The sequence below is a fragment of the Neisseria mucosa genome (assembly GCF_003044445.1).
Lineage (GTDB): Bacteria > Pseudomonadota > Gammaproteobacteria > Burkholderiales > Neisseriaceae > Neisseria > Neisseria mucosa_A.
In genome coordinates this window covers 57,672-114,804 of the sequence record NZ_POWX01000006.1, presented here as the reverse complement: position 1 = coordinate 114,804, position 57,133 = coordinate 57,672, and the positions used below count along the sequence as shown (strand labels likewise).

Here is a 57,133-nt window from a genome sequence, read left to right as displayed (position 1 = left end):
TTTTACGGCTCATCATTTTCAGACGACCTATCTCTCTGCTCTAGGATGGCGATAAGGTTCGTCCAAATGATAAGGTTTCTTTTTAAATCTTTCCCATTTGACTTTCGGATGGTCTTCTGACGAATCGAACACATTGCCGCCAGTCGTTCTCTTTCGCTTCCCAGTCAGATAATTGTCGCTGTACTCCTCAATTTCGCCTGAAGCTCTGTTATGTTGGGAATTGGTATACCCAATCAGAAGAAAGCGGTCGTTTTGGTAACGGAATAGGTAGGCACTGTCACCCATCCACCAGCTTCCGCAACTGTAAAACCACTGCAAACTCACTTTCAGACGACCTTTATCGATGGATACATCAGAAAACGGATCGTCAAGACAGCCATTATCTTTATCGCTTTCAGGCGGAATCAGCGTTGTGTTTTCGACAGCCGTTTTGTAACCGTCTGCCTGCTTAAACAATACTTTCAACATCCTCGGATTGGTATCCAATTCAGGTAGTCCCATAGAGTCTTTTGGGATGATGTTTGCCTTGTCTTGCTTTTGCAGCACCAAAACGGCATCGGCTTGATTGTCGCCGTTTAAATCTCCCTTCACGCTTTTGATGATTTTCCAACCTTTTGGAACGTGCGCGGAAAAACCGGCGGCGCAAACAGGCAGGGCGATGCAGGATAAAAATATCAATATGCTGCGTTTCATAGCAATTCCTGATGGTAGAAAATTCAAGCAGTCCGTAGCGCGGGCTTGGCTCGCGAAATCTAATGCCGAAACCGACTGATTTCGGATTTTAGCGAAACTCGCTTCGCTCGTTTTCAGACGACCTCGAACGCAGCCCTGACCCTGTCCAAATCCTCTTGCGTATCCACACCGGCTGCGGGGGCTTCTTTGGCAGTTTCGACGGCAATCGGGTAGCCGTGCCACAGGACGCGCAGTTGTTCCAGCGATTCGATGGTTTCCAGCGGCGAGACGCTCATTTCAGTGTAACGTTGCAGAAAACCGGCGCGGTAGGCGTAAATGCCGATATGGCGCAGGACGGCGGTTTCGGCGGGCAATTCGCGTTTTTCGGCGCGCATGGCATCGCGCGGATAGGGAATCGGGGCGCGGCTGAAGTAGATGGCGTTGCGGTTTTTATCAAGGACGACTTTGACGACGTTGGGATTCATAAATTCGTCGAAATCGTGCAATTCGTGCGCCGCAGTTGCCATCTGCACGTTGTTTTCCACCAAGACTTCGGCGGTGCGGTCGATGAGTTCGGGGGCAATCAGCGGCTCGTCGCCCTGTACGTTGACGACCACCAGATGTTGCGGCAGCTTCAGCGCGGCAGCGGCTTCGGCAAGGCGGGTCGTGCCGCTTTCGTGCCGGTTTGAAGTCATGACGACTTCAACGCCGTGCGCCTGACAGGCCGTCTGAATATCGGGATGGTCGGTGGCAACGACGACGCGCGCGGCTTTGCTTTTTGCCGCCTGTTCGGCAACGCGCACGACCATCGGTTTGCCGTGGATGTCCGCCAAGGCTTTTCCGGGCAGGCGCGATGAATCCAGCCGCGCCGGAATCAATACGACGAATTCGGTCATGCTTTGAGTTCCTCTTCGCTCAACGCTCGTGCTTCGTTTTCCAGCATATAGGGAATGCCGTCTTTAATCGGATAAGCCAGCTTCGCCTGACGGCTCCACAATTCCTGTTTGTCCTGATGATATTCCAGCCTGCCTTTGGTAACGGGGCAGACGAGGATGTCTAAGAATTTTTTTTCCATGGGGTTTCTTTCGTTTGATAAATTGGAGGTCGTCTGAAATATTTTCAGACGACTATAATTTATTTCTTATGCTTTTTCCCAACCTGTTTGGCTTGTTTACAGCTTGTATCAGGGTTTTTGCCGTCACACATGATACCTTGTATCTCTTTCGCAAATTCAGGCATATGACGCTGTACAGCTTTTTCTGTTAATGCAAATCCAAACGTCGATATTTCACTCATCGCTTGATTGAGCATAAGAGGCGTCTTGGCAACAACAGCCTGCCCGATAGGCGAACTATAAAAGGCAATCATGCTGTCAACTTCTTCTTGCGTGTATGTCGATTTAGCATGCTTTAATAAAGTATTGCGGACAGTTTGTTTCACTTCGGGCGTTATCAAATCTCTCAAAACATTTTCGCGATAACGGTCAATAGCTTTTGCCATTTGCTCTTTTTTCGCTTCCGGTATTTTGGCAAGGGCTTTATCTGCATATGGTTTAAATCCAATATTGAAACTGTTAATCATATTTTTTTCCATATCCCGGTCAAAATTCTGCGTATCCAACCAACGCTCCAACGACGCGTCGCTGGGTGTAGCGGCAAATGCGTTGGCACACAATGCCAGCGCGGCGAAGGGAAATAACAAGGTTTTCAGTTTCATCTTTTTCTCCTGTTTAAGGTTTAGGGGGTACATTCTTCAGACAATATTTTTTTAATTTCGTTTTCAAATTCAATTAGGTAGTGTTCGCTAATTGTTTCTATTTCTTTCATATCCGCTTCGCTTGCCCCTATATTGGCGAGTTTTTTTATGAATGCCGAATTTTTCTCAACGATAGATTGTCCTACGGGAGTCTCGTAAAACGCAATCATGGCATCAATCTCTTGTTGAGTGAACTCGTCCTTGGCAACTTTTTTTATTTCTTTCATTAATTTGTTTCTAAGTTGCGGTGTGAAATAAGCTTTAAACACTTTGTTCATATAACGGTCTGACGCGGCTTGTAATTGCGGCTGCAGTTCCGGTGGATATGAGGAGATGATCGGTTGCATGAGCTGTCGGTTTTGTGCTTCCGCCATGTTGGTCAAATTTTTGAGAAAGTCGCGTTCGATATGCTGGACTTCCATCCATCTATTTAAAGACTTATCGCTTGGGGGCGCGGCTGTTGCGGCGGAACAGGCGGCAATGGCAACGAAAGTGAGCAGCAGTTTTTTCAGGTTCATAAATTTCCTTATTATTCAAGACAAACAGCAACAAAGAATCAATTGATTTCAGACGACCTGTCGGGAATCTTTCAGCCGTTCCAACACAAACGCCGCCAAATCAGGTTCGATTATCGCACAAACAGGCAACACCCATACATGATTCAGATTGAGGCCGTCTGAAAACTTGACCGCATCCTTTTCCGTAATAATCACCGCGTCCGCATCCGGCAAATCTGCCGCTGCGATGTCGGCATGGTCGGGCAGTGCGACGGTTTGGTTCAACGTGATGCCCATGCTCCGCAATGAATCGAAAAAGCGCTCCGGCTTGGCGATACCTGCCACGGCGGCGACGGTTTGATTTTTCAGACGGCCTGTGTCCAGTATTTCAGACGGCTTGTTCAAACGGTAAATCCGTCCCGTTTCAATGCGGCTGTGAAACATATTTTCAGACGGCGCAAACGACGCATCCGCCTTGCCACCGCTGACAACGACTGCATCCACCGAATCCAGCCGCGACAAAGGTTCGCGCAAACTGCCGTTGGGCAATAAATCCAAATCTGTCCGCCCCGTATCCGCCGCCGGAAACACCGCGATTTCCACATCCCGCCGCAGGGCGTAATGCTGCAAGCCGTCGTCCGCCACAATCAGCCCGATGTCGGGGTGCGCCGCCAGCAACGCCCTGCCTGCCTCTGCGCGGCTGTTGCCCACCGCCGTCGGCGCGCCGGTTTTACGGAACAGCAGCAAAGGTTCGTCGCCCGCATCTTCCGCACGGCTCGCGGCATTCAATACATGAACCGCCTTGCTCTTGCGCCCGTAACCCCGGCTGATGATGCCGACCTTGACGCCTTTTTCCTGCAAGCCCGATACCAGCGCGGCGACAATCGGCGTTTTCCCCGTCCCGCCCGCGTGGATATTGCCGACCACGACCACGGGCACGGGCAGCTTTTCGCTTTTCAGACGACCTGAAACGAAATCATCGCGCCGTTTCGCCGCAATTTTGGCAAACAGCTTGGATAAGGGTTTGAGCAGTAAAGATAAAAACCGATTGGGGCGTTGCCAATGGCGTTCGATGATTTGATGGAGTTTGGGCATTCGGGCATCTTTTTGTGTATGGGATAAGGGAAATATCCAAAACAGGCAAACCTTATTTTTTTGGATAGTTCACTTTCCCTAAATTATCAATAGAAAGTTTTTTCTGACTCACAAGCACATTAATTAATTTTTCAATATGGTCATCCGATAATTTCAGAATGGATTTGAAAGAATTGATTATTGCTTTTTTGGTTTTGGGTTTATTTTTAGCTGACTTATTAAAAAAATTCTGTACTGCATTCATTATTTTAATGTCTTCTTCTTTGCTCATAATATCAATCCGTTTCGGAATTTGAATCTCCAAAGGAAAAGGGGCATATTCTATCTTGTCGCCTTTGATACGTATCAATTGCTGGGATTCGCAGTATTTTAAAATATCATCTAATGTATTTTCTTCCACTTCCAAACAAAATATTTTAGATTGCGAACGCAGAACATTTCTAGCGCCCTGTACCGTTTTACTTTTTGATTCAATCAGCTTGCACGTCAACTTCTCTAAAATATCATTACTGCTGATGTGATAATTCACAAAATTAGTATCAGGATTGAACGAAATCAGTTTTTTATTAAGCAGACTTTGGATAATTTTCCCAACTATTTCATTTTGTTGTTCTTGATTAAAGGGGATCAATTCTTGATACAAAACAGAATGCAAACGCGATTCCAAATTGTGAAAAACAGTCGGTCTGAAAGCACTGGGCGGAATTAATGCTGCAATTACCTTTCGTACGCATAAATTAATAAATGTAGGAGATTGATGTAAAGCAACAGTTTCAGAATACACAATTTCCGTATCTTTGACGGGGTGCTTATTCTCTGAAAGATTAGGTTCTTGTCCTATCTGTTGTTTTTTCATTTCCAACAACAATTCCTCATTCTTCCCTGCATCCTCCAAACTTCCCAATCTGACAATACCCTTACACAAATGCGTATCTTCCAAATGTTCGACTAAAACATCAAATCCCCCGTCCCTCGAAAGAATGCATATCAATGCCTCCTTGTCCTGTTCCGTAATCTTCCCTAAATAATAGGCAAGATAAAAATCCAGAGCATTTTTGCCTGTCTTTGCAACCCGTACGAAATGAACATTTTTCCCAAACCTGCATAAGGCTTCGCAAAGCTCCACCGATAAAGTTTTTTGTTGCAGCTTTCCCAGAAAAAGCCAGATATGGCAGTTTTCTTCACCCACTCCGCTCAATTGCGATGCTTCCGGTTGGACGTTTTCAAAATCAATCAAAATATGTTTCATAACAGTATCCCGTAATGTTTTCGTTTATAAGTTGGACAATATACTATTAAAATAATATCCGGCAAAGACTTCTTTCAGACGGCCCTTTCCGCACAAATGCCGCCCGAAACCCCTTATAATCCGACCTTTCCCTATTCTTCCCGCTCCCAATGTCCGAACTCTTCGCACCCTCCTCCATTTCCGTATCCGAACTCAACGCCCTCGCCAAAGCCCTGCTGGAAGACCATCTTGCCGGTTTGTGGATTGCGGGCGAAGTGTCCAATCTGACCCGTGCCGCCAGCGGGCATTATTATTTCTCGCTCAAAGACAGCCGCGCGCAGGTGCGTTGCGCGATGTTCAAGGGTGCGGCGGCGCGTTTGGCGAAACCTTTGAAAGAAGGTGACCATATCGAAGTGGCGGGCAAAATCAGTATTTACGAGGCGCGGGGCGAATTTCAGATTACGGTGAACGAGGTGCGGCTCAAAGGCTTGGGGCAGCTTTACGAAGCCTACGAGCGGCTGAAGGCGCAGTTGCAGGCGGAGGGCGCGTTTGCGGCGGAACGCAAGAAACCTTTGCCCGCCCGAGCGCAATGTATCGGCATCGTAACTAGTCTGGCGGCGGCGGCATTGCGCGATGTCGTTACCACCTTGAAACGCCGCGCGCCCGAAATTCCCGTAATCGTTTATCCGACCGCCGTTCAAGGCGCGGGCAGCGAGTTTCAGATTGCCCAAGCGATTAAAACCGCCTCGCAACGCGCCGAATGCGATGTGTTGATTGTCTGTCGCGGCGGCGGCAGCATTGAAGACTTGTGGGCGTTTAACGAAGAACCGGTCGTGCGCGCCATCGAAGCCTGCGCGATTCCCGTCGTCAGCGGCGTGGGACACGAAACCGATTTCACGCTTGCCGATTTCGTCGCCGATGTGCGCGCGCCCACACCGACCGGCGCAGCGGAACTGGTCAGCCCCAACCGCCAAGAATCATTACACCGCCTCGCCCAGGCCAAAGGTCGTCTGAAAACCGTTTTGGAACAACGCTATTTCGATGCCAGTCAAAAGCTCGACTGGCTCGCGCGGCAAATCCGCCATCCGCGCCAAAAACTCGACGAACAGCGCACCTACATTCACAAACTGGCGCAAACCCTGTCCTACTCGATGACGCAAAACGTCCGCGCCCACACCGCCCGTTTCGAACGCCAAACCCAAGCCCTGCAACATTTCCGCCCCGATATTTCCGTTTACCGGCAAGACATCGACCGCTTTCAGACGACCTTGTCGCACGCCTTCCGCCAACTGCTCGCCCAGCGCCGCCAAAGCCTGACCGCCCAAACCGCCCTGCTCGAAGCCGTCTCGCCGCAGCAGATTCTGGAACGAGGCTTCTCCGTCGTTAAAAACACACGCGGACAAGTCATCCGCAACACCAACGCATTGAAACAAGGGCAGAAACTGCACATCACTTTTGCCGACGGCGAAACCGACGTGCGCGTGACCAAAGAGCAGGCACAGCGGGAATTGTTTGATTAATCGTTGATTTGACTGACGAAGGTCGTCTGAAAACAGGGTCGATTAAAATAGAAACTGCTCTTGCCGTCATTCTCACGCAGGCGTGAATCCGGAGATTTGGAATAATGGCGTTCCAAATCCTTCCGAAAACCAAAAATCTGAATTCCTGCCTGCGCGGGAATGACAATCCTTGTGCTTTTTCTTTGACTCCACTCTTCAAATATTCGCTTTGATAAAATTTGATCTGCTTTTTTTCAGACGACCCGTCCCTCACGAATCCCTTTTGCCGATATGGTAAGAATGCCAAGTCCGTAGGCCAATCATGATCTTCGCGGGCAAAGCTCATGCTACACGCTATTGTTTGGTTGTTCGGATTTGATAAAAATACGGCAATTTACGGCTGATTGTTCCTGTTTTTAGAAAGACAGCAAAACTCATATTTCGGTAAAAAGGTCGTCTGAAAATGAACAAACCAAGCGGTATTCACACATTTTCAGACGACTTCCTGCACATTCCGGAATCATTTTCATCTCAATACGGTATAATCCCTCCATCTGCTTTGTACTGCATCATCAAACGATTATGGACAACATGCAAAACCAACCGCCAATTCCGCCGCGAAATTCGTTGCGCCGCAACAGTATTTACCTGCTACCCAACTCCTTTACCATCGCCGCGTTGTTCTGCGCCTTTTTCGCCATCACCCAATCCATGCACGGGCGTTATGAGACGGCAGCGATTGCAGTATTCCTCTCCATGCTGCTCGACGGCATGGACGGTCGCGTGGCGCGGCTGACCAACAGCCAAAGCGCGTTCGGCGAACAGCTAGACAGCCTTGCCGACATGGTCAGTTTCGGCGTCGCCCCCGCCTTGATTGCCTATAAATGGCAGCTTTGGCAGTTTGGCAAAATCGGTTATTCCGTCGCCTTCATCTACTGCGCCTGCGCCGCCCTGCGCCTCGCCCTCTTCAACACACTCATCGGCAAAGTCGATAAACGCTGGTTCATCGGCGTTCCCAGTCCGACCGCTGCCGCGTTGATTGTCGGTCTGATTTGGGTCAACCACAGCATCGAACGCTTCCCCGGCGTACATTGGTGGGCTTTGGGCATCACGCTTTTCGCCGGTATTTCCATGATTGTCCAAATCCCGTTTTGGAGCTTTAAAGAAATCAACATCCGCCGCCAAGTCCCGTTTATGGGCATGGTGCTTGCCGTGTTGGTATTGTTGCTCATCAACTGGAAACCTTCGCTTGTACTTTTCCTGTTTTTCCTGGGTTACAGCCTCTCCGGCTACATCATGGCAGTATGGCGTTGGTTGAAAAAACGCCGTAAAACAAAAAAGGTCGCCTGAAAAATGTGGACTTGGGACATCATCTTCTCCCTGCTCGCCGTCGGAAGCGCGGCGGGCTTTATTGCAGGATTATTCGGCGTAGGCGGCGGCACATTGATTGTCCCCGTCGTCTTGTGGACGTTGCAACTGCAAGGCATCAGCGGTCATCCCTACGCCCAACATCTCGCCATCGGCACATCCTTCGCCGTGATGGTGTTCACCACCTTCTCCAGCATGTACGCGCAGCATAAAAAAAGCGCCATCGACTGGCAAACCGTCCGCCGCATGACCCCCTCCATGATATTTGGCGTACTGATCGGCGCGGTCACCGCCAAATACATGCCTACCCGCGCCCTGCAAATCTTCTTTATCGCATTCCTGACCCTTATCGCCCTCAAAACCCTAGCCGACTCCAAACCCAAAGCCTCGCGCCACCTGCCCTCCCTACCCGGCCTGAGCGTGGTTGGCACATTGTTCGGCGCAGCTTCGAGCTGGGTCGGCATCGGCGGCGGCTCGCTGTCCGTCCCCTTCCTGATGTATTGCAACTTCCCTGCCCACCGCGCCATCGGCACATCCTCCGGCCTCGCCTGGCCGATTGCGCTTGCAGGCACAATCGGTTATCTCATTACCGGCTGGAACATCCCCAACCTCCCCCATGGCTCCGGCGGCTTCCTCTATCTACCCGCCGTCGCCATCCTGAGCATCGCGACCATGATTTTTGCCCCTCTCGGCGTCAAAACCGCGCACAAACTCCCCGCCCGCCAGCTCAAAATCTCCTTCGGCATCATGCTTCTGCTGATTGCCATAAAAATGGCTTGGAACCTTGTCCGTTGAATTTTCCCAAACGCTGCCATCATTAAAAGGTCGTCTGAAAACGAGCATGGCAGGTTACGCCGAAACCACCCACATTTTTTCAGACGACCTTTCACCTTAGCCCTGTTTCAACACCCCAAATTCTTTTAAAATACCGCCTATTTAAATTTAATCGAGAGACCGAACTTCATGAACCTACATCAAACCGTCGAACGCGAAGCCGCTGCCGCCTTTGCCGCCTCAGGCATCACCGACAGCCCCGTTGTCTTGCAGCCGACCAAAAACGCCGAACACGGCGATTTCCAAATCAACGGCGTGATGGGTGCGGCGAAAAAAACCAAACAAAATCCGCGCGAGTTGGCGCAAAAGGTCGCCAAAGCATTGGCGGACAATGCCGTAATTGAAAGCGCGGAAGTAGCCGGTCCCGGTTTCATCAACCTGCGCCTGCGTGCCGACTTTTTGGCGCAAAACCTTTCCCACGCGCTGCACAGCGGCCATTTGGGCATCCGCAAAACCGATAAACCGCAAACCGTCGTCATCGACTATTCCTCGCCCAATCTGGCGAAGGAAATGCACGTCGGCCATCTGCGTTCCAGCATCATCGGCGACAGTATTTCGCGCGTATTGGAATTTATGGGCAACACCGTCGTCCGCCAAAACCACGTCGGCGACTGGGGTACGCAGTTCGGCATGTTGGTCGCTTATTTGGTCGAGCAGCAAAAAGACAACGCCGCGTTTGAGCTGGCGGATTTGGAGCAGTTTTACCGCGCAGCCAAAGTGCGCTTTGACGAAGATGCCGCCTTTGCCGACACCGCGCGCGAATACGTTGTGAAGCTGCAAGGTGGCGATGAAACTGTGTTGGCGTTGTGGAAACAGTTTGTCGATATTTCGCTCTCGCACGCCCAAGCCGTTTACGACACGCTGGGCTTGAAGCTGCGTCCTGAAGACGTGGCGGGCGAATCGAAATACAACGACGATTTGCAGCCCGTGGTCGATGATTTGGTTCAAAAAGGTCTGGCGGTCGAAGACGACGGCGCGAAAGTCGTGTTCTTGGACGAGTTTAAAAATAAAGAAGGCGAACCCGCCGCGTTTATCGTGCAAAAACAAGGCGGCGGCTTCCTCTACGCCTCCACCGATTTGGCGTGCCTGCGCTACCGCATAGGTCGTCTGAAAGCCGACCGCCTGCTGTACGTCGTCGATCACCGCCAAGCCCTGCACTTCGAACAACTTTTCACCACTTCCCGCAAAGCAGGCTATCTGCCGGAAGATGCAAAAGCCGAGTTTATCGGCTTCGGCACCATGATGGGCAAAGACGGCAAACCGTTCAAAACGCGCAGCGGCGACACCGTAAAACTGGTTGACCTGCTGACTGAAGCCGCCGAACGCGCCACTGCTTTGGTGAAAGAAAAAAATCCCGAATTGGGCGCGGACGAAGCCGCTAAAATCGGCAAAACCGTCGGCATCGGCGCGGTCAAGTACGCCGATTTGAGCAAAAACCGCACCAGCGATTATGTGTTCGACTGGGACGCCATGCTCTCGTTTGAAGGCAACACTGCCCCCTACCTGCAATACGCCTACACCCGCGTGCAAAGCGTGTTCCGCAAAGCCGGCGAATGGGACGCGACCGCGCCAACCGTTTTAACCGAACCGCTGGAAAAACAGCTTGCCGCCGAGCTTCTGAAATTCGAAGACGTGCTGCAAAGCGTGGCAGACACGGCATATCCACACTACCTTGCCGCCTACCTCTACCAAACCGCCACCTTGTTCAGCCGCTTCTACGAAGCCTGCCCGATTCTGAAATCAGAAGGCGCAACCCGCAACAGCCGCCTGCAACTGGCGAAGCTCGCCGGCGACACGCTGAAACAAGGCTTGGATTTGCTGGGCATTGATGTGTTGGATGTGATGTAAGTCATTCTCCATAAGCAAAGGTCGTCTGAAAACCGCTTTTCAGACGACCTTTGTCTATGTAATGAATAATGGTGATTCTATAGTGGATTAACTTTAAATCAGGACAAGGCGACGAAGCCGCAGACAGTACAGATAGTACGGAACCGATTCACTTGGTGCTTCAGCACCTTAGAGAATCGTTCTCTTTGAGCTAAGGCGAGGCAACGCCGTACTGGTTTAAAGTTAATCCACTATAAAAAATAGGATAACCCTCTGCCGCCATTTCCATCTATGTGTGGACAGCCGCGGTTAACCGTTTTCTATTTCGGCATTACGTTAAGATTAATCCCCCAGCGCCGCCACCATCACCGCTTTAATCGTGTGCATCCGGTTTTCTGCTTGGTCGAACACGATGCTGGCGGGGCTTTCGAATACTTCTTCCGTTACTTCCACGCCGTTTAAGCCGAAGGTTTCGTAAATCCATTCGCCGACTTTGGTTTCGCGATTGTGGAAGGCGGGCAGGCAGTGCATGAATTTGACCTGCGGGTTGCCCGATGCCGCCATCAGCTCGGGGGTAACGCGGTAATCTTTCAATAAATCAATGCGTTCCTGCCATGCCTCTTTCGGCTCGCCCATGCTGACCCACACGTCGGTATGGATGAAATCGACGCCTTTGACGGCTTCTTCCGCGTTTTCGGTCAGCAAAATTTTACCGCCGGTTTCTTCGGCGACGGCGCGGGCGCAGGCGACGATGTTTTCAGACGGCCATAAGGTTTTCGGTGCGCCGATACGCACGTCCATGCCGAGCTTCGCGCCCAACACCAGCAGCGAATTTGCCATGTTGTAACGCGCGTCGCCGACGTAGGCAAACGCGGTTTGATTCAAAGGTTTGCCGCTGTGTTCGCGCATGGTCAGCGCGTCGGCGAGCATTTGGGTCGGGTGGAACTCGTTGGTCAGACCGTTGAACACGGGCACGCCGGCGTATTTCGCCAATTCTTCCACCACGTCCTGCCCGAAGCCGCGATATTCGATGCCGTCGTACATCCTGCCCAACACGCGGGCAGTGTCTTTGATGCTTTCCTTATGCCCGATTTGGCTGGCGGACGGCTCCAGATAAGTCACCCCCGCCCCTTGGTCGCGCGCGGCAACTTCAAACGCGCAGCGGGTGCGGGTCGATGTTTTTTCAAAAATCAGAGCGATGTTCTTCCCTTTCATCCGCTGCACTTCGCGCCCTGCCTTCTTAGCTGCTTTCAACTCGGCGGCAAGGTCGAGGTAGGCGGTGATTTCTTCGGGCGTGAAGTCTAAAAGTTTCAGGAAATGGCGGTTTTTCAGGTTCATATTCGTATTTCTCCTTTCCGGCAGTTCGGGCATTGATGGACAATCTGCCGCTGCTCTATTTTATAGTGGATTAACTTTAAACCAGTACGGCGTTGCCTCGCCTTGCCGTACTATCTGTACTGTCTGCGGCTTCGTCGCCTTGTCCTGATTTAAATTTAATCCACTGTAGTCAGGTCGTATTTTCGAATCCGATCATTTCAATCGGCATTGTCTACCTCAAAATCAAAACAAGGTCGTCTGAACTTCGCCGCGCTCCAAAGCAAGCAGCGATTGTTTGCGATTCAGGCCGCCTGCGTAGCCGGTCAGCTTGCCGTCGCTGCCGATGACGCGGTGGCAGGGAATCAGGATGGACACTTTGTTCTGCCCGTTGGCGGCGGCAACGGCACGGACTGCTTTGGGATTGCCCAAACGCTGCGCCTGCTCCTTGTAACTGCGCGTTTCGCCGTAAGGAATCGCCAAGAGTGCATCCCATGCCTGCTTTTGAAATTCGGTTCCCACCTGCTCCAAAGGCGTGGCAAAGGTTTTCAGACGACCCTTGAAGTATAAGTCCAATTCCTGCCGCAGAAGTTGCGTTCGCTCATCCTCCCGAAACACAAACCGTCCACGCAAGGCTTTTTGGACGGCGGTAATTTCCTGCTCCATATGTTTCTGCCCGACAAACTCCAGCAAACACAAGCCCTTACCGCCGAACACTGCCAGCATCTCGCCCAAAGGCGTAGCAATGGCGGCGGCGGTCAGTTCGTTCGAGCTATCAGGGTAACGCGCTTCCAACAAACGGATGGCGCGGCGGATACGGACATATTCTTCAGGCGCGCAGCCGATGCGGTCGATAAAATCCTGCTCGAACTGCTTGGCTTCGTGTTCCGTCAAACGTCCATGCAGCAGGGCTTCGAGGTCGTCTGAAAAGTCGGTTTCCAGTCGCTCGCGGGTTTCATTCCATTTTGAAGGAAGGTCGTTCAAAGAAGGTAGGGTAATCATAGGTATAGATCTATTTACAATAAAGGGAGGCATGACCCTCCCTGTTATAACAATTTATCGGCTTCTTTGCCAATACTACAGCTCGCCCCGTTTTTATTTCATAGATTTTTATTCCCGATAATCTACAAACCCCAACCGATTACCCGACGGATCAATAAATTCCACAGCCCATCCGGTACGAATGCGGAAAGGTTCGCTTAGAAAACGGATATTCCTACCCTGTAACGCTGCATATTTTGCCTGCACATCTTCCACTTCAATCCACACGGTAGGCGTCATATCGGGAAACTTTTTCCGCTCTTTGAGAATGATGGCGGCTTCTTCGTCGCCTACCCGAAAAGCAACCATGCCGTTTTCGGAAAAGTCGAATTTAACGGGCAAATCCAGCACTTCTTGGTAAAAGCGGCAACTGGCAGCAAGATCGTCTGCGGGAAAGAAAAAATTATCGTACTTCATCATTTTTCTCCTTATCAACGAGTTGGTATCACAATATCACTTAAAAAAATTGAATGGAATGCCCTATCAATAAAAAGACTTAATAAAAATCTACCTTCCTGAAAATGTGTACCGGTATCCATCACCATTCTTATTATGATAAAGAATTGATTGAACCGTCGTAGGATGTTCCTTAAGGCATTGCCTTAATATATGCCGATTTTGGCAGAGTAATACCCTTCTGCCCTTTTCAGACGACCTTATTCAGCTAACAACCGCGCCAATATCCCCTCATACACCGCCGACAGCTTCGGAATATCGTCCAGCCGCACGTTTTCGTTGATTTGGTGGATGGTGGCATTGGACGGGCCTAATTCGATGAGTTCTTTCGCAATGGCTTTAATGAAGCGTCCGTCCGAAGTGCCGCCGGTGGTGGACAATTCGGTCTCTACGCCGCAGGTTTCGGAGATGGCTGCGCGTGCCACGTCGGTCAGTTTGCCCGCTTGGGTCAGAAAGGGCTGCCCCGAACACGACCATTGCAAATCGTATTGCACGCCGTGTTTGTCCAAAATGGCATGGACGCGTTGTTTCAGCCCTGCTTCGGTGGACTCGGTGGAAAAGCGGAAATTGAATTTGACGTTCAGCTCGCCCGGAATGACATTGGTCGCGCCTGTACCGCCGTTGATATTGGAAATTTGAAAGCTGGTCGGCGGGAAGTATTCGTTGCCTTCGTCCCAGACTTCCTGCGTCAGCTCTAACAAGGCCGGGGCAAAAGTATGCACGGGATTGATTGCCAAATGCGGATAGGCAATATGGCCTTGCTTGCCTTTTACGGTCAGGTTGCCCGACAGCGAGCCGCGCCGGCCGTTTTTAATCATATCGCCCAATTTGTCCACGGCGGTCGGTTCGCCGACGATGCAGTAGTCGATAAGCTCGTCGCGCGCTTTCAATACATCGACGACTTTGGTCGTGCCGTCCAGCGCGTCGCCCTCTTCGTCGGAAGTAATCAGGAGCGCAATGCTGCCTTGGTGATCGGGATGTTCGGCAACAAAGCGTTCGCAGGCGGTAACGAAACAGGCGATACTGGTTTTCATGTCCGCCGCGCCGCGCCCGTATAATCTTCCGTCGCGCTCTGTCGGCTCGAACGGGGGCGAATCCCATTTTTCAACAGGACCTGTCGGCACAACATCGGTATGCCCTGCAAAACAGACGACGGGAGCTTTCGTGCCGCGTCGCAACCAGATGTTTTTGGTGTCGCCGAAATGGAGTTCTTCAGCCGCAAAACCGATTTTATGCAGGCGTTCGGCAAGCAGTTTTTGGCAATCTCGGTCGTCGGGGGTAACGGACGGGCGGGAAATCAATTCTTTGGCGAGTTCTAGGGATTGGGTTTCAGTCATTTTTTGGTTTTCTTGTTGATTGTGAATATTTGGAACAGGTCGTCTGAAAATCAGTTTCGGGTTTCAGACGACCTTTTTATAGCAAATTATAGAGCGTCCGATGCTTGAATTCATTCCTATGCGGAAATGGAGACACGGATATTTTCTATTTTAGCCCACCATACCGCCCTACTCGTCCACAGGCTTCTGCCCTTTACGTTCTGCCTTTCTGGCTTCGCGCACGGCTTTGAGTTCGGCTTCTTTTTGACGGGCTTTTTTGAGCCATGTTTCCCATTGGTTCGGTGTTTCGAGGGTGATTCTGCCGATTTTGCCTTCGCGGAAGTCGGTGAGGATGTTCTCCGCGGCTTTTTGGTAGTTGACCCGTCCGCCGCTGAGGACTGCGCCGCGTTTTTTGGCTATCCACTCGAGCCATGAGTTGTCGTCCCAGTGGCTGCTGGGGTCTTTGTCGGCTTGGTAGCGTTCTTGCAGCATGGGGAGGTAGTGGCGGCGGAGGTAGTCTAAAAGCTCAAGGGCGACTTCTTCTTCGTCCAGCGCGTTGCGTCCGACTGCGCCGCCGGCGGCGAGGTTGTAGCCTCCTTCTTCGACGATGATTTTCGGCCACAGCATTCCGGGGGTGTCGTAGAGCCAGAAGTCGTCGGCGAGGAAGAGGCGTTGTTCAGCTTTGGTGATGCCGGGTTCGTTGCCGGTTTTGGCGGATTTTTTGCCTATCATGCCGTTGATGAGGGTGGATTTGCCGACGTTGGGGATGCCGCAGATGAGGACGCGCAGGGGTTTGTCTATGCCTTGGCGGTGGGGAATCATGGCGCGGCAGGCTTGGGTGATTTTGCCATGTGCGCCGGTTTCGGAGGAGTCGAGGGCGATGGCGCGGGTGTCGGGGCGGCTGTTGTAGTGTTCGAGCCAGATTTTGGTGCGCTCGGGGTCGGCAAGGTCTTGTTTGTTGAGGATTTTGAGTTTGGGTTTGCCTTTAGAAAGCTGGGCTAGCAGGGGGTTTTCGCTGGAGGCGGGCATTCGTGCGTCCAGCATTTCAATCACCATGTCGACGCTTTTGGCGCGCTCGGCGATGGCTTTTTTTGCTTTGTTCATGTGGCCGGGAAACCATTGGATTGCCATGTTTTGTTCTTTCTGTCTGATTTGCGGTGGGGTCGTCTGAAAAGTGGTTCGGCGGTGTTTTCAGACGACCTGAGGTTTGTCCGTTTTCTGTGCAAAGGTCGTCTGAAAGCCTTCGCGGTTTTTCAGACGACCTTTTGGTTTGGGGCGCTCAAGGTTTAGAGGTTGCCGTGTTCGTAGCGGTAGTAGCCGGCTTCGTCCATACATTGTTCAAGGGATTTGGATTCGCGTCCGTGTTTGGCGTCGTGTTGCGCTTGTGATTTGCAAACGTTGATTTGACGGGAAACTTCGGATTCGCTTGCGCCGGTGCGGTGCCAGCGGTAGGCGGGGACTTCGGTGGCGCAGGCGGCGAGTGTGCAGGCGAGTGCGAGGGTGAGGATGTGTTTCATGGGTTTCTCCTTTTATAGTGGATTAAATTTAAACCAGTACGGCGTTGCCTCGCCTTGCCGTACTATTTGTACTGTCTGCGGCTTCGTCGCCTTGTCCTGATTTTTGTTAATCCACTAAATATCGAAAAGGTCGTCTGAAAAGGGGAATCAGCGTCCGGACAGGTTGTGCGCCTGTCTGTGGCGGACCAGCAGTTCGTAATGCCCTTGCAGGCGTTGGGCGAGTTTTTCGACAACATAGACGGAACGGTGCTGCCCGCCGGTACAGCCGATGGCGATGGTTACGTAGCTGCGGCTTTCTTTTTGCAGGCGCGGGAGCCAGTGGTTCATAAAGTGGTCGATGTCGTCCACCATTTCCTGCACCAGGGGCTGCTGGTCGAGATACGCTTGAATGGGAGCGTCCATGCCTGTGTAGGGGCGCAGCTCGGGATCGTAATAGGGATTGGGCAGGCTGCGCATATCGAACATAAAATCGGCGTTGTTCGGCACTCCATATTTGAAGCCGAAAGACTCGAGGATAACCAAAAGCCCTCTGCGTTCGATGTTGAGCCATTGTTGAACGGCATAACGCAGTTGCTGCGCGTTCATTTTGGATGTGTCGATGCAATAGGCAATGTCTTTGAGCGGAAACAGCCATTCGCGTTCTTTTTGCAGGCTTTCCAACAGGGTAAGGCTCAATCCGGACAGCGGATGGCCGCGCCGCGTTTCGGAAAAACGGCGCACCAGCACGCTTTCTTCTGCTTCAACAAACAATACTTCGACCTGATGCCCTTCATCGCGCAGGTATTGGATTTGCTCTTGCGCTTCCTGAATATTGATGCCGGAACGGACATCGACGCTCACGCCGAGTTTGGTTTCATCGGCACGTTCGATGTGGTGCAGCACCAGCGAGGGCAGCATTTCCAGCGGCAGGTTGTCCACGCAAAAATAGCCGAGGTCTTCGAGCTGCTTGAGGGCAACGGACTTACCCGAGCCGGACAATCCGCTAATCAGGACGATTTTCATGGTTTTGTTCGTTTTCTTTGAGTTGTGTTTGATGGCGTTCGAGGAATTCTTTGGTGCTGTCTTTGCCGCGCAACTGGAGGATGTAGTTGCGCACCGCCGCTTCCACCAATACCGCAAGGTTTCGACCGACGGCGACTGGCAGGGTGACGGAACGGACGTTCACATTGAGGATGGACTCGGTTTCCGTGCGTATGCTCAAGCGGTCAAGCTGCTTCATGTAATCGTCGTCGGCAGCGGCAAGGTTGATGATCAGCTGGAGGATTTTTTTCGGACGGATAGAAGTTTCGCCGAAAATGTGGCGAATGTTGAGTATGCCCAAACCGCGCACTTCAAGGAAATCGCGCAGCATCGGCGGGCAGCGGCCTTCGAGCGTTTCGGGGCCGGTACGGAACAGCTCGACCGCATCATCGGCAATCAGACTGTGTCCGCGCGAAATCAATTCTAACGCCAACTCGCTTTTACCCAAGCCGGAATGACCGGTAATCAGCACGCCGACTTCAAATACATCAAGGAATACGCCGTGTTTGACGATGGAGGTCGCCAACGTGCGTTGCAGATAAATCCGCAACACGTCCATCAAATACGGGCTTTCGAGCTTGGAAGTCAGCAGCGGGATGTCGTTTTTATGGCAGTAGTCGCGCAATTTGGGCGAAACCGCCAGACCGTTGGCAACAATGACCAGCGACATGGGGATATCGAAGAGTTCGCCGAAATCGTAATTCAACTCGCCCGATTCGAGGCGCTTGAGATATTCGGCTTCGGCAACACCGACGACTTGGATTTGATTGGGATGGATAAAATTCAAATGGCCGACCAACGCCAAAACGGGTTTGTCGGCCTCTACTCCGATGCGGTTGTCCGCACCCGAATTGCCTGCCACCCAAGCAAGTTGGAGCTTGTGCTGATTGTCGGAAAACAGGCGGCGGACGGATATACTGGGCATTCTTTACTCTTCTGCCAGAAGTTTGCGCACCTCCTCGGCAGAGGTTGCGGACATCAAGGCTTCACGGACGGCTTTTTGCGAGAACCTGCCCGCCAGTTTGGACAAGACTTCCAAATGCTCGCCGGTCGCATTTTCCGGCACCAACAAAGTGAAAATCAGGGATACGGGTTTGCCGTCGGGCGCATCGAAAGCGACCGGTTCTTTCGTGCGGATAAACGCGCCGGTGGCTTTTTTCACGCAGGCATGACGGCCGTGCGGGATGGCGACGCCCTGCCCCAAGCCGGTCGAACCCAGCTTTTCGCGGGCAAACAGGCAGTCGAAGACATCGCCGTGAGGTAATTCTGCTTCATGTTCAAGCAGCAGGCCCGCTTCTTCAAACAAGCGTTTTTTGCTGCCGACTTCCAAGTCTAAAACGATATGGGACAAAGGCAAAATTTCGCCGATAAGGCTCATAGAAATCTCTTTTGATGTGGCAAAATGAAATGGAATTGTACCGACTGTCTGTACAAACCTCAATCCTGAACACGCAATTTACACTCAGATTGCTAACAAGAAACGCTGCTTCTTTGATATTTCTTAACTCATACACAAGGTCGTCTGAAAACGGCGACAAATGGCTTGCAGTAGGTTCGGATACCGGGTAAAACCCAGCGCCATCATCAATCCGCCCTTCCCCAAAAACACAAAACGTCGTCTGAAAACCTTTTCAGACGACGTTTCATCCATCCTATTGCCTTACAACCGCGTAGCAGCCACAGTCCACAAATAATGCCCTGACAGACCCAAAAACCAGAGCAGACCGATATGATTGTTATCCAAAAACACTTTAAAACAAGTCTGGTGGTCGCGGGTTTTGATGGCATGGTATTGACCGATTTGCAGCCACGCCACCGCAGGCAGCATGATCCAATACGGCCATGTCGCGCCGATTTTCACACCCAATACCGCCATCAGCGCGGTAAACCAAAAATGGCAGAGCATGGAAGCGGAAATATCGTGATCGCCGAACGTGATTGCCGAAGTTTTGATCCCGATTTTCAAATCGTCTTCCTTGTCCGCCATCGCATAAATCGTGTCGTAGGCAAGCGTCCATAAAGCATTGGCGGTAAACATCAGCCACGCCGTAGAAGGCACGCCGCTGCGGACGGCGGCAAACGCCATCGGAATCCCGAAAGAAAACGCCAGCCCCAAATAAAACTGCGGCAGCGGGAAAAAACGTTTGGTAAAGGGGTAAGTCATCGCCAGAAACAGCGCGGGAACGCTCATCACCCAAGTCAACAGGTTCAGCGGCGTCATGCAGAGGGCGGCGAGCAGGCAGAGGATGACGGTCAGCAGAATCGCTTCCGTTTTAGAAACCAACCCGCGGGCAAAGGGGCGGTTTTTCGTGCGCTCGACCGAGCCGTCAAAATTGCGGTCGGCAAAGTCGTTGATCACGCAGCCTGCGCTACGCATAAAGAATGTACCGGCAGTAAACGCCCAAAAAATATCCGCTTGCGGAAGACCTTCCGAAGCGACCCATAACGCCCAATAGGTCGGCCAAAGCAGCAACAACGTGCCGATAGGCTTGTCGATGCGCATCAGTTTGCCGTATACCAAAATGCGGGCAACGGCGTGGCGGTTGAGAAAATGTAGGAGAAAACGTCTTATCTTCATGTAGGTAATTTAAATTCTATGGCAAACCCGGACAAACCTCGCATCCCTTTTCAGACTTTGCCGTTACCTTATTAAAATTTTTGTAACTGTTTCAACGGAAACTTGCCTATTATAAGCTAATTTTCAACAATGATGATTAAATTTAAACATTTATGACAAAAATTAAACAGGGTGCTATTTGGAAGTCTGGGAATGATTCTAGAAAATACAATACAAACATCTAAAATAAAATACTCAAAAACCAATAAGAAATCACTTTAAAAGCACCACTCTTCTACCACATACCCAACTTACCTAAATCATCCATTTAATACGAAAAAATCCTTCTTTATTACAAAACAAATAATCGGTTTTCCCAAAAACAAGGTCGTCTGAAAATGTGCCACAATTTTCAGACGACCTATTCCTATTGTACTGCAAGCAGCAGCGGTTAACACGTTTAAAACGACTCATCCGCCCGCAGATAACGCCATTTTCCGGGCGGCAGTTTGCCCAGTTTGACTTTACCCATCCGAATCCGCTTCAGCCCGACGACACGCAAACCGACAAGTTCGCACATACGGCGGATTTGCCGCTTTTTGCCTTGTTTCAACACGAAACGCAACTGGTCTTCGTTTTGCCATTCTACTTTGGCGGGGCGCAGTTTCTCGCCGTCCAAACTCAATCCGTGGTTAAGCAGGGCAAGCCCTTTTTCGTCCAATTTGCCGCGCACGCGCACCAAATATTCTTTTTCACTGCCGCTGTTTTCGCCGATAAGCTGCTTGGCGATGCGCCCGTCCTGCGTCAACACCAGCAATCCGACGGAATCGATGTCCAGCCGTCCGGCGGGCGCCAAGCCGAATTTGTGTTTTTCGCTGAACGGAATGCGGCTGTCGTCGCCTTCCCAACGGTTGTCCGCAGTAATCAGCTCGGCAGCGGATTTGTAGCCTTTTTCCGCCTGCGCGCTGACGTAGCCGACGGGCTTGTTGAGCAGGATGGTAACGCGCTCTGCCTGTCTTTCATGCGCCTGCCGGTTGAGGTCGATGCGGTCGCGTTCGGTTACTTTCTGACCGAGTACGGCGGTTTGCCCGTTGACCTTGACCCAGCCTTGCTCGATGTAGCTGTCTGCCTCGCGGCGCGAGCATAAGCCTAATTGCGCCATACGCTTGGAAAGACGCATGGTTTCTTCGGATGTATTGTCCATAATATGTCTGAATTTAAAAGAGAAAACGGATTATATCACTGCAATAGGAAAGGTCGTCTGAAAAGAAATCAAGAGACTCTTTCAGACGACCTTATCTTTTCAAGACTAGATCAGGCTTAAGAATATTGTTTTAAGAGTTCGCGGAACTGCACGCCGGTTTCCGGATGTTTCAAGCCGTAGGCAACGGTAGCTTCGAGATAACCCAGTTTGCTGCCGCAGTCGTAGCGTTTGCCGTCGAAGGCATGTGCGAGAACGAACTCGTGATCCAACAGGCGGGCAATGCCGTCGGTCAGTTGGATTTCGTTGCCTGCACCGCGCGGCAGGTTTTCCAGAAGGCTGAAAATGCGAGGAGTCAGGATATAACGGCCGACAACGGCAAGATTGGACGGTGCTTCTTCAGGTTTCGGTTTCTCTACAATATTGGTAATCCGTTGAAAGCTGTTTAATTTTTCCACTTCTACAATGCCGTAAGAGCCGGTTTGTGACGGATCAACGGTTTCCACGCCCAAAACGCTGTTGCCGCTTTGATTGTAGATATCGACCATTTGCTTGAGCGCGCCTTTGGGCGCGTCAATCAGGTCGTCGGCGAGAATAACGGCAAAGGGTTCGTCGCCCACTGCGGCACGAGCACACAATACGGCGTGTCCTAAACCCAAAGCCTCGGCTTGACGAATGTAAAGGCAGGTAATGTTAGAAGGCAAGATGTCTTTGACGTGTTCCAGCAGCTTGTCTTTTTGACGCATTTCCAGCTCGGTTTCCAGCTCGTAGGCTTTGTCGAAATGGTCTTCGATACTGCGTTTGTTGCGGCCTGTAATGAACACCATTTCTGTGCAACCGGCTTCTACTGCTTCTTCTACCGCATATTGAATCAACGGCTTATCGACGATAGGCAGCATTTCTTTCGGACTGGCTTTGGTGGCAGGCAGAAAGCGCGTACCCATACCGGCTACGGGGAAAACGGCTTTTTTAATCGGTCTCATAAACTTTCCTCTTACTTTATATTTCAAAGTACCAGCTATCCGGGCGCACAATAATTCATTGACTTCATTCCCAGACCACATTATCAAACAAAAAATGATTTTGTAATAATCATCAATGTGTTAATTGTATCATGACATAATTTCACTGTAACAACCTCAACCGTAAAGCACAGCAAAATCCTGTATCCGTATTTTCACTTTATACCCTTCCGATCGACACAATAATACTGGTAACGTTCTGCCAACCCATACAATATCAGTGCAGTTAATCCCCAAATATCGTAATGCAAATACGGCAAAACAGGCGTAGCGATCATATTGCCTTCATAGATGAAGCTGCGGCTGCTATAGTTGTCCATATCTAATGCAAAATCCAATGGCAAGTAAAAGATTTCAGCCACTTCCCCACTATTGACGCAAGTTGGCGGATTTTCCGGACAGAGTGCCAAAACCGGATGCACTTCATAACCGGACGGCGTGTAATAAGGCGGCAACGGTGGAAAAACCTGCCAAAAATGCGATGCAATCCCCGTCTCCTCTTCAGTTTCACGCAATGCCGTCACAATAAAGTCTTTATCCCCTTCGTCTGACCTGCCACCGGCAAAAGCAATCTGCCCGGTATGGTGTCGCAGGGTGTCGGCGCGACGCGTCAGCACAATTTGCCACCGCCCTTCCCGCCGAACGACTGCCAGCAAAACGGCGGCTGTTTTACCTTCCTGCCGGACAAAACGGTTTCGTTCCTCTTGCGCTATGCTGGCATAACGAAATGCCTGCCCGAAAAAATCCACAAGATCGTTCTGCCTCATCTCCATATACAGACTCCGAAAATAATGATTGATAGGTCGTCTGAAAAAAGAATATTACATTAGGTTTACGGTTGCTTAAAGCTCACGAATCTACAAAGACAAGCGCTTGTGATAAAGTATCGGCTGTTTTCACGACGGATTATCTGCGCTTCAGTCCGTTTTTTTGAATAAAGGCTTATCATGTTTTTGTCTCCGTCCCATATCCGCACACTGACAGCCGCCGTCATGCTGCTTTTTTCTGCCCAAACCATCGCCGCCAAACAAGAATCTGTACCAGAAGTTAAAATCCAATCCCAAACCATTCAGAAAAAAAACCGCCGTACGCCTGAAGCAAGGCTCGCCGAACAAGAGCGCTTGATTGCTGCAAACGATCGCGCTTGGAAAGTTTTCACGCTTTTAGGCGGCGAGATAGCTTTGCAAAAAGGGGATGCTGGTATGGCTTTGGGCACCTATATGCATATGCTCGACCGCACAAAATCACCCGACGTAGCAGAACGCGCATTGGAAATGGCGGTTTCACTCAATGCATTTGAACAGGCCGAATTGATTTATCAAAAATGGCGGGAAATCGAACCTGTTCCGGGTGCAGCGCAAAAACGCATGACTTGGCTACGCGACCTTCTACTCGGAAAAAACGACAAACACCTCAGCGGCTTGGATGAAGTCCTTGCAGGCGCTACCGAAGAACAAAACCGCCGTATTTTCCTACTTCTGGCCCAAACCGCCGTCCAGCAGCCTGATTTGGCAGAAAAGGCCTCGGCACAAGTTCATAAAGAAACACTCAAATACCCTGAAATGCCTGAAGCGGCGATTGCAGATGCCATTTACAGCGCATACGACGGCAAGAAAAAAAATGCCATTGCCGCCCTGCAAAGGCTCGCCAAACTGGATTCGGAAATCTTGCCTCCGACCATGCTCACCTTGCGCCTGATGGCGCAACGCAGTCCGGAAATCCTCAACGGATTCTTCGAACAAACCGACACGCGCAAACTGTCATCCGTATGGCAGGAGCTTGAAATCACCAACCTGGTTGCCAACCACCGCCCCGACAAGGCATACAGTCGTCTGAAAACGTTACTGGAAGACAACCCCTCGCCCGATTTGTTTATCCAGGCTGCGATACTCTCCTCCAGCCGTAAAGATGACTTATCCGTTGTCAACCATTACCTCGAAAAAGCCTACCAATCCGGCACAAGCCAACAACAAAGCCGTGCCGCCCTGATCGGCGCCATGACTTATGCCGATGCCAAAGATTACGTCAAGGCCAAACAATGGCTCGGCAAAATCAATTCTGCGGATTACATTTTCGACAAAACCGTTCTCGGCGCTTCGCTCGAAGCCGAACAAGGCAACGGCAAAGCCGCGTGGGAATTGGCACAACGTGCGCTCAAACTGCCCGAGCAGCAAGGACGCTTTTTCGGTGCGCGCGAATTGCAACGTGTTTCCCTGTTTGCCATCGCCAAACACGACAACCCTAAAAAAGCACTATCAGAGTTGAATACACTCATGGCAAAAGCTTCCAAACAGCCTGATGCCAACCAACTGCTGCCCGACATCCTCTATCAACGCGCCATGGTTTACGACAAAATTGGAGAGCGCGACAAAGCCATTGCCGACCTTCGCCGCCAGTTGGAAATATCCCCCGACAGCACCAGCGGCATGAACGCACTAGGCTACATCATGCTTTCTTCCCCGAAATATGATTTAAATGAAGCATTCAAACTGATTCAGGCCGCGTATCAGGTTGAACCGGAAAATCCCGCCGTCAACGACAGTCTCGGTTGGGCATATTATCTGAAAGGCGATGCCGAAACCGCCTTGCCCTACCTGCAATACGCCTTCGAGCAATATCCCGACGCCGAAGTCGCCTCGCATTTGGGCGAAGTCTTGTGGAAGCTTGGCAAGCAAGAAGATGCCAAAGCCGTTTGGACCGAAGGTTTGAAACAAGAAGGCGACATCAGTTTATTGAAAGAAACCATGCGCCGATTCAACATCCCCGTTCCCCTGCGCAAAAACCACCCTTCCGCTAAAACAAAATAAAAACAGGTCGTCTGAAAACTTTTCAGACGACCCTCCCCTGCACAGGATTTATCATGAAACAGACCAATATATTATCCGCAGCCGCCCTAACCCTCCTCATCACCGCCTGCGCCCGCCCCGAGTTCCCGCAGCAAAATGGTTGGCAACCGGCTGAAACAGTCAACGATTTTTCTGCCGAAGGACGAATCGCCGTCAAACTCGAAGGCAAAGGCTCTTACGCCAACTTCGATTGGACATACCAAAACCAAGTCCAAACCATCAACATCAACACCCCAATCGGCAGCACCGTAGGGCAGTTGTGTCAAGATAATCAAGGCGTATTGGCTGTCGATAACAAAGGCCGTACATATGAAGCCGCCACGGCACAAGAACTTAGCAACCGCCTATTGGGATTCGAACTCCCCATCCAATACCTGCACATTTGGGCAAGCGGAAAGCGTGTAGCCGGCGCACCATACCAACTGCTCCCGGACAGCCGCCTGCAACAATTCGACTGGACAATTTCCCGCACACTCAACAGCAACGGCAAACCCAAAACCCTCCTATTGGAAAGCCCGAAACTTACCCTACGTTTGGCATTTGACAACCTCGACGATCATCCCGAGGGCGACACCCAAACCCAATGTGCCGCCAGAAAATAACCATCTTGCCAGACAACCGTAAACAAAATGATTCCAAACGAAGCACAAGCCTTCCCTGCTCCTGCCAAACTCAACCTAGATCTCAGAATCACCGGGAAACGCGCAGACGGCTACCACAACCTAGAAAGCATTTTCTGCCTGATTGACTTATGCGATACCGTTTATCTGAAACCACGTTCAGACGACCTTATCATACTCCACACACCGACAGGCAATATTCCACCGGAACAAGACCTGGCATACCGTGCCGCATCTTTACTGCAAAAACACACTAACTCAAAATCAGGTGTTGAAATTTGGTTGGATAAAAAAATCCCGACAGGCGCCGGTTTGGGAGGAGGCAGTTCGGATGCGGCAACCGTACTCACCGTATTGAACCATTGGTGGGAATGCGGATTATCCCGACAACAGTTAATTGATTTAGGTGCGACCCTGGGGGCAGATATTCCCTTCTTCCTTTTCGGCAAAAATGCCTTTGCCAAAGGAATAGGCGAACAATTATCCCCTATCGACATACCGAAGCAGTGGTATGTCGTCATCAAACCCAAGGCCCATGTTTCCACTCCCAAAATTTTCTCGCATAGGAACTTGACACGAAATTCCAAACCAAGCATAATGCCGACTTTCCATTCTTTTCAGCCATTCAGGAATGATATGCAGGCTGTTGTTTTTGAGGAATATCCTGAAGTTTGGAAAGCTTATTGTGAATTATCCAAATATGGTTCTGCATTAATGACGGGATCTGGAGCGTGTATATTTCTCTCTACGGATAGCCAGCAAGAAGCAAACAATATATACCAACAAGTTTCACAATCATATGAAGCATATTGTGTTGAAGGTTTAGACGTTCATCCTTTGTTTCAAATGATTTGATAAAGTTGGGGAGTCGTCAAGCGGTTAAGACACTGGATTTTGATTCCAGCATGCGAAGGTTCGAATCCTTCCTCCCCAGCCAAATCCCTTTGTTGGGGAGTCGTCAAGCGGTTAAGACACTGGATTTTGATTCCAGCATGCGAAGGTTCGAATCCTTCCTCCCCAGCCAACACCCTTTATTGGGGAGTCGTCAAGCGGTTAAGACACTGGATTTTGATTCCAGCATGCGAAGGTTCGAATCCTTCCTCCCCAGCCAAATAAGAGCGTGTAAGTTTCCTTACACGCTCTTTTATGTTGAAAATCAATGATACCGCTGAAAAACTTTGTTTTATAGTGATAAATTTGGATTGAAATGAGGCGCGATAGCGATGTCACGCCACAAATTTAATTCACTATGCCGGTCATTATGCGTATAATAACGCCCATAATGTCTTAGACATAAAGCAGAGGGAAGCATGACGTTTTCTGAGCGGAAGTTAAACATAAAATCAGGTGAAGATATGGCTGCATACGACAGTTTGATGGTATTTACCGGTAATGCAAATCCGGAATTGGCACAACGTGTTGTCAAACACTTGGATATTTCATTGGGCGAGGCTACAGTATCCAAATTCTCAGATGGCGAAATTGCTGTCGAATTGATGGAAAACGTTCGTGGTCGTGATGTTTTCATCCTCCAGCCTACTTGCGCTCCAACCAACGACAACCTGATGGAAATCCTTACTATGGCTGATGCGCTGAAGCGCGCCTCAGCCGGTCGTATTACCGCAGCAATTCCCTATTTCGGCTATGCACGGCAAGATCGCCGTCCGCGTTCTGTGCGCGTTCCGATTTCCGCCAAACTGGTTGCGAATATGTTGTATTCGGCAGGTATCGACCGCGTTTTGACTGTTGATTTGCATGCCGACCAAATTCAGGGTTTCTTTGATATCCCTGTCGACAACATCTATGCCACTCCTATTCTGTTGAATGACATCAAACAGCAGCGGATTGAAAACCTGACCGTAGTCAGCCCGGATATCGGTGGCGTAGTCCGTGCCCGTGCTGTGGCAAAATCATTAAATGCCGATTTGGCGATTATCGACAAACGCCGCCCGAAAGCCAATGTAGCGGAAGTTATGAACATTATTGGCGACATCCAAGGTCGTACCTGTCTAATTGTCGATGACATGATTGATACTGCGAATACGCTGTGTAAAGCTGCCGTCGCTTTGAAAGAGCGCGGAGCGGAGCGTGTCTTGGCTTATGCCAGCCATGCCGTATTCTCAGGAGAGGCAGTCAGCCGTATCGCCTCGTCTGAAATTGACCAAGTTGTCGTTACCGACACCATCCCTCTGTCTGAAGCGGCCAAACAATGCGACCGTATCCGTCAAGTGACGATTGCCGGTCTTTTGGCTGAAACAGTCCGCCGCATCAGCAATGAAGAATCCGTCTCATATCTTTTCAATGAAGAAGTGATGACAGGCAGCATGTTGCTGCCATAACCCCGAAGCCGTCTTAAGCTGGTCGCGGCCGATGACGGTAGTTTTATTTAATTTGGAGTATTTAACATGACTTATGAAATTCAAGCCTCTGTTCGTGAAGCACAAGGCACTGGTGCGAGCCGCCGCCTGCGTCGCGAAGGCCAAATCCCCGGCATTTTGTACGGTGAAGGTCAAGAGCCCGTTGCAATTGCTGTGGATCACAAAACCGTATTCTACGCATTGGAAAAAGAATCTTTCCACACAGCACTGATCAAACTGTCTCTGAACGGTGAAACCAAAGACGTTATCGTCCGCGATTTCCAAATGCACCCGTTCCGTCGCGAAGTTCAACATATCGACTTCCAAGCTGTGAAAGCCGACCAACCTGTACGCATCCGCGTTCCTCTGCACATTGTTAATGCTGAAAGCTCTCAAGCCGTTAAACTGCAAGGCGGTCGCGTATCCCTGTTGAACACTACTGTTGAAGTGGTTGCTTTGCCTGCCAACATCCCTGCTTACTTGGATCTGGACTGCGCTAAAGTCGTTGCCGGCGACATCCTTCACCTGTCTGACATTCAACTACCTGAAGGTGTAGAAAGCGTTTCTCTGAAACGTAACGAAAACTTGGCGGTTGCTACCGTTACCGGTAAAAAACGCTAATTCCTTATGTGGAAATAAAAACCGCACCGAATGGTGCGGTTTTTATATTATTATTAAAATAATCTATTTGAAAAATATATTTTATAAATAGCCTTCAGACTTGATTTGAATCAAAGCTCCAAATTGAGTTTCATTTATAATCGCTGACATTGGAACTGAGACGACATTTCTCAAAATCCTTTAAAGATTTTCTGATAAGTAGATGAAATATCTGCTTTGATTTAATACTCTCTATCTCTTTCCTCTTGATGTGTGTGTGTTTGGGTGTGGCTGTTGCCACCCCTTTTTTTTGGCTTTTATGTGAAGTAAAATCCGTAACAGCAAATCCTTTAATTTAAACTTTTATCCGAAAGCAAAATCATGAGCAATAAATTGACTCCGCCTGCCGAATTGCCTGACGAGCAGAATTTACGGGCAGTATTGGCGTACAACATGCGGCTTTTCCGCGTGAATAAGGGTTGGTCTCAGGAAGAGTTGGCGCGGCAATGCGGTTTGGACAGGACTTATGTATCGGCTGTGGAGCGCAAACGCTGGAACATTGCGCTGTCGAATATTGAAAAGATGGCGACGGCTTTGGGCGTGGCGGCGTATCAGTTGCTGCTGCCGCCACAAGAATTGCTAAACCTGATGACCAATCCCTCCGATACCCAACGAAGGTCGTCTGAAAACGATATTTGACCGCCGAACCACCTTTAGCCTTACGCTCTCCATAACTCGAAAGAATAAAAAATGTCTGCAAACCTGTCTTCAGCATTGGAAACCTTCAAACAGCAACGTGATGCCGCCGAAGTGCATTATTTGAAAGCCAACCGCGTATCGGTATTTTTCAGGGAATATACGGCGGCAGTCGAAACCTTGCTGGCGGCACTTTGGGACAAACATTTCCAAAACAGCGGTTTATGCCTGATGGCAACCGGTGGCTTCGGGCGCGGCGAGCTGTATCCTTATTCTGATTTAGATTTGGCGGTCGTGTCGTCTGAAACCGTTTCAGACGACCTCCAAGAGAAAATCGCGGCTTTTGTGCAGGATTTGTGGGACATGAAACTTGCGCCGTCAGTCAAAAGCGGCAGTGTTGACGAACTGTGTGAAAGCGTGCGCGATGATATTACGGGGGATACGGCGTTTTTAGAGGCTCGTTTTTTGTTCGGCAACCGCCAGACAGCAGACGAGTTGACGGAAAAAATGAACACGCAACGCAATGTAGCGGCGTTTATCGAGGCAAAACTGGTGGAGATGGAACACCGCCATGCCAAATCGCAAGGCTCGGGGGCGGTGTTGGAGCCGAACATCAAAAGCTGTCCGGGCGGTCTGCGCGACATCCACACCCTGCTTTGGATAGCGAAAGCGCAAGGTTTGGCGGCCAATCTTCCTGCGTTGGTACAACAAGGCATTCTGACGCGCACCGAAGCCGGTATGCTTTCACACGGCTACCGCCGCCTCGCCCACATCCGCATCCATCTGCATTTAAACGCGAAGCGCGCCGAAGACCGCCTGCTGTTCGATTTGCAGCCGCAAGTCGCCGAAAGCATGGGTTATGACGGCTTGAACCTCCGCCGTCAAAGCGAAGAACTGATGCGCGTGTTTTACCGCGCGATTAAAACCGTCAAACAACTGAGCGGCATCCTCACGCCCATGCTGCAAAGCCGCGTTTCCTCCACGCCGATGCGCGTTACCCTGCGGATTGACGACGACTACATCCAAGTGAACAACCAAATCGCCGCGCGGCACACCGATATTTTTTTCAGACGACCCGAACACATTTTCAAAATCGTCGAAATCATGCAGCAGCGCAACGACATTACCGCACTCGAACCGCAAACCCTGCGCGCATGGTGGGGCGCGACGCGCAAAATCAACCGCAACTTTTACAAAAATCCCGAAAACCGCCGCCGCTTCGCAGGCTTTTTCCGCAGCGGCAACGGACTGACCCAAACCCTGCGCTTTCTCAACCTTTACGGCGTATTGGGCCGCTATCTGCCCGAATGGGAAAAAATTGTCGGTCTGCTCCAACATGACCTGTTCCACATCTATCCCGTAGACGACCACATTCTCGCCGTTGTCCGCAACGTCCGCCGCCTTGCCCTAGACATGCACAGCCACGAGCTGCCCTACGCCTCCGCGCTGATGCAGTCCTTTGAAAAGCAAGACATCCTTTATCTTGCCGCCTTCTTCCACGACATCGCCAAAGGACGCGGCGGCGACCATGCCATACAAGGCATCGCAGACGCGCGCCAATTTGCCGCCGACCACTTCCTGACCGAAGAAGAAAGCGACCTGCTCGCCTGGCTGATCGAAAACCACCTTCTTATGTCCACCGTCGCCCAAAAAGAAGACATCCAAGACCCCGACGTACTCGATGCCTTCTGCAAACGCGTGCAAACCCACGAACGCCTCAGCGCACTCTACCTTCTGACCATTTCCGACATCCGCGGCACCAATCCCAAACTCTGGAACGCATGGCGCGCCAGCCTGTTGGAAAGCCTGTTCCATGCCGCCGGCCGCTACCTCGCAGGCAACGGCGGCAACCCGCACGCCCTCTTCGGCCGCCGCCAACAAGAAGCCGCCGAATTGCTCACCCGCGCCGCCGTCCCCGAAAAACAGCAGAAAAAACTATGGAACGCGCTCGGTTCCGCCTATTTCGCCCGCCATCAGTCCCGCGAAATCCTGTGGCACGCCGCAAACCTCGTACACGACTTTGAAACCCCCATCGTCCGCAGCCGCATCCTGCCCAAGAGCGACAGCTTTCAAGTCATGGTCTTCATGCCCAACGGCCCGCGCCTGTTCGCCCGCCTCTGCCGCATCTTCAGCCGCCACGGCTTCGACATTCTCGCTGCCCGCGCCTTTATCACCGAACACGACTACATCCTCGACACCTTCATCGTGCAAATCCCCTCGCAGCACGCCCCCGAAGACTATCCCGACATTCAAAGCGCGCTCGAAGCCGAACTCAACAGCTTTATCCACGGCCACACCGTTGCCGAAACCCAAAGCCACAGCCGCCGCATCAGCCGCCGCAGCCGCTACATGCCGATTGCGCCAAGCATCACCATTACCCCCGAAGAAGACTATCCCGACTGGTACTCCGTCGAAATCACCGCCGTCAACCGCCCCTTCCTGCTCGCCGACATGGCGGAAGTCTTCTTCGCCCACAACGTCAGCCTGCGCTACGCCAAAATCTCCACGCTGGACGAACGCGTCGAAGACAGCTTCATCGTCTTCAGCCCCGATTTGAAAAACCCGAAAACGCAGTCGTCTTTGAAACAGGCTTTGTTGGAACAATTGTCGGTGTGATGTTTGGATTTAAAGGAAAAGTAAGAGGTCGTCTGAAAACCTGTTTTCAGCTTTCAGACGACCTCTGTTTTTGGTTTTGAAACAGCTTTCAATCAAGAACCTATTTCTTTTGTTCTGCTTGGAGATATGAATCCAACTGAGGCAACAGGCAATCGCACATACGGTTTTTTCTCTATTCGAATCCAGCATAAATGACTCTCTACACATCAAAAGGTCGTCTGAAACCACAATTTGTTTTTTCAGACGACCTTAACTTATCTTTATCCTTTTATCCTAGCCCCGCCTTTGCCTTTCGCGTACACTTTCTACACCTAAAGAAATGAGAACTACTCTTATGTATCACGGTGAACGTTTCAATGCGTACAGCCATTTGGCAGGCTCGATGCTCGCAGTGGCGGCATTAGTGCTGATGACAGTCAAGGCAAACGGTCCCTACCAACTTGCTTCGGCACTCACCTACGGCATCTGCCTGATCCTGCTCTATCTTGGCTCCACGCTTTACCACAGCATTCCTCAGCCCAAAATCAAAGCAATTTTGCAAAAAGTGGACCACTGCATGATTTACCTGCTGATTGCGGGCAGCTATACCCCGTTTACGCTGATACCCCTTAAAGGCAGCTGGGGGTGGTCATTGTTCGGCGTATCCTGGAGCTTGGCACTCTTCGGCATTATTCAAGAACTGACTATCGGCAGGAAAAGCGAAAAACGGCTGCTCTCCATGATGATTTACGTCATTATGGGTTGGCTGATTTTGGTTGCCGTATCACCACTGGTACGCACCCTTCCCTTTGCCGGGCTGTTTTGGCTGGCGTTGGGCGGTATTTTATACAGCGCAGGCATTTATTGGTTTGTTAATGATGCCAAAATCAAACACGGACACGGCATCTGGCATCTATTCGTCCTAGGCGGCAGTATAGCGCAGTTTCTCTGTATTTATTTCTATGTTCTTTAATCCGTCAAAAGGTCGTCTGAAAACAAGATATACTTTTCAGACGACCTTTTTGAATATTTATTCCCCAAAGACTCCTACATCACTATAATGAACGCCCCATCTATCCGTTAATATCAAAATGAACCAAACCGCGACTAAGGATCCGCTCGGTTCCGCATGGATTATCATCGCCACACTCGGTTTTACCGTCATGAACCTCTGCATCAAAGCGGCAGCGGGAAAATTCGGCTTCAGCAGCGGCGAATTGGTTTTCTGGCGCATGAGTTTTGCAGCCGTCATGCTTGCCGCCATAGCGAAAATGCGGGGAGACACATTTGCCACACGGTATTGGAAAATCCACCTCAACCGCAGCGTCATCGGCACAGCGGCGATGTTGTGCCTGTTTTATGCCGTTACCCACCTGCCGCTGGCAACAGGCGTAACCTTAAGCTACACCTCGTCGATTTTTTTGGCCGTGTTCTCATTTTTGATTTTAAAAGAACGGATTGCATTTTATACGCAGGCAATATTGGTATTTGGCTTTATCGGCGTCGTCCTACTGCTAAACCCTTCATTCAAAGGCGGACAAGAAATTGCCGCATTGGCAGGCTTGGCAGGCGGAGCGATGTCGGGCTGGGCGTATTTGCAGGTACGCGAATTGTCCCTGCTTGGCGAACCGGGCTGGCGGGTCGTGTTTTATCTGTCGGTAACCGGCGTCGCCATGTCGTCAGTTTGGGCGACGCTGACCGGCTGGCATTCTTTATCTGCCGAGGCGCTGCCTTACTTGGCAGGTATCGGACTGTCCGCGACAATCGCCCAACTCTGCATGACCCGCGCTTATAAAGTCGGCAACAAATTCACTGTCGCTTCACTTTCCTACCTGACTGTCGTTTTCTCCGCATTGTCAGGCGTAATGTTTTTAGGAGATAGCGTTACTTGGCAGGAAACCTTTGGTATGATTATTATTGTAGCAAGCGGCGTATTGAGCGGTATCCGGCCGGTTGCGATTAAAAAATGGTTTTCCGGACATTAACGTCCTCAAACAAGGAGAGCATGATGATTTCCATCCGAGAGCAGTCTTATGGTTTGAATGTAGCGTTGTACAACGAGTTTACGTTGGACGACTTCCGCCAACTCGAATCCGCCCTGTTGGAAAGCAAACAAAAAATCCACCTTCCCGACATACTTTTGGATTTGTCCATGCTGAAAGATTTCACCATCGATATGGCGGTGGAACAAATAAAATTCCTCAATCAACACGAAAACGACTTTGGCCGGGTTGCCGTCATTACAGACGACATCTGGATCAAACTCGGCGCGCGCCTCTCCAGCCTCTTGACCAACCAACACCCCAAATATTTCGATGATGCCACAAAGGCTCAAGAATGGCTGCTGGCAAGCAACCTTAAACCTTAATCTCGAAAATAAACGGCACGCCAAGGCGTGCCGTTTATTTTTTATTTCCCAAAACCTGAAACTGTTTTTACTTGCCCCCTAAATGGCGGCGGTAAAACCGGTCGATATCCGCTATCGCCTTTTCATCACTCGGCCTCAAATCGATTTTCAAATCGGCAAGCCGTATCAGCATCAGGTCTTCTTGTTCCGCCACCGCGCAGCTGACTTCTCCGCTGCTGCGCAGATGCGTGATGAGTTCGTCCAACTGCCGCAGGGCGTTTTCGTAGGCGGTATTTTGTTTGTCTTCTGCCATATGGATTCCGTTTCTCATAGCCAATAAAAAATGGCGGGGAATCAATCCCGCCATCATTCTACGGCATAAGCCGTGCATTTAATTAAGCAGCCTGAATGTTAGCAGCTTGTTTGCCTTTAGGGCCGGTGGTTACGTCGAAAGACACGCGTTGGCCTTCTTTCAGGGTTTTGAAACCTTCCATGTTGATCGCTGAGAAGTGAGCGAACAGATCTTCGCCACCTTCGTCAGGAGTGATGAAACCAAAACCTTTAGCGTCGTTAAACCATTTTACGATACCGGTTGCCATTAGAAACTTCCTATACTTAAAAATTAACAAAATCAGCAAAATAAGGCATACAGCAAACTTAAACGTTCAGCGTTTCTCCCTAGCTTTATATACTTGGTCGAATGCCGGCTTCTGCTTAACCGTCTTTTTACATTTGTTAAGTCAAAACGTCAAGCCATATAAGGGAAAAAGTGCGAAAATGGCGGAAACCGACCAAAATACAACAGAAATCGAAATAAACCTTATAATCACTTTATTTATAGATTCATTTGGTATCAAACCCTCCACAAGGTCGTCTGAAAACAAACCCTCTTGTGCAAAGCCAAAATATTTATGAACAACCCAAACACACATCACGAATCCGATACACTTTTAAGCGACCAAAAGACCTCCCCGCCGAAACGTTACGGCGTATTTTTGCTGAACGACGATTACACCACGATGGAATTTGTCGTCGAAATCCTGACCGAAATCTTTATGCTCGGACAGGAGCAGGCGGTGGCGGTGATGCTCTTGGTTCATCACGAAGGCAAAGGCTTGTGCGGCACTTACACACGGGACATCGCCCAAACCAAACAACAACAAGTCATGCAGCGGGCAAAAGCCGAAGGGCATCCGCTGCAATGTATTGTCGAGGAGATTTAATATGCTTTCACCCGAATTGGAACAGATTTTGCAGCAGCTTTACCGCGAGGCGCGTAAGGCTCATTATGAATTTATCAGCCTCGAGCATCTGCTTTTGGTGTTAATCGAAGAAGATGCCTCCGTCCCCAACGTCCTCAAGTTCTGCGGCGCGGATTTGAAAGTGGTGTCCGAACAACTCGCCGCCAGCGTTGCCGAAAATACCCCCCTAATTCCCGACCACCTTTTGGATACGGTCGAAACCCAGCCCACACTCGGCTTCCAGCGCGTCATCCAGCGGGCGATGGTGCATACCCAATCCGCAGGCAAAGGTTTGGTCGAGCCTTTGGACGTTTTGGTGGCGCTGATGAGCGAAACCGACAGCCACGCCGTTTATTTCCTCAAGCTGCAATCGGTTACGCGTTTTGAAGTTTTGCGCTGCATTGCCCACGGTGCAACCGAAGACGATGAACACAAAAGCTTTTCAGACGACCCCGACAATGATTCAGACGACCCCGTCGAGTCAAAAAGCGGTTCGTTGTCGGACTACACTGTAAACCTCAATGCCGAAGTCAAAGCCGGCCGCATCGACCCCTTAATCGGCAGAAAGCACGAAATGGAACGGCTGGTGCAAATCCTCTGTCGCCGCCGCAAAAACAATCCGCTTTTGGTCGGCGAAGCAGGCGTTGGCAAAACCGCGCTGGCGGAAGGCTTGGCGCATCAAATCGTCAATGGCGACATTCCCGACGCGCTCAAAGATGCCGAAGTGTACGCGTTGGATATGGGTTCGCTTTTGGCGGGTACAAAATACCGCGGCGACTTTGAAGCACGTGTCAAATCCGTCTTGAAACAGCTCGAAAAAATCCCGCAAGCCATTTTGTTTATCGACGAAATCCACACCATCATCGGCGCAGGCAGCACGAGCGGCGGCACGATGGACGCATCCAACCTGCTCAAACCCGCGCTGGCAAAAGGTTCGCTGCGCTGCATCGGCGCGACCACCTACGACGAATACCGCACTATTTTCGACAAAGACCATGCCCTAAGCCGCCGCTTCCAAAAAATCGACGTGGTCGAACCCACCGTCGCCGAGACCGTGCAAATCCTGCGCGGTTTGAAACCGATGTTCGAAGGCTTCCACCAAGTGCGCTACACGCAAGGCGCACTCGAAGCCGCCGCCGAACTCTCCGCCCGCTACATCAACGAGCGTTTCCTGCCCGACAAAGCCATCGACGTGATGGACGAAGCAGGTGCGGCGCAACGGATTTTACCCAAATCCAAACAGAAAAAAGTCATTGGCAAAGCGCAAATCGAAACCGTCATCGCCAAAGTCGCGCGGATTCCTGAAAAAACCGTATCGAACGACGACAAACAAGTGCTGCAATTCCTCGGTCGCGATTTGAAAAACATGGTTTACGGTCAGGAAAACGCCATCGACGCGCTGGTTACCGCCGTCAAAATGTCGCGTTCCGGCCTCGCCCTGCCCGACAAACCCATAGGCAGCTTCCTCTTCTCCGGTCCGACTGGCGTCGGCAAAACCGAAGTCGCCAAACAGCTTGCCTACTCGATGGGCGTACCGCTGCAACGCTTCGACATGTCCGAATACATGGAGCCACACGCCGTATCGCGCCTCATCGGCGCACCGCCGGGCTACGTCGGCTTCGACCAGGGCGGCCTTTTGACCGAAGCCGCCAACAAACATCCGCACTGCGTATTACTCTTGGACGAAATCGAAAAAGCCCACCCCGACATTTTCAACGTCCTCCTGCAAGTCATGGACGCAGGCAAACTGACCGACAACAACGGCAAGAGTGCCGATTTTCGCAACGTCATCCTGATTATGACCACCAACGCAGGCGCAGAAAGCCTCAGCCGCCCCAGCCTCGGCTTTACCGCCAAGCGCGAACGCGGCGACGAAATGCAGGCGATCAACAAACTCTTCACGCCCGAATTCCGCAACCGCTTGGACGCAATTATCCCGTTTGCGCCCCTGTCCGAACCCGTCATCGCCAAAGTCGTGGACAAGTTCCTGCTCCAGCTCGAACACCAGCTCCTCGACAAAAAAGTCGAAGCCGAATTCACACCGGCATTGCGCAAATATCTGGCGGAAAAAGGTTTCGACCCGCAAATGGGCGCGCGCCCGATGCACCGCCTGATTCAGGAAAAAATCCGCAAACCGCTCGCCGACGAACTCCTGTTCGGCAAACTCGCCGACGGCGGCTTCGTGCGGATAGACTGGGATGCGGCAAAAGAAGAAGCCGTGTTGAAATTCAAGAAAAACAAAGCCAAACCTGAAGCAGCAGCGGTTTGACGGATAAGGCAAAAGGTCGTCTGAAAACAAGATTTCCGTTTTCAGACGACCTTTTTGTGATTAAAACTCAATCCTCCGCTTTATGAAGCAAAGTAATCAACGCCTCCTGCTTTTCCGGCGACAGCGCGCGGAAATATTTCAACAACAACGCCTCTTGCGGGGAAACTGCCCCACCTTCTTCCAACATTCGTCCGTGCCGCAACCATTCTCCGCTGGTATCCAGCCATTTCGCCAACGTTTCGATTTTATCGGGCGTCGGAATCGAACGTCCGACCAACCAATGATGGAAAGCCTGCGTACTGACGGATTGATTGGGATGGCGCAGATTGAAGCGGTTGGCAAGGCTGGCGTTGGAAAGATTATCCAAACCCGCCAGCCTGATTGCGGTTTTCAAGCGTTCGCTGAAATCAATTTTGTCTTGTTCGGTATGCATAATCGAGAATTATGAATAGCCGACTGTTGCAAAATTTAACAGTTCTGTTGTTTTTGTAAATTATTTACTTGATATTTTCAAATGACTGGTTGACAATACACCTGAATTTACTTATTAACCCTCCCATTACAAGGAAGCATCTATGTCTTTACAAAAAATAAGCGCAGTAACCGTTATCGCTCTAAGTCTGGCAGCCTGTGGCGGAGGTGGGGGAGGAACTCCATCTGCACGACCAACAGATACCAATATTGAAAATACAAAAGGCGAAGAAGCTCGTAAAGCCGAAGAAGCACGTAAGGCTGAAGAAGCCCGTAAAGCCGAAGAAGCTCGTAAGGCTGAAGAAGCCCGTAAAGTCGAAGAAGCACGTAAAGACGAAGAAACCCGTAAAGCCGAAGAAGCCCGTAAAGCCGAAGAAGCCCGTAAAGCCGAAGAAGCCCGTAAAGCCGAAGAAGCTCGTAAAGCTGAAGAAGCACGTAAAGCTGAAGAAGCACGTAAGGCTGAAGAAGCTCGCAAAGCCGAAGAAGCTCGCAAAGCCGAAGAAGCACGTAAGGCTGAAGAAGCCCGTAAAGCCGAAGAAGCACGTAAGGCTGAAGAAGCTCGCAAAGCCGAAGAAGCTCGTAGGGCTGAAGAAGCTCGTAAAGCCGAAGAAGCTCGCAAAGCCGAAGAAGCTCGCAAAGCCGAAGAAGCTCGTAAGGCTGAAGAAGCTCGTAAAGCCGAAGAAGCTCGCAAAGCCGAAGAAGCTCGTAAGGCTGAAGAAGCTCGTAAAGCTGAAGAAGCTCGTATTTCTGCCAAACTGACTAATTTAATTGAATTTGCACTTCAAAAAGGGTTATCTGAAGAGCAGGCAAAGCAATTTGCAGCAGCAAATATAGAAACTGACGATAGTGAAAAACAACAAAAACTTACAGCCTTCATCAGACAATTAAATATTGATGAAGCCGAGAAACTTAAAGGTGTAGTTTTCTCAAATGCAAAATATCCTTTTGATACGCTTCAGGCAAAGACTACTACAAGTTCTAAAAGTATTAGTAATTCACTGACAAATGAAGGCCGTATTCACTCTGTTATCTACAATTTGCCATATTCCGTAGTAATTGGTGATTATGCAGGTAATATTTCGTATAACAATCAAACTGGCTATATTTTCTCAGATAATAGGAATTCTTCTATTTTCATCGAAGGATTAAAAACAGACTCTCATGCTATTCCAAGTATAGGTTCTGCAACTTATACAGGCAAAGCATTTAATGGAACATATCTAAATACTTATGATTGGAACTCATATGAATCAAAAGAAAGTATAAAAGAGGGTTCATTATATTACATCATTGATTTTTCCAAACGCACAGGTTCCGGGGAAATTACCGGACTAGGCGAGGCGATTAAGCTAAATAGCGGAACAATCAAAGATTCTAATATTTCTGCATCGGCAGAACAGGGATACAAAACCGGTAACTACTCATTGGGTTTCTTCGGTAAAAATGCAGAAGAAATTGCAGGAAAAGTTATCTTTAATGGCAAAGATACAGTCGGCTTCGGCGGACAGCGCGGAGATATTCAAAAATAATTTTCCATCTTAATTATGATGTAAAAGGTCGTCTGAAAACGTTTCAGGCGACCTTTTCGACCATTTTCACCGCGTTATCCGTATAATAACCGGATACTCCTAAAATACATATCCTACTGAATAAAATGAATAAAAATCATCTCGTCTTACTGATGCTCTCTTTCCCAATAGCCGCCCTTGCCGATACACCCGTTGTCCGTGTACCTGCGCCTGTATTTTTTGACAAGCAGCCGAACAGCGAAACACCCTCAAAAGATTTTACCGACGACAAACCCGCAGAACAGAGGCTTTCAGACGACCTATCTGCCGATTCCTTATTGGAAGCACAGATCAACCGCGCATTAATCGGACGGGACTGGAAGACGCTGGAAGGTTCGTTGGCGCAATATAAAGCCGCGCCCGACCGGGATGCCGTTTTATACGATTATGCTTTAGGCGCCTTGCGGCGCAGTCAGTTGCGGCATGGTGAGGCTGTATCGCTCTATCGCGGCATTTTGGCAAAACATCCCGATTTGGCGTATCCGCGTTTCGATTTGGGCGTAATGATGTTTGAAAACAAACAGTACCATGAGGCAAAAGCTGAATTGAAACGGGCAAAACCGGATTTGCAGCCGCCCATGCAGCAACTTGCCGACCGCTATCTTGCTTCCATTGAATCGACGCAAAACTGGCAGCCCGATATTTCGCTGCAATACGAGCAGACCGATAATGTGAACAATGCCTCGTCCGAGCGCGTTATAGAATGGAACGGCAGACGCTGGAATAAAACCGCTGACAGCCTGCCGCAAAAGGCGCACGGTATCCGCTACGGTGCAGGCATATCACGCGAAATCAATGTGGGCGGACATCATTTTGTTTACGGCAGCCTGAGCGGCGACGGCGTGCATTATTGGGACAATCAGGATTTTAACGAGCAAAGCCTGCGCTTGGCGGCAGGCTATAAAAACCGTTCGGCGGTGCAATCTTTCGGGGTTGTGCCATTTGCCGAACAAAACTGGCTGGGCGGCAAACGCTATAATCGCGAAACCGGTATCCATACCGATTTTTCACGTCGTCTGAACGAAAAATGGCGGCTCTCGCTCAATGCAGGCTATATCAAAAAATACTATCGGAACAGCGGTTCAGCAGCGCGTTACAACAGCCATATGCCGCTGGCGGGGGCAACGCTGGCATACTCTGCGCCGAAAAACTGGCTGCTCTACGGCGGTGCGGACTGGTCGCACGACATGACCAAAGAAGCGGAGCAGGCATCCGTGCGCAAGGGCATACGCTTCGGTGCGGCGAAAGCGTTTGAGAACGGATTCGGCATCCGTACCAACCTACGCTACGCCCGCCGTACCTTTGATGCGCCGGGAAGCCTGGTGTACCGTCTGACCCGTAAAGACCATGAATATCAGGCAAATGCTTCTATTTGGCACAATAAAATTTCATGGAAAGGCTTAGTGCCGCATTTGAATTTCCGTTATCTGAAAATCGACAGCAATATGAGCGGCTTCTATTCCCGCAAGAGTATGCAGACATTCGTCAGTGTGGAGAAACAGTTTTGAAGCAGCAGGGATAAGGGGTCGGAAAAAACACTCTGCCCTCTATCCGCCGTAATTCCCGCGCCGGCAGAAATTCGTCGGAAATCCTAAGAAAGAGGTATTTGAAAAACGGTTGTCAAAATTAAAAGTGTATCTCCACCTTCGCGGGAATAACGCCGATTGAAGCGTTTCTGTTTGAATGACAATAAACCGGATTCAGAAATCCGAGCGATAAACCTAAAAAGGTCGTCTGAAAGCCCAAGCAGCTTTTCAGACGACCTTTTTGATTTTCAGCTTGCACAACCGCCCATCACAAAGCCTTATGCTTTCGACGCTTGAACCATTTGCCCAATATACCGCCTTCCCCTCCGAACACCAGCGATACGGCATACAGCACGCCGCAGCACAAGATAATTGCAGGCCCCGACGGGATTTCGACGTGATAGGAAAACAGCAGTCCGGCAAAACCGCAGACCAGCGCGATAAAAACGGACAAAGCCATCAGCGCACCCATGCTTTTCGCCCAGAGCCGCGCGGTAATCGACGGCAGCATCATCAGACCGACCGACATCAGCGTACCAAGTGCCTGAAAGCCTGCAACAAGGTTCATCACCACCAAAATCAGGAAGACGACGTGCCAAAAGCCGCCCTTCCCGCTGACAGCTTTCAGAAACAGTGGGTCTATGCTTTCCAAAACCAGCGGGCGGTAAATAATCGCCAATGCCGTTACCGTAACGCTTGCTGAGGCGGCAATCAGTTGCAGCGCGGGAATATCCACCGATAAGACCGACCCGAACAAGAGATGCAGCAAATCGACGCTGCTGCCGTTTTTACTGACCAAAACCACGCCGATTGCCAGACTGCTCAGATAAAACGCGGCAAAGTTGGCATCTTCCTTCAACGATGTAAAACGGCTCGCCAAACCCGCCAAAAGCGCCATCAGCAAGCCTGCTGCAAACCCGCCGACGCTCATTGCCGGCAGGCTCAGCCCGGCAAACATATAGCCGATTGCCGCACCGGGCAGGACGGCATGGCTCAAAGCATCGCCTACCAGGCTCATGCGCCGCATGACCAGGAACACGCCGACCGGAGCGGCACTCAAAGCCAGACAGAATACCGACGCAAGCGCATAGCGCATAAAGTCGAATTCCGCAAAAGGGGAAATCAGCAAATCGTATAAATTCATGGTATCCGGTAAATAAGGGAAAACTTCTGAAAATGGGAAACGTCGTCTGAAAATCCTTAGCCGCGTCTTTCAGACGACGTATGGCTTTACAAGGGGACGGTGCAAACTATACGTCGCACCAGTCCTCAGACTCCTGCCGCTGCATCAGCATATTCGCGCGGGCAAGGTTGTCATCGGTCAGGACGGACAGCGTCCTGCCCGCCGCAACCTTTTCCCGAGCCAGCAACAGCGTGTCCGAAAAATAATCGCGTACCTGCGCATAATCGTGCAACACCGCGATAACTGCCTGCCCTTCCTCATTGCATTGGCACAATACGTCCAAGAGCGCGTAGGTTGTGCGTGCATCGACGGCGTTGAAAGGTTCGTCCAAAAGCAGGAATTTCGCCCCCTGCGCCAGCATACGCGCAAATAAAACGCGCTGAAACTGACCGTTGGACAAATGGGCGATCTGCCTGTCGGCGAAATCCCGCATACCGACGCGTGCAAGCGCATCCAAAACGCGGGTACGCTGCGCCGCGTTAACCCGTCCGAAAAAGCCGATTTCGTACCACAAACCCATCGCCGCCAGTTCGAAAACCGTCATCGGCTGACCGCGGTCGATGTCCGACTGCTGCGGCAGGTAGGCGATGTCTTTGCGTTGCAGGTTTTGCAGAAGGACGCGTCCCGTATCGACTTGCTGCAAACCCATGACCGCTTTTAAAAAAGTTGATTTACCCGCCCCGTTCGGCCCGCAGACCGCCCACATCGAATGCTCGGCAAATTCGATGCCGACATGGTGTACGGCAGGTCGTGTCCGGTAGCTGACCGTCAGATTTTCAACAACGATACTCATGCAACCGCCCAAAAATACATGCCCCAAACCGCCGCCAGAGCGAAAAGTGCAATCAGCAGGCGTTGGAACAATCCGGTGAGTAAAATGGAATTCATAACAATATCGGAATTAAAGACGATGTGTTCAAAATGAAACAAAAGTAAAGATGATACTTTATAACATTATGATTGTAAACATAAAGGCAGTATCCGGATATAGGCACGATTCTTGTGGACAAAGCATCTGCCGTTTTCAGACGACCTTTTTCAAAGCCGGTGCAGGCAGATTGCCCGTATAAGCGGCGTGTGCCTTGCCTACGAAGAAACGACCCGGCTTATTGTCCCGATTCAGGAGTCAGTAGGCCAGGTATGAGTATCCAACGTTATCAACATTCAAACCCTAATTAGGCAATGTGGAAAATTTCAAGCAGTTGTCGGATACAAGCATCCTACCTGCATCAGCAAGCAATGAATCCAAACACAAAAGGTCGTCTGAAAACCCATATTCAGGTTTTCAGACGACCTTTTATGCTTCAAATCCCGTGTTATTGAAGGCTGTGTTCCAATGACACGCCTGCCGCCCAGCCGGTTTTGGGGTCTTTGCTTTCTTTGACTACGCCGGAGTTGAACGAGAGGGTCGTGCGTTTGGAGAATTTGTATTCGGTGTTGAACGCGAGCTGTTTGTAATTCTTGCCGGTATCGGAGCGGCCGTAGGCGACGCCGAGTTTGGGGGTGATGTTGCCCATGGTGTAGCCGGCGGTCACTTGGAAATCGCGGGTGTTGGTATTGGTTTTGGTTTCGTCTTCCCAGTGGAATTTGTCGGCAACATTGCGGGCGTACATCATGCCGGCGGCGAGGTAGAGATTGTCTTTGTCGTAGCCGACTTTCAGGGAATGAACCTGTCTGTCTTTGGTATCGTCAGGCGAGCCGTTGCGGGCGTATTCGAGGGCGTAGTGGGCGTTGAAGCCGTTGGTCGGGTGTTTGTAGTGCAAGCCTAAGCCCGCCATCCAGTCGCCGTTGCGCTTCCTGTCTTTGTATTTGTTGGCACCGGGCGCGATTTGGACGCGGTAGTTGAAGCCGTTGTCAAAGGTTTTGGATTCGTAGTTCAGGGCGATTTCACGGCCGCCGAAACGGGTCATGCGCCCCATGGTTTGGGTGTGGTTGTTGCCGTTGAACGCGTCTTGTTCGCCGGTCAGGTAGTGCATGGGGGTACTGAGCCAGCCGGCGCGGACAGTACCGAAATCGCCGCGCAGACCGATATAGGAGTCGTCCGTACTCCAGCCGTTGTAGTCGAAGGCGACGAATGAATTGACGCCGTAGATGAGCTTGAGGTCTTTGTCGAGTTTTTCACTGCCCATAATCCAGATGCGGCTGTTGTTGTCGGATATATCGGTAGCGGATTGCCCTTTGCCGTTGCGTTCGTGTTCGATAGAAGTAAATATCCGTCCGCCGATTTTGGCTTCGTTATCGGATGCCAATGCGGGGGCGGCAAGCGGGACGGCAACCGCAATCATTAATAACTTCTTCATTTTATTCTCCTTTTATTTGATTTTTCTGAGGCTGCGTTTAAACAGGGTTTTATACTATTTGAGGCGTGCAAAAAAATCAATATTTTTGTAATCACTTGTAACTTTTATTTCAAAAAATGTTTTTTACGGCGTTTTTTTGTGTTATCTTGCAAACCGATTTCCAAAACAGGCGGATTTTTTCAAATACCCATAGAGAATAAATCTTTTTATCCGCCAAAAATCAGAATATTTCCCTACCATGTAGTCATATGTAGTTTTTTTTATTTTTTGCAAAACGCAGGATGGAGGGAGAGATAGCGAGAAGAGGAGAAAAAACGTGCTGCCGAACAAACCTTATTCCATATTAGCTTTATCGCTTGCCATAGTGCTTGCGCTGTCGGCGTGTCATCGCGAAGTCAAGCCCGCGCCCGAATTCAAGCGCAGCGAATACAATAAAATCGTCATCAGCAACGCGGTCGAACCGAGTACGCTCGACCCGCAAAAAAGCTCGGATATGGCGGCGGGCGCGATTATCCGTCAGATGATGGACGGCTTGGTCAGTACGGATGCCGAAGGCAAAACCATTCCCGCCTTGGCGTTGAAATGGGAGCCGTCGGACGAAGGGCGCGTTTGGACGTTCCACCTGCGCGATGCAAATTGGAGCAACGGCGACCCGATTACCGCCGAAGATTTCGTTTACAGCTTCCGCCGCCTCGCCGATCCTGCAACCGCCGCGCCTAACAGCAGCTATTTGGAAGACGCGAAAATACAGGGTGCGGCGGAAATCCTACAAGGCAAGGCGAAGCCGGATACTTTGGGCGTCAAGGCTTTGGACAAAAAAACGCTGCAATTCACGCTCACCGCGCCCGTGCCGTATTTCCCCGATATGCTGATTCAGCAGTTCACCTACCCCGTCCACCGCGCCACGGTCGAGAAATTCGGCGAAAAATGGACGCAGCCGGGCAATTATGTTTCCAGCGGCGCATACATCCTCAAAGAATGGCGTGTCAACAGCCACATCACCATGGATAAAAACCCTGCTTATTACGACAGCAAAAAAGTATCCATCCCGCAGGCGGTGTTCCTCGCCAGCGGCAAAGAATACGACCGCTACCGCGCCGACGAAGTGGACGTTACCTACGGCATCCCTTCCGACCAGATCAAGATTGCCGAGAAAGAATTTCCCGGACAGGTTCGGCGCGCGACTTTGCTGTGTTCTTGGTTTTTAGAGCCGAACTTGGAATCCGCCGAATTTAAAAATCCCAAAGTCCGCCGCGCGCTCAACCTCCTGACCGACCGCGCCATCATTACCAAAGTTGCCGGACGCGGCGACAAGGAAGCGTTCCAGCTCACCCCGCCGAATATGCAGGGCGGCGGCGAATCTGCCCCCGCATGGAAGCCGCTCAAGCGCGAAGCGCGCATTGCCGAAGCGGAAAAACTTTTGCGCGAAGCGGGTTACAGCGAAGAGAAACCGCTTGAGTTCCAAATCGTCTATACCACCAGCGAGGCCGCCAAGAAACAAATTACCGCGCTGCAATCCATTTGGAAGGCGACCGTACCGTTTGTGCGCCCCACGCTGATGAACGAAGAATGGAAAACCTTTTTGGACAAGCGCCTGCAAGGCAACTTCAGCATGGCGTTTGCGGGCTGGTGTTCCGACTACAACGACCCTGCGGGCATGCTCAATATTTTCAAATCCAACAATCCGAACAACGCCTTCAATTACAAGAATCCCGAATTCGACAAGCTGATGAACAGCACGCTCGAAGCGGGCATTTCCGCCGAAGAGCGCGCCCGCCGCTACGTCAGCGCCGAGGCGATGCTGCAACGCGACGACGCCTTTATCCCGCTGTATCACCAAGTCAGCATCAATCTGGTGAAACCCGACATCCAAGGCTACTCCGACCGCGACCCGCTGAAAAATTACACCATCAAAAATTGGTCGTTTGCACCCAAGAAGTGATTTGATAACATAGACACGTTTTTCAGACGACCTTCCTGTACATCAAGTTAATCCGCTATAAAAAGGTCGTCTGAAACCGCGAAACCCTATTGGAGAATCCGTTCATGAATACCGTATCGAATTACCTGTCCGCATTGCGCGAAGCCATGAAGGCGCAAGGTCTGGACGCACTCGTCATCCCCTCTGCCGACCCCCATCTTTCCGAATACCTGCCCGCACACTGGCAGGCGCGCCGCGAGTTGTCGGGCTTTACCGGCTCGGTCGGCACATTTGTCGTTACCGCCGACGAAGCGGGCGTGTGGGTGGACAGCCGCTATTGGGAACAAGCCACTAAACAGCTTGCGGGCAGTGGCATTGAATTGCAAAAAAGCGGGCAAGTTCCGCCGTACAACGAATGGCTCGCGGCAAACCTGCCCGAAAACGCCGCCGTCGGCATCCCTTCCGATATGGTGTCGCTCACCGGCAAACGCACTTTGGCGCAATCCCTGACCGCCAAAAACATCCGCATCGAACACCCCGACGACCTGCTTGACCAAGTGTGGACCAGCCGTCCCGCCATCCCCGCCGAAACCGTGTTCATCCACGACCCCGCCTACGTCTCTGAAACCGCCGCCGAGAAACTCGCCCGCGTGCGCGCCGTCATGGCGGAAAAAGGCGCGGATTACCACTTGGTTTCCTCGCTTGATGACATCGCTTGGCTGACCAACCTGCGCGGCAGCGACGTGCCTTTCAATCCCGTTTTCGTATCCTTCCTGCTTATCGGCAAAGACAATGCCGTCCTGTTTACCGACCAAGGTCGTCTGAACGCCGAAGCCGCCGCCGCGCTGCAAACCGCCGGCATCACGGTCGAACCTTACGCCCAAGTTGCCGACAAACTCGCGCAAATCGGCGGCACGCTGTTTATCGAGCCGAACAAAACCGCCGTCAGCACCCTCGTACGCCTGCCCGAAAGCGTGCGCCTGATCGAAGGCATCAACCCGTCCACCTTCTTCAAATCCGTCAAATCCGAAGCCGACATCGCCCACATCCGCGAAGCGATGGAACAAGACGGCGCGGCGTTGTGCGGCTTCTTCGCCGAGTTTGAAGACATCATCGACAACGGCGGCAGCCTGACCGAAATCGACGTGGACACCATGCTCCACCGCCACCGCAGCGCACGTCCGGGCTTCATCTCGTTGAGTTTCGACACCATCGCAGGTTTCAACGCCAACGCCGCCCTGCCGCATTACAGCGCAACGCCCGAAAGCCACAGCACCATCAGCGGCAACGGCCTCCTGCTCATCGACTCCGGCGCGCAATACAAAGGCGGTACGACCGACATCACCCGCGTCGTCCCCGTCGGCACACCGAGTGCCGAACAAAAACGCGACAACACCCTCGTCCTCAAAGCCCATATCGCGCTTGCCGAAGCCGTGTTCCCCGAAAACATCCTTTCGCCGATGATAGACGCCATCTGCCGCAAACCCCTTTGGCAGGCGCAATGCGACTACGGCCACGGCACAGGCCACGGCGTAGGCTATTTCCTGAACGTCCACGAAGGCCCGCAAGTCATCGCCTGCGCCGCCGTTCCCGGTCCGCAGCACGCCATGAAAAAAGGCATGGTGACCTCCATCGAACCCGGACTCTACCGTCCCGGCAAATGGGGCATCCGCATTGAGAACCTCGCCGCCAACCAAGCCGTCGCCAACCCGCAGGAAACCGAGTTCGGCAGCTTTCTCTACTTCGAAACCCTGACCCTCTGCCCCATCGACACCCGCCTGATGGACACCGCCCTCATGACCGACGGCGAAATCGAGTGGGTCAACCGCTACCACGCCGAAGTCCGCCGCCGCCTCGAGCCGCTGACCGAAGGCGCGGCAAAAGCATGGCTGATCAAACGCACCGAACCGCTGGCGCGTTAACGGCAAAGGTCGTCTGAAAAACGACTGTGGCGTGGGTTCTAACCACGAACCCGCGCCAACATCAAAAGGTCGTCTGAAAACGACCGTAGCGTGGGCTTTGCCCACGAAAAACACCAGCAAAAAGGTCGTCTGAAACCAAAAATCCGATTTCAGACGACCTCTAAAACAAACCCACAGCGCAGGTTTCGCCCGCAACAGCCACAATAAAAAACCGTCCGAAATCCCATCCCAAGTTTTCAGACGACCATAAAACAAAAGCCCGCACACTCCAAAACCAAGGGCCTGACTACAAAGAAGAGAAAACCAACCCAAGCGTCCGAACCCCGTTCAGACCGCCTTCCCGTATTCAGGCATATTCCGACCCACCAAGCCCCGAGCAGGTACGATATGCTGAAATTCATCATCCGCCGCATACTTTCCGCCATCCCCACCATGCTGGTACTGATTACCGTCTCATTCTTCCTGATGCGGCTCGCACCCGGCAGCCCCTTCACCGGCGACAAAAACGTACCGCCCGCCGTACTGGCCAACATCGAAGCCAAATACCACCTGAACGACCCGATGTACCTGCAATACTTCAACTATCTCAAACAACTCGCCCACGGCGACCTCGGCCCCTCGTTCAAATACAAAGACTACAACGTCAACGAGCTGCTCGCCCAAGCTCTGCCCGTTTCCGTCGAACTGGGCGTGTACGCCTTCATCGTCTCCACCGTCTTGGGCGTACTCATGGGCACCATCGCCGCACTCAGGCGCAACACATGGGCGGACTACACCATCATGACCGCCGCCATGACCGGCATCGTCGTCCCCAGCTTCGTCAAAGCCCCCATCATGATTTTCATCTTCGCCATCACCCTCAAATGGCTGCCCGCCGGCGGCTGGAATGACGGCTCGTTGACCAGCCTCATCCTGCCCGTCGCCGCCCTCTCCATCGGCTATGTCGCAGGCCTCGCCCGCATCACGCGCGGCGCGATGATAGAAGTGTTGAACAGCCCCTACATCCGCACCGCCCGCGCCAAAGGGCTGTCGATGAACAGCATCGTCCTGCGCCACGCACTGCGTCCCGCCATGCTGCCCATCCTCTCCTATCTCGTTCCTGCCTTCGTCGGCATCATCACCGGCGCCATCGTCATCGAAAGCGTCTTCGGACTGCCCGGCATCGGACAACTCTTCGTCAACGGCGCGCTCAACCGCGACTACGGCATGATCTTGGGGCTGACCATCCTCGTCGGCGTACTGACCATCGTCTTCAACGCCATACTCGACATCCTCTACGCCCTGATCGACCCCAAAATCCGCTATTAAAAGCAAAAAAAGGTCGTCTGAAAACCGGTTTTGCCGTTTTCAGACGACCCCGAACAAAACAACGGAGAACACCATGCTATTCAACAAGAAAAATTCCCGCGCTATAGCAGACGCAGCCGAACAGGCACAAGTACACGGACGCAGCCTGTGGCAGGACGCATGGCGGCGTTTCAGCAACAACAAAGCCGCCCTGTGCAGCATCTTCATCCTTGCCGCCATCACCCTCTTTGTTGTCGCCGCCCCCTGGATCAGCGCCTACACCTACGACTACACCGACTGGGACAACATGCAAATCCCGCCTTCCTTCTCCACCCGCCACTACTTCGGCACCGACCTGCTCGGACGCGACCTCCTCACCCGTGCCGCTGCCGGCGGGCGCATTTCCCTGCTCATCGGCATCGCAGGCGCACTCGTCGCCGTCGTCATCGGCACGCTCTACGGCGCGCTCGCAGGCTTTTTCGGCGGCAAACTCGACTCCGTCATGATGCGCCTGCTCGAAATCCTCAACGCCTTCCCCTTCATGTTCTTCGTCATCCTCCTCACCACCTTCTTCGGGCGCAACCTCTTCCTCATCTTCGTCGCCATCGGACTCGTCTCATGGCTTGACGTCGCCCGCATCGTCCGCGGCCAAACCCTCAGCCTCAGACACAAAGAATTCGTCGAAGCCGCCCGCATCACAGGCGTATCCCGCCGCCGCATCGTTACCCGCCACATCATCCCCAACGTACTCGGCGTCGTCATGGTTTACGCCTCCCTGCTCGTCCCCGGCATGATCATGTTCGAATCCTTCCTCAGCTTCCTCGGATTGGGCGTACAAGAACCCATTACCAGTTGGGGCTCCATGCTCCAAGACGGCGCAGCCTCCATGGAAGCCGCCCCGTGGCAGCTCCTCGTCCCCTGCTTCTTCCTCGTCGCCACTCTCTTCTGCTTCAACTTCATCGGCGACGGCCTGCGCGACGCACTCGACCCCAAAGACCGCTGACACACACCACGAGGACACACCCATGAACACCCCGTTACTCACCGTCGAAAACCTCGACATCCGCTTCCAACTCCACGAAAAAACCGTCCACGCCGTGCGCAACATCAGCTTCAAAGTCGCCAAAGGCGAAACCCTCGCCCTCGTCGGCGAATCCGGTTCCGGCAAATCCGTTACCGCCATGTCCCTCATGCGCCTCCTGCCCGAAAATAGCACCCTTTACGGACAAGACTCGCGCATCACCTTCGACGGCACATCCATCCTCGACGCAGACGAAAAAACCCTCCGCAGCCTGCGCGGCGGACGCATCAGCTTCATCTTCCAAGAGCCCATGACCTCGCTGAACCCTTTCATGAAAATCGGCACCCAGCTCATGGAAGCCCTGCGCGTCCACAACAAAACCATCACCCGCAAAGCCGCCCGCGAACGCATTCTCGACCTCCTCAACCGCGTCGGCATCCGCGAAGCAGAACGTCGTCTGAAACAATACCCCCACGAATTCTCAGGCGGCCAGCTCCAGCGCATCATGATCGCCATGGCGCTGCTCAACGAGCCCGCCCTGCTCATCGCCGACGAACCCACCACCGCCCTCGACGTCACCATCCAGGCAGAAATCCTCGACCTCCTCCACGACCTCCAAAAACAAATGGGCATGGCGATAATCTTCATCACCCACGACCTCGGACTCGCCGAACACTACTCCGAAACCGTCTGCGTCATGAAAGACGGCGAAATCGTCGAGCGCGGCAAAATCAAACAAGTTTTCGCCAACCCCACCCACCCCTACACCGCCCAACTCATCCACTCCGTCCCCAAAGGCATGAAAGACCCCGTAGAAGGCAACCCGCCCGAGCTCATCCGCGCCGACGGCATCAACGTCCACTTCACCCTCAAACACAACTTCTTCGGCAAACCCCTCAAAACCTTCCACGCCGTCAAAAACATCAGCCTCGCCATCCGCCAAGGCGAAACCCTCGGCATCGTCGGCGAATCCGGTTCCGGCAAATCCACACTCGGCAAAGCCATCATGCAAATGCTCCCCTACCAAGGCAGCATACACTTCGACGGCAGCGACCTCGACGCCCTCACTTCCGAGCGCGCGCGCCAGCTCAAAGCCGAACGCCAAATCGTCTTCCAAGACCCCTACGGCTCACTCTCCCCCCGCCTCACCGTCGGCGAAATCATCGGCGAAGGCCTCACCGTCCACCGCCCCGAAATGACCAAAGCCCAACGCACCGAACTCGTCCTCAAAGTCCTGGACGAAGTCTCCCTGCCCGCCGACGCACTCAACCGCTATCCGCACGAATTCTCAGGCGGACAACGCCAACGCATCGCCATCGCCCGCGCCCTCATCCTGCGGCCCAAGTTCATCCTCCTCGACGAACCCACCTCCGCCCTCGACCGCTCCGTCCAAATCAAAGTCGTCGAACTGCTGCGCGGACTCCAAACCAAATACGGACTGACCTACATCTTCATCAGCCACGACCTCTCCGTCGTCCGCGCTGTCAGCGACAACGTCGCCGTCATGCAGCACGGAGAACTCGTCGAATACGGCAGCGCAGACCAAATCTTCCACCACCCGCAGAAAGACTACACCAAACGCCTCATCAACGCCGCCTTCGACCTCTGACCCAAGGTCGTCTGAAAACTAGATGTGGCGTGGGCTTCGCCCACGAATCCTGCCAACCTCAGAAGGTCATCTGAAACCCAACTTTCAGATGACCTTCTTTCTAATCTCATCTACTTCATCGCAAATTTCAACGCAAACTTTACCAATCCAACCCATAATTACCTCCAGCAGCCGTCATTCCCGCGCAGGCGGGAATCCACTTTTGAATTTCGGCAACTGTTTTTGAATATCTGTTTCTTAGGGTTTCCGATGGATTCCCGCCTGCGCGGGAATGACGGCAGAAAAATATCCCGTCGGATACGGTTATCCCAACCTACACCGACAACCAAAAATCGTCTGAAACCCACCGTAGCGTGGGCTTCGCCCACGAACCCCACAAATATAGTGGATTAACTTTAAACCAGTACGGCGTTGCCTCGCCTTGCCGTACTATCTGTACTGTCTGCGGCTTCGTTGCCTTGTCCTGATTTAAATTTAATCCACTATACAAAAAGGTCGTCTGAAACCCAACTTTCAGACGACCTTCTTTCTAATCCCATCTACTTCATCGCAGCCTTCAACGCAAACGCTGCCAGCAGTGCGCCGAAGCGGTATTTGCGCGGAATGGCGAGTCCTGCCGTTTTATACAGCAGGCTTGTCTGCGTCAGCTCGTTGCCCAAATCCAGCAGCTTCATCAGCGTGTCCGACTTGCGCTCTTCCTGTTCCTTCAATTTACGCTGTTTCAAATACGATGCCTCAATCCTCAGGCGGACGAGTTTGGCTTCCAGTTGCAGCAGTTCGCGTGCTTCATCGCGTTCCGTTTTATTCATCGCCCCCTCCTTCCTGCATATCTTGACCGCGCAGGCAGGCGATGTCTGCCCGGATGTCCTGCAAGGTTGCCGCGATTTGGTTGTTTTGGCTGCGCCAGTCTTTTGACACTTTACCGAACAAAATTGCAATGACAATTAGGCTGAGGGCGGTTATCCCGAAAAATACCCATATAGCCGCGGTATCCGACAACGCGCGGTTTAGTCCAAAAAGCAGGCTGATGAATGCAATCAGCAGCAATATGCCCGATACGACCAACCATATGATGATGCGGAACACGTTTTCCGCCTGCTCCGCCAAATCCAGATTCAAAATCTGCAACCGCAGCAAAAGCAAATCGATACCTTGATTCAGCAGCGTTTTCGTATGTTCGATATTTTGTCTGATACCCATATTCCGATTTCCCTGATTGCTCCGAAACGGACAATCCGAAGGCTTTGGGGTCGTCTGAAACCTTTGCCGCCCCTCATAAGCAAACGCCGCCGGAACAAGACTTCTAAAAATCGTGTCCGGACGGCATTCCTGTTTGACCGATTATCGGCGGTTCAGCAAGACGCCGACGACCAAGCCTGCCAGTGCAGCAAAGCCCATTGCGTAATAAGGTTTGTCGTGTACGGCTGCATCGGCTTGGCGTGCGCCGCGTTTGATGCGGTCACCCGCTTCTTCTCCAAACTCGGCAAAGCGTTTTTTGCCTTCTTTGAAACGCTCTTCTGCCAATTCTTCAAATTCGTCGTATTTTTCGCGCGCGCGGTCGGCATGATGTCTGATGCGCTCGCCTGCTTCGTCTTCAAAACGATACAAACGCTCTTTGGCGGCTTCGAGTTTTTCCTGCAATTTGGCTTTGGCTTTTTTACCTTCTTCCGAGCCGGCTTCCACGCCTTTGGTGTACAGCTCTTCGACATCGTTCATTACATCTTGAATGTCTTTCAACAAAGCTTCTTTGCGGGATTCAAAATCATGTTTTTTCATTACCTTCTCCTTGATGTCCATATGGGTGAAATAACAGATTATTCATCTGTTAACTGATTATAACCCCTTTACACTTCTTCTCAAGTCAATTCGGCTAAAGTTGGTTTGAAAACATGTAAAGATTAACGCTAGAGATAAAAAGGTCGTCTGAAAACCTGTTTCCAAGTTTTCAGACGACCTTTCGGTTTTTCAGTCAAAACGACTAAGCGTTATTACGCCAAGCCTTTTGCTTTCAACACTTCCAGCATGGTGCTGCCCAATTCGGCAGGGCTGCGGGTGTAGGCGATGCCGGCTTTTTCGAAAGCGGCAAATTTTTCTTCCGCAGTACCCTTGCCGCCGGAGATAATCGCACCGGCGTGGCCCATGCGTTTGCCTTTAGGAGCGGTAACACCTGCGATGTAACCTACAACAGGTTTGGTTACGTTGGATTGGATGTATTCGGCTGCTTCTTCTTCCGCAGTACCGCCGATTTCACCGATCATGATGATGGCGTCGGTATCTGGGTCTTCTTGGAAGAGTTTCAGCGCGTCGATTTGGTTCATACCCGGAATCGGGTCGCCGCCGATACCGATACAGGTTGATTGACCCAAGCCCAGTTTGGTAGTTTGTGCCACGGCTTCGTAAGTCAATGTACCGGAACGGGAAATGATGCCGATACGGCCAGGTTGGTGGATATGGCCCGGCATAATGCCGATTTTGCACTCGCCCGGAGTAATCACGCCCGGGCAGTTAGGGCCGACCAAACGTGTGCCGTTGCCGTTGGTTTCCAAATAGCGTTTGGCTTTGAGCATGTCCAGAGTCGGCACGCCTTCGGTAATCACAACCACCAAGCCTACGCCGGAATCAACGGCTTCAACGATAGAATCCAACACAAACGGAGCCGGAACGTAAATCACGGATGCGTCCGCGCCGGTTTCTTTAACGGCTTCTTTCATGGTGTTGAACACGGGCAGGTTCAGGTGGGTTTGGCCGCCTTTGCCCGGGGTAACGCCGCCGACGACTTTAGTGCCGTAAGCCAGAGCTTGTTCGGAGTGGAAAGTACCGTTTTTACCGGTGAAACCTTGAACCAATACTTTGGTGTCTTTATTAATCAATACGCTCATTCTTTTCTCCTTAGGCGTTTACGGCTGCGACAATTTTTTCGGCTGCGTCATTCAGGCCGTCGGCGGAAGTCAGTTTCAGACCTGATTCGTTCAGGATTTTCGCGCCGAGTTCGGCGTTGTTGCCTTCCAAACGGACAACGACAGGCACGTCAACGTTGATTTCTTTAACGGCTGCCACAATGGCTTCCGCAATCATGTCGCAACGGACGATACCGCCGAAGATGTTGATCAATACGCCTTTGACGGATTTGTCTTCGAGAATCAGTTTGAACGCTTCAACCACGCGCTCTTTAGTCGCGCCGCCGCCTACGTCGAGGAAGTTGGCAGGTTGGCCGCCTTTGAGTTTGATGATGTCCATGGTTGCCATCGCCAAACCTGCGCCATTCACCATACAGCCGATGTTGCCTTCCAGCGCAACGTAGTTCAGGTCGAATTCGGAGGCTTTCAGCTCGCGTTCGTTTTCTTGAGATTTGTCGCGCAATTCGGCGATTTTCGGCAGGCGGTAGAGCGCGTTGCTGTCGATACCGATTTTGCCGTCCACGCAGGCCAGCGCGCCGTTTTCGCGGACTGCCAGCGGGTTCACTTCAAACAGAGCGAAGTCGTTTTCGACAAACGCTTTGTACGCGCCGGTCATCAGTTTGACGAACTCGTTGATTTGTTTGTCTTTCAAGCCCAGTTGGAACGCCACATCGCGCGCTTGGCAAGGTTGCAGGCCGACCAGCGGGTCAACGGTTACTTTGAAGATTTTTTCAGGGGTTTCAGCGGCAACTTTTTCGATTTCCACACCGCCTTCGGTCGAAGCCATGAATGTGATGCGACGGGTAGAACGGTCAACCACCGCGCCCAAATACAGCTCGGTTTGCACCGGATACATGTCTTCGCAAACCAAAACGCTGTTGACCGGCTGACCGTTGGCATCGGTTTGATAAGTAACCAGATTGGTGCCAATCAGGCTTTCCGCCACTTCTTTGGCTTCTTCACGGCTTTTGACGACTTTTACACCGCCCGCTTTACCGCGTCCGCCTGCGTGGACTTGGGCTTTAACGACAGCAAATTTGCCGCCCAGTTTGTCGTAAGCGGCTGCGGCTTCTTCGCCGTTGTGCGCCAAAATACCGCCTTGCACGGGCAAGCCGTAGCCTGCCAGCAGTTCTTTAGCCTGATACTCGTGTAGATTCATGGATTTCTCCTTTAGATTAGTGGAATGCCCTGAGACTGCCTCCAAATGGCAACCCCGTGCGTTTCAGACGACCTTTCGGCGGTCGGAAAATCGTCGTTTCACTTGCTGAACGGCAACCACATCCGCGCAAGCAGATACATGATTGCGCCGCCGCCCCCGAGGATAAAAAAGACGATGCCTTTTTTACGCGAATTCGGGCAGAGCAGGTAAACGGCAAGGCTGAAACTGATAAACAACAATGCTACGCGCCAAACCAATTCTTTATCTTTGAAACGGTTGAGCGTATAAGTTTCGGTCATCATCACATACATCTGCCACAACGCGGCCATACACATGCTGATAATGCCCATCGGTATAAACAGGATACCGATTACTTCTTTATTCATAATTAAATGCTGTCTGTGAATGTATCGCCGATTATATAGTAGATTCAGCTTAAATCGTCATTCTGATACGAGAACGACGGCAACCGATATGCC

Annotated in this window: 56 protein-coding genes, 3 tRNA genes and 1 pseudogene; 28 read left to right on the top strand and 32 right to left on the bottom strand. The window is 51.5% G+C overall.

The features are described 5' to 3' along the window. Nucleotides 1–27: 27 nt before the first annotated feature. The 7 genes from DBY90_RS05410 to DBY90_RS05380 form a co-directional block, all read right to left on the bottom strand. Nucleotides 28–693, bottom strand: a complete 666-nt coding sequence (locus tag DBY90_RS05410; RefSeq protein ID WP_070493899.1) for a hypothetical protein — start codon at nt 691–693, stop codon at nt 28–30. A gap of 113 nt (nt 694–806) precedes the next feature. After that, complete coding sequence (gene kdsB / locus DBY90_RS05405) at nt 807–1,568, bottom strand: 3-deoxy-manno-octulosonate cytidylyltransferase (RefSeq protein ID WP_070493896.1); 762 nt, start codon at nt 1,566–1,568, stop codon at nt 807–809. Beyond that, entirely contained in the window at nt 1,565–1,747 is a 183-nt protein-coding gene (locus DBY90_RS05400) for a Trm112 family protein (RefSeq protein ID WP_002221286.1), read from the bottom strand. Before DBY90_RS05400 ends, kdsB begins: the two co-directional genes overlap by 4 nt. Nucleotides 1,748–1,806: 59 nt before the next feature. After that, nucleotides 1,807–2,388 carry a DUF2059 domain-containing protein gene (locus tag DBY90_RS05395; protein ID WP_070494015.1) on the bottom strand — a complete coding sequence of 194 codons (582 nt, stop codon included), beginning with the start codon at nt 2,386–2,388 and terminating at the stop codon, nt 1,807–1,809. 20 nt (nt 2,389–2,408) lie between these two features. Further along, nucleotides 2,409–2,945, bottom strand: coding sequence for a DUF2059 domain-containing protein (locus DBY90_RS05390; protein WP_003756150.1), 537 nt, complete (start codon nt 2,943–2,945; stop codon nt 2,409–2,411). A 48-nt stretch (nt 2,946–2,993) separates the two neighbouring features. Continuing rightward, a complete protein-coding gene (gene lpxK, locus DBY90_RS05385) occupies nt 2,994–4,019 on the bottom strand; it encodes a tetraacyldisaccharide 4'-kinase (protein ID WP_107986684.1) in 1,026 nt (341 codons plus the stop codon). A gap of 52 nt (nt 4,020–4,071) precedes the next feature. Continuing rightward, nucleotides 4,072–5,268 carry a PIN domain-containing protein gene (locus DBY90_RS05380; protein WP_107986682.1) on the bottom strand — a complete coding sequence of 399 codons (1,197 nt, stop codon included), beginning with the start codon at nt 5,266–5,268 and terminating at the stop codon, nt 4,072–4,074. Between the two features lie 149 nt (nt 5,269–5,417). Here DBY90_RS05380 and xseA point away from each other — a divergent pair, with 149 nt between their 5' ends. The 5 genes and pseudogenes from xseA to DBY90_RS13290 form a co-directional block, all read left to right on the top strand. Further along, nucleotides 5,418–6,767 (top strand): exodeoxyribonuclease VII large subunit, encoded by a 1,350-nt coding sequence (gene xseA, locus DBY90_RS05375; protein ID WP_107986680.1) that lies wholly within the window; start codon nt 5,418–5,420, stop codon nt 6,765–6,767. A 561-nt stretch (nt 6,768–7,328) separates the two neighbouring features. Next, nucleotides 7,329–8,096, top strand: a complete 768-nt coding sequence (gene pssA / locus DBY90_RS05370) for a CDP-diacylglycerol--serine O-phosphatidyltransferase (protein WP_003743957.1) — start codon at nt 7,329–7,331, stop codon at nt 8,094–8,096. 3 nt (nt 8,097–8,099) lie between these two features. After that, the gene (locus DBY90_RS05365; protein WP_107986678.1) at nt 8,100–8,909 is read left to right on the top strand and encodes a sulfite exporter TauE/SafE family protein; all 810 of its coding nucleotides are present in this window, start codon (nt 8,100–8,102) and stop codon (nt 8,907–8,909) included. Between the two features lie 168 nt (nt 8,910–9,077). Beyond that, a complete protein-coding gene (argS, locus tag DBY90_RS05360) occupies nt 9,078–10,796 on the top strand; it encodes an arginine--tRNA ligase (RefSeq protein ID WP_107986676.1) in 1,719 nt (572 codons plus the stop codon). 78 nt (nt 10,797–10,874) lie between these two features. Next, nucleotides 10,875–10,937 (top strand): annotated as a pseudogene (locus DBY90_RS13290) (transposase); the annotation flags it as partial. 180 nt (nt 10,938–11,117) lie between these two features. On the opposite strand, the gene DBY90_RS05355 reads toward DBY90_RS13290, so the two are convergent. The 5 genes from DBY90_RS05355 to ylqF all read right to left on the bottom strand — a co-directional run bounded on the left by DBY90_RS05355 (nt 11,118) and on the right by ylqF (nt 16,033). Next, on the bottom strand, nt 11,118–12,113 hold the full coding sequence (locus DBY90_RS05355) for an ornithine carbamoyltransferase (RefSeq protein WP_107986674.1): 996 nt from the start codon (nt 12,111–12,113) through the stop codon (nt 11,118–11,120). A gap of 222 nt (nt 12,114–12,335) precedes the next feature. Continuing rightward, a complete protein-coding gene (locus DBY90_RS05345) occupies nt 12,336–13,091 on the bottom strand; it encodes a methylated-DNA--[protein]-cysteine S-methyltransferase (protein WP_107986670.1) in 756 nt (251 codons plus the stop codon). A gap of 108 nt (nt 13,092–13,199) precedes the next feature. Continuing rightward, a complete protein-coding gene (locus tag DBY90_RS05340; protein WP_199904695.1) occupies nt 13,200–13,550 on the bottom strand; it encodes a VOC family protein in 351 nt (116 codons plus the stop codon). 236 nt (nt 13,551–13,786) lie between these two features. Next, nucleotides 13,787–14,923, bottom strand: coding sequence for a succinyl-diaminopimelate desuccinylase (dapE, locus tag DBY90_RS05335; RefSeq protein WP_107986668.1), 1,137 nt, complete (start codon nt 14,921–14,923; stop codon nt 13,787–13,789). Nucleotides 14,924–15,091: 168 nt separating this feature from the next. Beyond that, on the bottom strand, nt 15,092–16,033 hold the full coding sequence (ylqF, locus tag DBY90_RS05330) for a ribosome biogenesis GTPase YlqF (protein ID WP_070440545.1): 942 nt from the start codon (nt 16,031–16,033) through the stop codon (nt 15,092–15,094). 3 nt (nt 16,034–16,036) lie between these two features. On the opposite strand from ylqF, the gene DBY90_RS13125 reads away from it, so the two are divergent. Continuing rightward, nucleotides 16,037–16,192, top strand: a complete 156-nt coding sequence (locus DBY90_RS13125) for a hypothetical protein (protein ID WP_003776816.1) — start codon at nt 16,037–16,039, stop codon at nt 16,190–16,192. On the opposite strand, the gene DBY90_RS05325 is transcribed toward DBY90_RS13125, so the two are convergent. The 8 genes from DBY90_RS05325 to DBY90_RS05285 form a co-directional block, all read right to left on the bottom strand. After that, nucleotides 16,189–16,419, bottom strand: a complete 231-nt coding sequence (locus DBY90_RS05325; RefSeq protein WP_045074321.1) for a hypothetical protein — start codon at nt 16,417–16,419, stop codon at nt 16,189–16,191. The genes DBY90_RS13125 and DBY90_RS05325 overlap by 4 nt on opposite strands. 147 nt (nt 16,420–16,566) lie before the next feature. After that, complete coding sequence (gene rapZ / locus DBY90_RS05315) at nt 16,567–17,421, bottom strand: RNase adapter RapZ (RefSeq protein ID WP_070612983.1); 855 nt, start codon at nt 17,419–17,421, stop codon at nt 16,567–16,569. Continuing rightward, on the bottom strand, nt 17,402–18,364 hold the full coding sequence (gene hprK / locus DBY90_RS05310) for an HPr(Ser) kinase/phosphatase (RefSeq protein ID WP_107986666.1): 963 nt from the start codon (nt 18,362–18,364) through the stop codon (nt 17,402–17,404). Before hprK ends, rapZ begins: the two co-directional genes overlap by 20 nt. Before the next feature lie 3 nt (nt 18,365–18,367). Next, the gene (gene ptsN / locus DBY90_RS05305; protein ID WP_003743926.1) at nt 18,368–18,817 is read right to left on the bottom strand and encodes a PTS IIA-like nitrogen regulatory protein PtsN; all 450 of its coding nucleotides are present in this window, start codon (nt 18,815–18,817) and stop codon (nt 18,368–18,370) included. Between the two features lie 282 nt (nt 18,818–19,099). Continuing rightward, the gene (gene ubiA / locus DBY90_RS05300; RefSeq protein WP_107986664.1) at nt 19,100–20,017 is read right to left on the bottom strand and encodes a 4-hydroxybenzoate octaprenyltransferase; all 918 of its coding nucleotides are present in this window, start codon (nt 20,015–20,017) and stop codon (nt 19,100–19,102) included. Between the two features lie 439 nt (nt 20,018–20,456). Further along, entirely contained in the window at nt 20,457–21,200 is a 744-nt protein-coding gene (locus DBY90_RS05295; protein ID WP_070491300.1) for a pseudouridine synthase, read from the bottom strand. Between the two features lie 116 nt (nt 21,201–21,316). Further along, nucleotides 21,317–22,180: a UTP--glucose-1-phosphate uridylyltransferase GalU gene (gene galU, locus DBY90_RS05290; protein ID WP_070491298.1), complete on the bottom strand. Its 864-nt coding sequence runs from the start codon at nt 22,178–22,180 to the stop codon at nt 21,317–21,319. A 194-nt stretch (nt 22,181–22,374) separates the two neighbouring features. After that, nucleotides 22,375–22,992 (bottom strand): CoA pyrophosphatase, encoded by a 618-nt coding sequence (locus DBY90_RS05285; protein WP_192831509.1) that lies wholly within the window; start codon nt 22,990–22,992, stop codon nt 22,375–22,377. Nucleotides 22,993–23,166: 174 nt separating this feature from the next. Here DBY90_RS05285 and DBY90_RS05280 point away from each other — a divergent pair, with 174 nt between their 5' ends. The 13 genes from DBY90_RS05280 (at nt 23,167) to DBY90_RS05220 (ending at nt 34,301) form a co-directional block, all read left to right on the top strand. Further along, a complete protein-coding gene (locus DBY90_RS05280; RefSeq protein ID WP_107986662.1) occupies nt 23,167–25,026 on the top strand; it encodes a tetratricopeptide repeat protein in 1,860 nt (619 codons plus the stop codon). 53 nt (nt 25,027–25,079) lie between these two features. Beyond that, nucleotides 25,080–25,667, top strand: a complete 588-nt coding sequence (lolB, locus tag DBY90_RS05275) for a lipoprotein insertase outer membrane protein LolB (protein ID WP_107986660.1) — start codon at nt 25,080–25,082, stop codon at nt 25,665–25,667. Nucleotides 25,668–25,694: 27 nt separating this feature from the next. After that, nucleotides 25,695–26,540: a 4-(cytidine 5'-diphospho)-2-C-methyl-D-erythritol kinase gene (gene ispE, locus DBY90_RS05270; protein WP_107986658.1), complete on the top strand. Its 846-nt coding sequence runs from the start codon at nt 25,695–25,697 to the stop codon at nt 26,538–26,540. A gap of 6 nt (nt 26,541–26,546) precedes the next feature. Beyond that, a tRNA-Gln gene (locus DBY90_RS05265) sits at nt 26,547–26,622 on the top strand. Between the two features lie 11 nt (nt 26,623–26,633). After that, a tRNA-Gln gene (locus DBY90_RS05260) sits at nt 26,634–26,709 on the top strand. A gap of 11 nt (nt 26,710–26,720) precedes the next feature. After that, nucleotides 26,721–26,796: transfer RNA gene (locus DBY90_RS05255), tRNA-Gln, on the top strand. A 244-nt stretch (nt 26,797–27,040) separates the two neighbouring features. Continuing rightward, nucleotides 27,041–28,024 (top strand): ribose-phosphate pyrophosphokinase, encoded by a 984-nt coding sequence (locus tag DBY90_RS05250; RefSeq protein ID WP_016687469.1) that lies wholly within the window; start codon nt 27,041–27,043, stop codon nt 28,022–28,024. Nucleotides 28,025–28,090: 66 nt separating this feature from the next. Then, nucleotides 28,091–28,663, top strand: a complete 573-nt coding sequence (locus tag DBY90_RS05245; protein ID WP_019270895.1) for a 50S ribosomal protein L25/general stress protein Ctc — start codon at nt 28,091–28,093, stop codon at nt 28,661–28,663. Between the two features lie 360 nt (nt 28,664–29,023). Beyond that, nucleotides 29,024–29,341: a helix-turn-helix domain-containing protein gene (locus tag DBY90_RS05240; RefSeq protein WP_070491290.1), complete on the top strand. Its 318-nt coding sequence runs from the start codon at nt 29,024–29,026 to the stop codon at nt 29,339–29,341. A gap of 51 nt (nt 29,342–29,392) precedes the next feature. Then, nucleotides 29,393–31,954, top strand: coding sequence for a [protein-PII] uridylyltransferase (glnD, locus tag DBY90_RS05235; RefSeq protein WP_070491288.1), 2,562 nt, complete (start codon nt 29,393–29,395; stop codon nt 31,952–31,954). A gap of 334 nt (nt 31,955–32,288) precedes the next feature. Further along, nucleotides 32,289–32,906, top strand: coding sequence for a PAQR family membrane homeostasis protein TrhA (gene trhA, locus DBY90_RS05230; RefSeq protein WP_070491590.1), 618 nt, complete (start codon nt 32,289–32,291; stop codon nt 32,904–32,906). A gap of 118 nt (nt 32,907–33,024) precedes the next feature. Beyond that, on the top strand, nt 33,025–33,918 hold the full coding sequence (locus tag DBY90_RS05225; protein ID WP_107986656.1) for a DMT family transporter: 894 nt from the start codon (nt 33,025–33,027) through the stop codon (nt 33,916–33,918). A 23-nt stretch (nt 33,919–33,941) separates the two neighbouring features. Further along, complete coding sequence (locus DBY90_RS05220) at nt 33,942–34,301, top strand: SpoIIAA family protein (RefSeq protein WP_016687463.1); 360 nt, start codon at nt 33,942–33,944, stop codon at nt 34,299–34,301. Nucleotides 34,302–34,368: 67 nt separating this feature from the next. Here DBY90_RS05220 and DBY90_RS05215 read toward each other — a convergent pair whose 3' ends face one another. Together DBY90_RS05215 and DBY90_RS05210 are read right to left on the bottom strand one after the other, a co-directional pair. Further along, nucleotides 34,369–34,593 (bottom strand): branched-chain amino acid ABC transporter, encoded by a 225-nt coding sequence (locus DBY90_RS05215; RefSeq protein WP_107986654.1) that lies wholly within the window; start codon nt 34,591–34,593, stop codon nt 34,369–34,371. Between the two features lie 82 nt (nt 34,594–34,675). After that, complete coding sequence (locus tag DBY90_RS05210; protein WP_002217533.1) at nt 34,676–34,879, bottom strand: cold-shock protein; 204 nt, start codon at nt 34,877–34,879, stop codon at nt 34,676–34,678. A 312-nt stretch (nt 34,880–35,191) separates the two neighbouring features. Here DBY90_RS05210 and clpS point away from each other — a divergent pair, with 312 nt between their 5' ends. Together clpS and clpA are read left to right on the top strand one after the other, a co-directional pair. Continuing rightward, nucleotides 35,192–35,503, top strand: a complete 312-nt coding sequence (clpS, locus tag DBY90_RS05200; protein ID WP_107986652.1) for an ATP-dependent Clp protease adapter ClpS — start codon at nt 35,192–35,194, stop codon at nt 35,501–35,503. 1 nt (nt 35,504) lies between these two features. Continuing rightward, nucleotides 35,505–37,790, top strand: a complete 2,286-nt coding sequence (clpA, locus tag DBY90_RS05195; RefSeq protein ID WP_107986650.1) for an ATP-dependent Clp protease ATP-binding subunit ClpA — start codon at nt 35,505–35,507, stop codon at nt 37,788–37,790. Between the two features lie 67 nt (nt 37,791–37,857). On the opposite strand, the gene DBY90_RS05190 is transcribed toward clpA, so the two are convergent. Beyond that, nucleotides 37,858–38,223 (bottom strand): transcriptional regulator, encoded by a 366-nt coding sequence (locus DBY90_RS05190; RefSeq protein WP_016687458.1) that lies wholly within the window; start codon nt 38,221–38,223, stop codon nt 37,858–37,860. Nucleotides 38,224–38,365: 142 nt separating this feature from the next. Here DBY90_RS05190 and DBY90_RS13285 point away from each other — a divergent pair, with 142 nt between their 5' ends. Both DBY90_RS13285 and DBY90_RS05180 read left to right on the top strand, forming a co-directional pair. Beyond that, on the top strand, nt 38,366–39,790 hold the full coding sequence (locus tag DBY90_RS13285) for a Slam-dependent surface lipoprotein (RefSeq protein ID WP_234405103.1): 1,425 nt from the start codon (nt 38,366–38,368) through the stop codon (nt 39,788–39,790). Between the two features lie 125 nt (nt 39,791–39,915). Then, a complete protein-coding gene (locus DBY90_RS05180; protein ID WP_107986648.1) occupies nt 39,916–41,337 on the top strand; it encodes a surface lipoprotein assembly modifier in 1,422 nt (473 codons plus the stop codon). Nucleotides 41,338–41,623: 286 nt separating this feature from the next. Here the strand turns inward: DBY90_RS05180 and DBY90_RS05175 are convergent, their stop codons facing one another. From DBY90_RS05175 to DBY90_RS05165, 3 genes are all read right to left on the bottom strand, one after another. Next, nucleotides 41,624–42,499 carry a metal ABC transporter permease gene (locus DBY90_RS05175; RefSeq protein ID WP_107986646.1) on the bottom strand — a complete coding sequence of 292 codons (876 nt, stop codon included), beginning with the start codon at nt 42,497–42,499 and terminating at the stop codon, nt 41,624–41,626. A gap of 106 nt (nt 42,500–42,605) precedes the next feature. Then, on the bottom strand, nt 42,606–43,331 hold the full coding sequence (locus DBY90_RS05170) for a metal ABC transporter ATP-binding protein (RefSeq protein WP_199904694.1): 726 nt from the start codon (nt 43,329–43,331) through the stop codon (nt 42,606–42,608). A 523-nt stretch (nt 43,332–43,854) separates the two neighbouring features. Then, nucleotides 43,855–44,838, bottom strand: a complete 984-nt coding sequence (locus DBY90_RS05165) for a porin (RefSeq protein WP_107986642.1) — start codon at nt 44,836–44,838, stop codon at nt 43,855–43,857. Nucleotides 44,839–45,154: 316 nt separating this feature from the next. On the opposite strand from DBY90_RS05165, the gene DBY90_RS05160 reads away from it, so the two are divergent. From DBY90_RS05160 to DBY90_RS05135, 5 genes are all read left to right on the top strand, one after another. Beyond that, on the top strand, nt 45,155–46,780 hold the full coding sequence (locus DBY90_RS05160) for a peptide ABC transporter substrate-binding protein (RefSeq protein WP_107986640.1): 1,626 nt from the start codon (nt 45,155–45,157) through the stop codon (nt 46,778–46,780). 104 nt (nt 46,781–46,884) lie between these two features. Then, entirely contained in the window at nt 46,885–48,681 is a 1,797-nt protein-coding gene (locus DBY90_RS05155) for an aminopeptidase P family protein (RefSeq protein WP_107986638.1), read from the top strand. Between the two features lie 387 nt (nt 48,682–49,068). After that, a complete protein-coding gene (gene oppB, locus DBY90_RS05145) occupies nt 49,069–49,989 on the top strand; it encodes an oligopeptide ABC transporter permease OppB (protein WP_070513000.1) in 921 nt (306 codons plus the stop codon). Nucleotides 49,990–50,062: 73 nt separating this feature from the next. After that, nucleotides 50,063–50,971, top strand: coding sequence for an oligopeptide ABC transporter permease OppC (gene oppC / locus DBY90_RS05140; protein WP_107986635.1), 909 nt, complete (start codon nt 50,063–50,065; stop codon nt 50,969–50,971). A gap of 22 nt (nt 50,972–50,993) precedes the next feature. Continuing rightward, the gene (locus DBY90_RS05135; protein ID WP_070860084.1) at nt 50,994–52,598 is read left to right on the top strand and encodes an ABC transporter ATP-binding protein; all 1,605 of its coding nucleotides are present in this window, start codon (nt 50,994–50,996) and stop codon (nt 52,596–52,598) included. Nucleotides 52,599–53,137: 539 nt separating this feature from the next. Here the strand turns inward: DBY90_RS05135 and DBY90_RS05125 are convergent. From DBY90_RS05125 to DBY90_RS05095, 6 genes are all read right to left on the bottom strand, one after another. Continuing rightward, nucleotides 53,138–53,407 carry a hypothetical protein gene (locus tag DBY90_RS05125; RefSeq protein ID WP_003755528.1) on the bottom strand — a complete coding sequence of 90 codons (270 nt, stop codon included), beginning with the start codon at nt 53,405–53,407 and terminating at the stop codon, nt 53,138–53,140. Beyond that, nucleotides 53,400–53,798 (bottom strand): phage holin family protein, encoded by a 399-nt coding sequence (locus tag DBY90_RS05120; protein ID WP_070443059.1) that lies wholly within the window; start codon nt 53,796–53,798, stop codon nt 53,400–53,402. The genes DBY90_RS05125 and DBY90_RS05120 overlap by 8 nt, the downstream gene beginning before the upstream one ends. A gap of 141 nt (nt 53,799–53,939) precedes the next feature. After that, a complete protein-coding gene (locus tag DBY90_RS05115) occupies nt 53,940–54,374 on the bottom strand; it encodes an ElaB/YgaM/YqjD family protein (protein ID WP_003764337.1) in 435 nt (144 codons plus the stop codon). A gap of 212 nt (nt 54,375–54,586) precedes the next feature. Next, on the bottom strand, nt 54,587–55,477 hold the full coding sequence (sucD, locus tag DBY90_RS05105; RefSeq protein ID WP_003755541.1) for a succinate--CoA ligase subunit alpha: 891 nt from the start codon (nt 55,475–55,477) through the stop codon (nt 54,587–54,589). A gap of 10 nt (nt 55,478–55,487) precedes the next feature. After that, the gene (gene sucC / locus DBY90_RS05100) at nt 55,488–56,654 is read right to left on the bottom strand and encodes an ADP-forming succinate--CoA ligase subunit beta (RefSeq protein ID WP_016687975.1); all 1,167 of its coding nucleotides are present in this window, start codon (nt 56,652–56,654) and stop codon (nt 55,488–55,490) included. A 98-nt stretch (nt 56,655–56,752) separates the two neighbouring features. Next, nucleotides 56,753–57,040, bottom strand: a complete 288-nt coding sequence (locus tag DBY90_RS05095) for a hypothetical protein (RefSeq protein ID WP_003755543.1) — start codon at nt 57,038–57,040, stop codon at nt 56,753–56,755. Nucleotides 57,041–57,133: the final 93 nt, after the last annotated feature.

Coding starts and splice junctions, on each gene's coding strand:
- dapE (WP_107986668.1), bottom strand. CDS start 14,923: ATGACTGAAACCCAATCCCTAGAACTCGCCAAAGAATTGATTTCCCGC.
- DBY90_RS05245 (WP_019270895.1), top strand. CDS start 28,091: ATGACTTATGAAATTCAAGCCTCTGTTCGTGAAGCACAAGGCACTGGT.
- DBY90_RS05190 (WP_016687458.1), bottom strand. CDS start 38,223: ATGCATACCGAACAAGACAAAATTGATTTCAGCGAACGCTTGAAAACC.
- DBY90_RS05325 (WP_045074321.1), bottom strand. CDS start 16,419: ATGAAACACATCCTCACCCTCGCACTCGCCTGCACACTCGCCGCCTGC.
- DBY90_RS05115 (WP_003764337.1), bottom strand. CDS start 54,374: ATGAAAAAACATGATTTTGAATCCCGCAAAGAAGCTTTGTTGAAAGAC.
- DBY90_RS05135 (WP_070860084.1), top strand. CDS start 50,994: ATGAACACCCCGTTACTCACCGTCGAAAACCTCGACATCCGCTTCCAA.
- xseA (WP_107986680.1), top strand. CDS start 5,418: ATGTCCGAACTCTTCGCACCCTCCTCCATTTCCGTATCCGAACTCAAC.
- DBY90_RS05180 (WP_107986648.1), top strand. CDS start 39,916: ATGAATAAAAATCATCTCGTCTTACTGATGCTCTCTTTCCCAATAGCC.
- pssA (WP_003743957.1), top strand. CDS start 7,329: ATGGACAACATGCAAAACCAACCGCCAATTCCGCCGCGAAATTCGTTG.
- DBY90_RS05225 (WP_107986656.1), top strand. CDS start 33,025: ATGAACCAAACCGCGACTAAGGATCCGCTCGGTTCCGCATGGATTATC.
- ispE (WP_107986658.1), top strand. CDS start 25,695: ATGATTCCAAACGAAGCACAAGCCTTCCCTGCTCCTGCCAAACTCAAC.
- DBY90_RS05125 (WP_003755528.1), bottom strand. CDS start 53,407: ATGAATAAAACGGAACGCGATGAAGCACGCGAACTGCTGCAACTGGAA.
- DBY90_RS13285 (WP_234405103.1), top strand. CDS start 38,366: ATGTCTTTACAAAAAATAAGCGCAGTAACCGTTATCGCTCTAAGTCTG.
- DBY90_RS05215 (WP_107986654.1), bottom strand. CDS start 34,593: ATGGCAGAAGACAAACAAAATACCGCCTACGAAAACGCCCTGCGGCAG.
- clpA (WP_107986650.1), top strand. CDS start 35,505: ATGCTTTCACCCGAATTGGAACAGATTTTGCAGCAGCTTTACCGCGAG.
- DBY90_RS05240 (WP_070491290.1), top strand. CDS start 29,024: ATGAGCAATAAATTGACTCCGCCTGCCGAATTGCCTGACGAGCAGAAT.
- lpxK (WP_107986684.1), bottom strand. CDS start 4,019: ATGCCCAAACTCCATCAAATCATCGAACGCCATTGGCAACGCCCCAAT.
- galU (WP_070491298.1), bottom strand. CDS start 22,180: ATGAGACCGATTAAAAAAGCCGTTTTCCCCGTAGCCGGTATGGGTACG.
- ptsN (WP_003743926.1), bottom strand. CDS start 18,817: ATGAGCCTTATCGGCGAAATTTTGCCTTTGTCCCATATCGTTTTAGAC.
- ylqF (WP_070440545.1), bottom strand. CDS start 16,033: ATGGCAATCCAATGGTTTCCCGGCCACATGAACAAAGCAAAAAAAGCC.
- DBY90_RS05220 (WP_016687463.1), top strand. CDS start 33,942: ATGATTTCCATCCGAGAGCAGTCTTATGGTTTGAATGTAGCGTTGTAC.
- DBY90_RS05355 (WP_107986674.1), bottom strand. CDS start 12,113: ATGAACCTGAAAAACCGCCATTTCCTGAAACTTTTAGACTTCACGCCC.
- DBY90_RS05395 (WP_070494015.1), bottom strand. CDS start 2,388: ATGAAACTGAAAACCTTGTTATTTCCCTTCGCCGCGCTGGCATTGTGT.
- DBY90_RS05175 (WP_107986646.1), bottom strand. CDS start 42,499: ATGAATTTATACGATTTGCTGATTTCCCCTTTTGCGGAATTCGACTTT.
- DBY90_RS05285 (WP_192831509.1), bottom strand. CDS start 22,992: ATGGAGATGAGGCAGAACGATCTTGTGGATTTTTTCGGGCAGGCATTT.
- lolB (WP_107986660.1), top strand. CDS start 25,080: ATGAAACAGACCAATATATTATCCGCAGCCGCCCTAACCCTCCTCATC.
- DBY90_RS05170 (WP_199904694.1), bottom strand. CDS start 43,331: ATGAGTATCGTTGTTGAAAATCTGACGGTCAGCTACCGGACACGACCT.
- oppB (WP_070513000.1), top strand. CDS start 49,069: ATGCTGAAATTCATCATCCGCCGCATACTTTCCGCCATCCCCACCATG.
- DBY90_RS05340 (WP_199904695.1), bottom strand. CDS start 13,550: ATGATGAAGTACGATAATTTTTTCTTTCCCGCAGACGATCTTGCTGCC.
- DBY90_RS05400 (WP_002221286.1), bottom strand. CDS start 1,747: ATGGAAAAAAAATTCTTAGACATCCTCGTCTGCCCCGTTACCAAAGGC.
- sucC (WP_016687975.1), bottom strand. CDS start 56,654: ATGAATCTACACGAGTATCAGGCTAAAGAACTGCTGGCAGGCTACGGC.
- clpS (WP_107986652.1), top strand. CDS start 35,192: ATGAACAACCCAAACACACATCACGAATCCGATACACTTTTAAGCGAC.
- DBY90_RS05280 (WP_107986662.1), top strand. CDS start 23,167: ATGTTTTTGTCTCCGTCCCATATCCGCACACTGACAGCCGCCGTCATG.
- DBY90_RS05410 (WP_070493899.1), bottom strand. CDS start 693: ATGAAACGCAGCATATTGATATTTTTATCCTGCATCGCCCTGCCTGTT.
- DBY90_RS05250 (WP_016687469.1), top strand. CDS start 27,041: ATGGCTGCATACGACAGTTTGATGGTATTTACCGGTAATGCAAATCCG.
- DBY90_RS05120 (WP_070443059.1), bottom strand. CDS start 53,798: ATGGGTATCAGACAAAATATCGAACATACGAAAACGCTGCTGAATCAA.
- DBY90_RS05155 (WP_107986638.1), top strand. CDS start 46,885: ATGAATACCGTATCGAATTACCTGTCCGCATTGCGCGAAGCCATGAAG.
- argS (WP_107986676.1), top strand. CDS start 9,078: ATGAACCTACATCAAACCGTCGAACGCGAAGCCGCTGCCGCCTTTGCC.
- DBY90_RS05295 (WP_070491300.1), bottom strand. CDS start 21,200: ATGGACAATACATCCGAAGAAACCATGCGTCTTTCCAAGCGTATGGCG.
- glnD (WP_070491288.1), top strand. CDS start 29,393: ATGTCTGCAAACCTGTCTTCAGCATTGGAAACCTTCAAACAGCAACGT.
- hprK (WP_107986666.1), bottom strand. CDS start 18,364: ATGCCCAGTATATCCGTCCGCCGCCTGTTTTCCGACAATCAGCACAAG.
- DBY90_RS05380 (WP_107986682.1), bottom strand. CDS start 5,268: ATGAAACATATTTTGATTGATTTTGAAAACGTCCAACCGGAAGCATCG.
- DBY90_RS05165 (WP_107986642.1), bottom strand. CDS start 44,838: ATGAAGAAGTTATTAATGATTGCGGTTGCCGTCCCGCTTGCCGCCCCC.
- kdsB (WP_070493896.1), bottom strand. CDS start 1,568: ATGACCGAATTCGTCGTATTGATTCCGGCGCGGCTGGATTCATCGCGC.
- DBY90_RS05390 (WP_003756150.1), bottom strand. CDS start 2,945: ATGAACCTGAAAAAACTGCTGCTCACTTTCGTTGCCATTGCCGCCTGT.
- DBY90_RS05345 (WP_107986670.1), bottom strand. CDS start 13,091: ATGATTACCCTACCTTCTTTGAACGACCTTCCTTCAAAATGGAATGAA.
- sucD (WP_003755541.1), bottom strand. CDS start 55,477: ATGAGCGTATTGATTAATAAAGACACCAAAGTATTGGTTCAAGGTTTC.
- rapZ (WP_070612983.1), bottom strand. CDS start 17,421: ATGAAAATCGTCCTGATTAGCGGATTGTCCGGCTCGGGTAAGTCCGTT.
- oppC (WP_107986635.1), top strand. CDS start 50,063: ATGCTATTCAACAAGAAAAATTCCCGCGCTATAGCAGACGCAGCCGAA.
- DBY90_RS05210 (WP_002217533.1), bottom strand. CDS start 34,879: ATGGCAACCGGTATCGTAAAATGGTTTAACGACGCTAAAGGTTTTGGT.
- DBY90_RS05095 (WP_003755543.1), bottom strand. CDS start 57,040: ATGAATAAAGAAGTAATCGGTATCCTGTTTATACCGATGGGCATTATC.
- trhA (WP_070491590.1), top strand. CDS start 32,289: ATGTATCACGGTGAACGTTTCAATGCGTACAGCCATTTGGCAGGCTCG.
- DBY90_RS05365 (WP_107986678.1), top strand. CDS start 8,100: ATGTGGACTTGGGACATCATCTTCTCCCTGCTCGCCGTCGGAAGCGCG.
- ubiA (WP_107986664.1), bottom strand. CDS start 20,017: ATGAAGATAAGACGTTTTCTCCTACATTTTCTCAACCGCCACGCCGTT.